This is a genomic window from Streptomyces umbrinus, assembly GCF_030817415.1.
GTDB lineage: Bacteria > Actinomycetota > Actinomycetes > Streptomycetales > Streptomycetaceae > Streptomyces > Streptomyces umbrinus_A.
This window is the reverse complement of record NZ_JAUSZI010000002.1, coordinates 7,154,016-7,211,686: the sequence shown is the minus strand read 5'-3', so window position 1 is coordinate 7,211,686 and position 57,671 is coordinate 7,154,016. Positions and strand designations below refer to the sequence as shown.

The 57,671-nt window shown below is 69.0% G+C and carries 38 protein-coding genes and 3 rRNA genes (2 of these 41 cut by a window edge); 20 read left to right on the top strand and 21 right to left on the bottom strand.

Annotated elements, in window-relative coordinates; translation table 11 throughout:
• The 6 genes from QF035_RS31930 to QF035_RS31905 form a co-directional block, all read left to right on the top strand.
• On the top strand, positions 1 to 182 hold the 3' portion of the coding sequence (locus QF035_RS31930) for an ABC transporter permease subunit (protein ID WP_373466763.1). It extends 1,171 nt beyond the left edge of the window; only the last 182 of its 1,353 coding nucleotides appear in the window; its start codon lies beyond the left edge, outside the window; the stop codon is at positions 180 to 182.
• Positions 183 to 289: 107 nt separating this feature from the next.
• The gene (locus tag QF035_RS31925; protein WP_266762959.1) at positions 290 to 1,093 is read left to right on the top strand and encodes a carbohydrate ABC transporter permease; all 804 of its coding nucleotides are present in this window, start codon (positions 290 to 292) and stop codon (positions 1,091 to 1,093) included.
• A gap of 171 nt (positions 1,094 to 1,264) precedes the next feature.
• A complete protein-coding gene (locus tag QF035_RS31920) occupies positions 1,265 to 3,520 on the top strand; it encodes a bifunctional glycosyltransferase/CDP-glycerol:glycerophosphate glycerophosphotransferase (RefSeq protein WP_307523890.1) in 2,256 nt (751 codons plus the stop codon).
• A 220-nt stretch (positions 3,521 to 3,740) separates the two neighbouring features.
• A complete protein-coding gene (locus QF035_RS31915) occupies positions 3,741 to 5,912 on the top strand; it encodes a bifunctional glycosyltransferase/CDP-glycerol:glycerophosphate glycerophosphotransferase (RefSeq protein WP_307523889.1) in 2,172 nt (723 codons plus the stop codon).
• 53 nt (positions 5,913 to 5,965) lie between these two features.
• Positions 5,966 to 8,194, top strand: a complete 2,229-nt coding sequence (locus QF035_RS31910; RefSeq protein WP_307523888.1) for a bifunctional glycosyltransferase/CDP-glycerol:glycerophosphate glycerophosphotransferase — start codon at positions 5,966 to 5,968, stop codon at positions 8,192 to 8,194.
• Positions 8,191 to 9,597, top strand: coding sequence for a hypothetical protein (locus tag QF035_RS31905; RefSeq protein WP_307523887.1), 1,407 nt, complete (start codon positions 8,191 to 8,193; stop codon positions 9,595 to 9,597). The genes QF035_RS31910 and QF035_RS31905 overlap by 4 nt, the downstream gene beginning before the upstream one ends.
• Before the next feature lie 24 nt (positions 9,598 to 9,621).
• On the opposite strand, the gene QF035_RS31900 is transcribed toward QF035_RS31905, so the two are convergent.
• Complete coding sequence (locus QF035_RS31900; protein WP_055614076.1) at positions 9,622 to 10,035, bottom strand: organic hydroperoxide resistance protein; 414 nt, start codon at positions 10,033 to 10,035, stop codon at positions 9,622 to 9,624.
• Between the two features lie 126 nt (positions 10,036 to 10,161).
• Between QF035_RS31900 and QF035_RS31895 the strand changes: the two genes are divergently transcribed.
• Complete coding sequence (locus tag QF035_RS31895; RefSeq protein WP_307523886.1) at positions 10,162 to 10,683, top strand: MarR family winged helix-turn-helix transcriptional regulator; 522 nt, start codon at positions 10,162 to 10,164, stop codon at positions 10,681 to 10,683.
• 37 nt (positions 10,684 to 10,720) lie between these two features.
• Here QF035_RS31895 and QF035_RS31890 read toward each other — a convergent pair whose 3' ends face one another.
• Entirely contained in the window at positions 10,721 to 12,406 is a 1,686-nt protein-coding gene (locus tag QF035_RS31890; protein ID WP_307523885.1) for a glycosyltransferase family 39 protein, read from the bottom strand.
• 102 nt (positions 12,407 to 12,508) lie between these two features.
• Here QF035_RS31890 and QF035_RS31885 point away from each other — a divergent pair, with 102 nt between their 5' ends.
• From QF035_RS31885 to galE, 3 genes are read left to right on the top strand one after another with little or no spacing between them, the layout of a single operon-like run.
• Entirely contained in the window at positions 12,509 to 13,777 is a 1,269-nt protein-coding gene (locus QF035_RS31885) for a glycosyltransferase 87 family protein (RefSeq protein WP_307531591.1), read from the top strand.
• A gap of 44 nt (positions 13,778 to 13,821) precedes the next feature.
• On the top strand, positions 13,822 to 15,468 hold the full coding sequence (locus QF035_RS31880) for a glycosyltransferase family 2 protein (protein ID WP_307523884.1): 1,647 nt from the start codon (positions 13,822 to 13,824) through the stop codon (positions 15,466 to 15,468).
• Between the two features lie 54 nt (positions 15,469 to 15,522).
• A complete protein-coding gene (gene galE, locus QF035_RS31875) occupies positions 15,523 to 16,515 on the top strand; it encodes a UDP-glucose 4-epimerase GalE (RefSeq protein ID WP_307523883.1) in 993 nt (330 codons plus the stop codon).
• An 86-nt stretch (positions 16,516 to 16,601) separates the two neighbouring features.
• On the opposite strand, the gene QF035_RS31870 is transcribed toward galE, so the two are convergent.
• Positions 16,602 to 16,823 (bottom strand): hypothetical protein, encoded by a 222-nt coding sequence (locus tag QF035_RS31870; protein ID WP_055517933.1) that lies wholly within the window; start codon positions 16,821 to 16,823, stop codon positions 16,602 to 16,604.
• A 241-nt stretch (positions 16,824 to 17,064) separates the two neighbouring features.
• Positions 17,065 to 17,721: a TetR/AcrR family transcriptional regulator gene (locus tag QF035_RS31865; RefSeq protein ID WP_269649501.1), complete on the bottom strand. Its 657-nt coding sequence runs from the start codon at positions 17,719 to 17,721 to the stop codon at positions 17,065 to 17,067.
• A 226-nt stretch (positions 17,722 to 17,947) separates the two neighbouring features.
• On the opposite strand from QF035_RS31865, the gene QF035_RS31860 reads away from it, so the two are divergent.
• Both QF035_RS31860 and QF035_RS31855 read left to right on the top strand, forming a co-directional pair.
• A complete protein-coding gene (locus QF035_RS31860) occupies positions 17,948 to 18,883 on the top strand; it encodes an ABC transporter permease (RefSeq protein ID WP_307523882.1) in 936 nt (311 codons plus the stop codon).
• A gap of 91 nt (positions 18,884 to 18,974) precedes the next feature.
• The gene (locus QF035_RS31855) at positions 18,975 to 19,751 is read left to right on the top strand and encodes an ABC transporter ATP-binding protein (RefSeq protein ID WP_307531589.1); all 777 of its coding nucleotides are present in this window, start codon (positions 18,975 to 18,977) and stop codon (positions 19,749 to 19,751) included.
• Between the two features lie 70 nt (positions 19,752 to 19,821).
• On the opposite strand, the gene QF035_RS31850 is transcribed toward QF035_RS31855, so the two are convergent.
• The 5 genes from QF035_RS31850 to QF035_RS31830 form a co-directional block, all read right to left on the bottom strand.
• Positions 19,822 to 20,931: a glycosyltransferase gene (locus QF035_RS31850; RefSeq protein ID WP_307523881.1), complete on the bottom strand. Its 1,110-nt coding sequence runs from the start codon at positions 20,929 to 20,931 to the stop codon at positions 19,822 to 19,824.
• The gene (locus QF035_RS31845; protein WP_307523880.1) at positions 20,928 to 23,810 is read right to left on the bottom strand and encodes a bifunctional glycosyltransferase/CDP-glycerol:glycerophosphate glycerophosphotransferase; all 2,883 of its coding nucleotides are present in this window, start codon (positions 23,808 to 23,810) and stop codon (positions 20,928 to 20,930) included. Before QF035_RS31845 ends, QF035_RS31850 begins: the two co-directional genes overlap by 4 nt.
• Before the next feature lie 245 nt (positions 23,811 to 24,055).
• Positions 24,056 to 28,993, bottom strand: coding sequence for an NAD-glutamate dehydrogenase (locus QF035_RS31840; RefSeq protein ID WP_307523879.1), 4,938 nt, complete (start codon positions 28,991 to 28,993; stop codon positions 24,056 to 24,058).
• Positions 28,994 to 29,539: 546 nt separating this feature from the next.
• On the bottom strand, positions 29,540 to 30,205 hold the full coding sequence (locus QF035_RS31835; RefSeq protein ID WP_307523878.1) for an HAD family hydrolase: 666 nt from the start codon (positions 30,203 to 30,205) through the stop codon (positions 29,540 to 29,542).
• A gap of 88 nt (positions 30,206 to 30,293) precedes the next feature.
• Positions 30,294 to 30,809, bottom strand: a complete 516-nt coding sequence (locus tag QF035_RS31830) for a DUF6912 family protein (protein WP_307523877.1) — start codon at positions 30,807 to 30,809, stop codon at positions 30,294 to 30,296.
• Positions 30,810 to 31,193: 384 nt separating this feature from the next.
• On the opposite strand from QF035_RS31830, the gene QF035_RS31825 reads away from it, so the two are divergent.
• On the top strand, positions 31,194 to 31,799 hold the full coding sequence (locus QF035_RS31825) for an Rv3235 family protein (protein ID WP_307523876.1): 606 nt from the start codon (positions 31,194 to 31,196) through the stop codon (positions 31,797 to 31,799).
• A 202-nt stretch (positions 31,800 to 32,001) separates the two neighbouring features.
• Here the strand turns inward: QF035_RS31825 and secA are convergent, their stop codons facing one another.
• Positions 32,002 to 34,812, bottom strand: coding sequence for a preprotein translocase subunit SecA (secA, locus tag QF035_RS31820; protein ID WP_307523875.1), 2,811 nt, complete (start codon positions 34,810 to 34,812; stop codon positions 32,002 to 32,004).
• Between the two features lie 246 nt (positions 34,813 to 35,058).
• Between secA and QF035_RS31815 the strand changes: the two genes are divergently transcribed.
• Together QF035_RS31815 and QF035_RS31810 are read left to right on the top strand one after the other, a co-directional pair.
• Positions 35,059 to 35,637, top strand: coding sequence for a GNAT family N-acetyltransferase (locus tag QF035_RS31815; protein ID WP_307523874.1), 579 nt, complete (start codon positions 35,059 to 35,061; stop codon positions 35,635 to 35,637).
• A 104-nt stretch (positions 35,638 to 35,741) separates the two neighbouring features.
• Positions 35,742 to 36,944, top strand: coding sequence for a winged helix-turn-helix domain-containing protein (locus QF035_RS31810; RefSeq protein WP_307523873.1), 1,203 nt, complete (start codon positions 35,742 to 35,744; stop codon positions 36,942 to 36,944).
• Positions 36,945 to 37,065: 121 nt separating this feature from the next.
• Here QF035_RS31810 and QF035_RS31805 read toward each other — a convergent pair whose 3' ends face one another.
• The 7 genes from QF035_RS31805 to mtnA form a co-directional block, all read right to left on the bottom strand.
• Positions 37,066 to 37,812, bottom strand: a complete 747-nt coding sequence (locus QF035_RS31805) for a response regulator (protein WP_055617175.1) — start codon at positions 37,810 to 37,812, stop codon at positions 37,066 to 37,068.
• A gap of 230 nt (positions 37,813 to 38,042) precedes the next feature.
• Positions 38,043 to 38,735, bottom strand: coding sequence for a ribosome hibernation-promoting factor, HPF/YfiA family (gene hpf, locus QF035_RS31800; protein ID WP_373466762.1), 693 nt, complete (start codon positions 38,733 to 38,735; stop codon positions 38,043 to 38,045).
• A 314-nt stretch (positions 38,736 to 39,049) separates the two neighbouring features.
• Positions 39,050 to 39,949: a ComF family protein gene (locus QF035_RS31795; protein WP_307523871.1), complete on the bottom strand. Its 900-nt coding sequence runs from the start codon at positions 39,947 to 39,949 to the stop codon at positions 39,050 to 39,052.
• A gap of 141 nt (positions 39,950 to 40,090) precedes the next feature.
• Entirely contained in the window at positions 40,091 to 41,938 is a 1,848-nt protein-coding gene (locus QF035_RS31790; RefSeq protein ID WP_307523870.1) for an LpqB family beta-propeller domain-containing protein, read from the bottom strand.
• Complete coding sequence (gene mtrB, locus QF035_RS31785) at positions 41,928 to 43,997, bottom strand: MtrAB system histidine kinase MtrB (protein WP_307523869.1); 2,070 nt, start codon at positions 43,995 to 43,997, stop codon at positions 41,928 to 41,930. The genes QF035_RS31790 and mtrB overlap by 11 nt, the downstream gene beginning before the upstream one ends.
• Position 43,998: 1 nt before the next feature.
• On the bottom strand, positions 43,999 to 44,688 hold the full coding sequence (gene mtrA, locus QF035_RS31780; RefSeq protein ID WP_188114266.1) for a two-component system response regulator MtrA: 690 nt from the start codon (positions 44,686 to 44,688) through the stop codon (positions 43,999 to 44,001).
• An 8-nt stretch (positions 44,689 to 44,696) separates the two neighbouring features.
• Entirely contained in the window at positions 44,697 to 45,842 is a 1,146-nt protein-coding gene (mtnA, locus tag QF035_RS31775; protein WP_307523868.1) for an S-methyl-5-thioribose-1-phosphate isomerase, read from the bottom strand.
• Positions 45,843 to 45,982: 140 nt separating this feature from the next.
• Here mtnA and QF035_RS31770 point away from each other — a divergent pair, with 140 nt between their 5' ends.
• The 5 genes from QF035_RS31770 to QF035_RS31750 are packed head-to-tail and all read left to right on the top strand — an operon-like array spanning position 45,983 to position 51,656.
• A complete protein-coding gene (locus QF035_RS31770) occupies positions 45,983 to 47,389 on the top strand; it encodes a glycerophosphoryl diester phosphodiesterase membrane domain-containing protein (RefSeq protein ID WP_307523867.1) in 1,407 nt (468 codons plus the stop codon).
• Between the two features lie 4 nt (positions 47,390 to 47,393).
• Complete coding sequence (locus tag QF035_RS31765) at positions 47,394 to 48,143, top strand: DUF4129 domain-containing protein (RefSeq protein ID WP_307523866.1); 750 nt, start codon at positions 47,394 to 47,396, stop codon at positions 48,141 to 48,143.
• Positions 48,140 to 49,357: a DUF4350 domain-containing protein gene (locus QF035_RS31760; RefSeq protein WP_307523865.1), complete on the top strand. Its 1,218-nt coding sequence runs from the start codon at positions 48,140 to 48,142 to the stop codon at positions 49,355 to 49,357. The genes QF035_RS31765 and QF035_RS31760 overlap by 4 nt, the downstream gene beginning before the upstream one ends.
• On the top strand, positions 49,354 to 50,346 hold the full coding sequence (locus QF035_RS31755; protein WP_373466761.1) for an AAA family ATPase: 993 nt from the start codon (positions 49,354 to 49,356) through the stop codon (positions 50,344 to 50,346). The genes QF035_RS31760 and QF035_RS31755 overlap by 4 nt, the downstream gene beginning before the upstream one ends.
• Positions 50,346 to 51,656, top strand: a complete 1,311-nt coding sequence (locus QF035_RS31750; protein WP_307523864.1) for a DUF58 domain-containing protein — start codon at positions 50,346 to 50,348, stop codon at positions 51,654 to 51,656. The genes QF035_RS31755 and QF035_RS31750 overlap by 1 nt, the downstream gene beginning before the upstream one ends.
• A 119-nt stretch (positions 51,657 to 51,775) precedes the next feature.
• Here the strand turns inward: QF035_RS31750 and rrf are convergent.
• The 4 genes from rrf to QF035_RS31730 form a co-directional block, all read right to left on the bottom strand.
• Positions 51,776 to 51,892 (bottom strand): 5S ribosomal RNA (gene rrf, locus QF035_RS31745).
• Positions 51,893 to 51,979: 87 nt separating this feature from the next.
• Positions 51,980 to 55,103, bottom strand: a 23S ribosomal RNA gene (locus QF035_RS31740).
• 319 nt (positions 55,104 to 55,422) lie between these two features.
• Positions 55,423 to 56,952 (bottom strand): 16S ribosomal RNA (locus tag QF035_RS31735).
• Together the 16S, 23S and 5S rRNA genes form the textbook arrangement of a ribosomal RNA operon.
• A gap of 607 nt (positions 56,953 to 57,559) precedes the next feature.
• A protein-coding gene (locus QF035_RS31730) for a stage II sporulation protein M (RefSeq protein ID WP_307523863.1) crosses the window boundary here: on the bottom strand, positions 57,560 to 57,671 show its final stretch. 896 nt of this gene lie beyond the right edge of the window; the window shows 112 of its 1,008 coding nt (coding positions 897-1,008); its start codon lies off the right edge, out of view; its stop codon occupies positions 57,560 to 57,562.

Sequence of the window (57,671 nt, the reverse complement as noted above, 5' to 3'; positions counted from 1 at the left end):
TCATCGCCCCGCAGCCCACCCAGGACGAGGCCAACGTCCTGGCCCTGCAGCTCTACAACTCGTACACCGGCGGTGGCGGAGACCTCGGCCTCGCCAGTGCGATCGGTGTGGTCCTGCTGCTGCTCGTCATGCCGGTGATGATCGTCAACATCCGCCGACTGCGAAGGGAGCGCCGACGGTGACCGCACCCTCCGTACCTCTGAAAGCCCCGCCGGAGACATCGGAAGCGGCCGGTCCGCCCGAGCGGTCGCTCGTCTCCAGGCTGGCGAGCGGCGCGACCGGCGGTGTGATGCGGGTCTTCCTCATCCTGGTCGCACTGCTCTGGGTGACGCCGACGGTGGGACTGCTCGCCTCGTCGTTCCGTGACCCGACCGACATCGCCGACTCCGGCTGGTGGACGGTCTTCAGCAAGCCGGCCCAGCTCACCACCGAGAGTTACTCGACCCTGCTCGGCAAGGAGGAGATCACCGACTCCCTGCTCAACACGATCTGGATCACCGTGCCGGCCACCGTCCTGGTCATCGTCATCGGGGCCATGGCCGGATACGCCTTCGCCTGGATGGACTTCAAGGGCCGCGACTGGTGGTTCCTGGCCGTGGTGGCGCTGCTCGTGGTGCCGGTGCAGATCGCCCTGATCCCGATGTCCGAACTCTTCGGCGACCTCGGGATCTTCGGCACCATCATCGGTGTCGTCGTGTTCCACGTGGGCTTCGGCCTGCCGTTCGCGATCTTCCTGCTGCGGAACTTCTTCGCGGAGATCCCCCGTGAACTCCTGGAGGCCGCACGGCTCGACGGCGCGAGCGAGACCCGCCTGTTCACCACCGTGGTCCTGCCGCTCGGCGGGCCCGCGATCGCGTCGCTCGGCATCTTCCAGTTCCTGTGGGTGTGGAACGACATGCTGGTGGCACTGGTCTTCTCGGACTCCGACTCACGGCCGCTGACGGTCGCCCTGACCCAGCAGACCCGTCAGTTCTCCGGCAACATCGAGACGCTGGCGCCCGGCGCGTTCATCTCGATGGTCATCCCGCTGGCCGTGTTCTTCGCGTTCCAGCGGCAGTTCGTGTCCGGTGTGATGGCGGGCGCGGTGAAGTAGCGTCCGGGACATCCGGGTCGGGCACCCGGAGTACACATCGCGAGGGGCGGGCCGCCATCGGTCCGCCCCTTCGCGTTCACCCGGGGTCCCCCACATGCCGCATCCGGCGTAACCCGGTAACCCCTTCGGCCGTTTCCGGGCAGTATGCCCGCGCCGACACAAGGATGTCCCTTGCCCCGGTTCAGTGTCATTGTCCCCGCGTACCAGGTGCAGGCATATCTGCACGAGTGCATGGCATCCGTCCTCGAACAGTCCTTCACCGACCTCGAGTTGATCGCGGTGGACGACTGCTCACCCGACGCCTGCGGCGCGATCATCGACGAGTTCGCGGCCGCCGACCCCCGTGTGCGGGCCGTCCACCTCAAGGAGAACGTGGGCCTCGGCCGGGCCCGCAACGCCGGTATGCGGTACACGACCGGCGACTACCTGATCTTCCTGGACGGCGACGACACCCTCACCCCGGACGCACTGCGGGCCATCGCCGACCGCATCAAGGAGACCGGCGACCCGGACGTCCTGGTCTACGACTACGCGCGCACCTTCTGGTCGGGCGAGACGGTCCGCAACGTACAGGCGGGCCAGCTCACCGAGGACGCGCCGGCGCCGTTCCGGCTCGACGACCGTCCCGGGCTGCTGAAGGTCCTCATGGTCGTGTGGAACAAGGCGTACCGCCGGGAGTTCGTCGCCGGGGAGGGCTTCGCCTTCCCGCCCGGCTACTACGAGGACACCCCCTGGACGTCCCCGGTCCTGATGGCCGCCGGGACGATCGCGACGCTCGACCGCGTCTGCGTCCACTACCGCCAGCGCCGCCGGGGGAACATCCTCGGCACGGTCAGCAACAAGCACTTCGACATCTTCGACCAGTACGACCGGGTCTTCGCGCACCTCGACGCCCACCCCGAACTGGCGCACTGGCGCCCGGTCCTGTTCCACCGCATGGTCGACCACCTGTCGGCCGTGTTCCTCAAACGCGACCGGGTGCCGCACGGCTCCCGCGCCCTGTTCCTGCGCAATGCCCGTGCCCACTACGTCCGTTACCGCGTACGGGCCGCCGACGTCCCGTCCGAGAACGGGCTGCGGCACGCGCTGGTCCGCCTGGGCAGTCACCGCACCTACCGTGCGCTGTGGGCGGCGGTGCGGCTCCAGCGAGGCGTCACGCGCCTCACCGGCGCACTGGCCCGGACCCTGCGCACGGCCGCACTCCGGCTGCACTACAAGGTCCAGCTCCGGCTTCCCGTCCGGGCCGACCAGGCCGTGTTCACCAGCCACGGCGGCCGCGGCCACGGCTGCAACCCGGGGGCACTGGAGTCCGCGTTCCGGACGTACGCGCCGGACGTGAGCACCGCGTGGATCGCGCGCCCCGAGTTCCACCACACGATCCCGACGGCGACGCGCAGGCTGACTCCGGGCACCGCCGCGTACTGGACGGCTCTCGCCCGCTCCAAGTACCTGGTGAACAACGCCGACTTCGACCGCCGGCTGGTCAAGCGCCCCGGCCAGATCCTCGTCCAGACGCAGCACGGCACACCGCTCAAGCACATGGGCCTGGACCTCCAGGAGCACCCGGCGGCGGCCCGCGGCACGGACTTCACCGACCTGCTGCGCGGCGCCGACCAGTGGGACTACTGCCTGTCCGCCAACCGCCACTCCACACTCGTCTGGGAGCGCGTCTTCCCGTCCGGCTACACGACACTGGAGTACGGCCAGCCGCGCAACGACCGGTTCCAGCAGGCGAGTTCGGCCGACGTGGCCCGGCTGCGCGAGAACCTCGGCATCCCCGAGGGCGCGGTCGCCGTGCTGTACGCGCCCACGCACCGCGACTACCAGCGCGCCCAGCGCACCGCGCTCGACCTGGAGCGGGTGCTGCGCCAACTCGGCCCGCGCTTCGTCCTGCTGGCCCGCGCGCACCACGCGTACGGGGCTCCGCTCGCGCGCAGCGGCGGCCGACTCATCGACGTGTCGGACCACCCGAGCATCGAGTCCCTGTGCCTCGCCTCGGACGCGCTGATCACCGACTACTCCTCGCTGATGTTCGACTACGCGGGCCTCGACCGGCCGATCGTGATCCACGCGGACGACTGGGAGGCGTACGAGGCGGCCCGCGGGACGTATTTCGACCTGCGCGCGTTCCCGCCCGGTGCGGTGGCGCGCAGCGAGGACGAGCTGATCGACATCTTCGCGACGGGCCACTGGCGCGGGTCGCGCTCCACGCAGCTCCGGTCGGCGTTCCGGGACCGCTTCTGCCCGTACGACGACGGGCATGCGGCCGAGCGGGTCGTTCGCCACGTTGTGCTGGGCGAGACGTCGGGGTTGCCGGCGGTGATCCCGCTCTCCGCGCGCAATCCCGCCCGGTCGGCGGCGGACCAGTCCATCACGTCACCGCTGGCCACCGTCCCTACGCCGGCGGGCCAGGCCCCTTGTCTCTAGGGCGCGGGCCCGGTTGTCGGGTGCGGGCCCGGTGGGGGCTTGTCGCGCAGTTCCCCGCGCCCCTGAAAGACGGGGCTGCGCCCCTGTCTTTCGTCTTTGGGGGCGGTAGCCCCTGCCTTCAAGGGGCGCGGGGAACTGCGCGACAAGCCCCCACTCACCCGCAGGCGACACACCACCCGAACCCCACCCACCCCCCGTCACAGAAAGAGCCCCGCACCACATGCCCCGCTTCAGCGTCATCGTCACCGCACAAGGCCTCGCGGGGCGCCTCCCCACCGCCCTCGACTCGGTCGTGACCCAGTCGTTCACCGACTTCGAACTGATCACGGCCTGCGACACACCCGACTCCCCGGCGGCGACCGTCACCGGGGAGTACGCCGACAAAGACCCCCGCGTCACCCACCCCACCGGCTCACGCGCCGCAGGCATGCACGCGGCCACCGGCACCTACCTGCTCTTCCTGAACGCGACCGACGTGCTGACGGCGGGAGCACTCGCCGCGATGGACGCCCGGCTCCGGGAAACCGGCGACGTGGACGTCCTGTACCTCGCCCACGAGCGCGTGCCGTGGTGGGTGGGCGAACCGATGGCGGAACGGGGCGACGACGGCGACCCCACGGACGTACGGCGACCGGTCTGGGCGACGGCCTACCGAAGGGCGTTCCTCGCCGATCACCGACTCGACTTCCCGGAAGGCCACTTCACGGACATCGGCTGGTCCGGACTGGTGACCCTCGCGGCCGGGAGGACAGCCGCGCTGGACACCGTCTGCGTACGACGTCATGAGCGGCGCCCCAGCGGCAGCGGCGGCCGCACGACACCCGACGCACAGCGCCAACTCCTCGACCAGGTGGAGCTGGTACTGAGGCGGGCAGCCGAACAGGACCTGGACCAGGACACATCGCGCGCCCTCTTCGACCATCTCTTCGCCGAGGTTCTCGACACGGCGGCCACGTCCTGCCGCAGGGCCTTCTTCCGCCGCGCCGGCAGGCTCTACCGCCGCCACCGCCCGCGCGGCCACCGCGCCAAGGGGCTGCGCAACCGGCTGCTGGCGCACGGCGCGTACGCCACGTTCCGCGCGCTCCTCGGTGCAGATCGACGGTCGGAGCAGGCCCGTGCGTTCGCGACCCGCGCCGCCCGCAGATGGCGCCGCGGCCGACCCCGCGGCCCGTACCGGCGATACCTCCGCAGGCCCCTCGACGAGAACCTCGCCGTCTACGCCGCCTACTGGGGCCGCGGCTACGCCTGCAACCCGGCCGCCATCCACCGCAAGGCACGCGAACTCGCCCCGCACATCAGGTCGGTGTTCCTGGTGCGGGAGCAGGACGCGGCGAACATGCCCGAGGACGTGGAGAGCGTGGTGATCGGGAGCAGGCGCTACTGGGAGGTGATGGCGCGGGCCAAGTACACGTTCAACAACGTCAACTTCGAAACGGCCATGGTCAAACGCCCCGGGTCCGTGCACGTCCAGACGCACCACGGAACGCCGCTGAAGCGGATGGGCGTCGACCAGATCGAGTACCGGGCCGTCGCAGCGGCCACCGGAAGCTTCGGCCGGCTGATGGAGCGCGTGGACCGCTGGGACTACTCCCTCTCCTCCAACTCCCATTCCACGGAGGTCTGGTCGGGCGCCTACCCCAGCGGCTTCACGCACCTGGAGTACGGCTATCCGCGCAACGACCGCTTCTACACGGCGGATCCGGCCGAGGTCACCGCGATCCGCGAGCGGCTCGGCATCCCGGAGGACCGGGTGGCGCTGCTGTACGCGCCGACGTACCGCGACTATCCGCGCGATGCGTCTGCCCAGTTCGACCTGGCCCGTTTCTGTGCGGAGCTGGGACCGGAGTTCGTGGTGCTGCTGCGGGCGCACTACTTCCTGGAGGGTGACGCGGATCTCCAACAGGCCGTCGCCTCCGGCCGGTTGATCGACGTCACGGCATCGCGCGAGACCGAGGACATCTGTCTGGCCTCGGACGCCCTGATCACGGACTACTCGTCGATCATGTTCGACTACGCCAACCTGGACCGGCCGATCGTCACCTACGCCGACGACTGGGACGTCTACCGGGACACCCGGGGTGTCTACTTCGACCTGCTGGCCGAGCCGCCCGGCCATGTCGCCCGTACACAGGACGAGTTGATCCGGGTCTTCACGACGGGCGCGTGGGCGGACGAGCGGTCCGCCGGGCTGCGGGACCGGTTCCGGGAGCGCTTCTGCCGGTTCGACGACGGGCGGGCCGCCGAGCGGGTCGTACGGCGGGTGCTGCTGGGGCAGGCCGAGGAGGAGCTGCCGCCGGTGGTGCCGTTGCACGAGCGCCTCCCCGTTCCCGCGGCGGCGAGACCGGCGGTCGTCAGCGGCGGCGGCTCACGGTCCCGCACGCCGGCCCTCTGATGCCGCCGTCACGTCCCCCGCAATCCCCGCCGGTTCCCGGACCTGGAGGTGCCATGCCCCGCTTCAGCATCGTCGTGCCCGTCCACAACGTGCAGGGCTATCTGCGCGTATGCCTGGAGTCGGTCCTCGACCAGTCGTACGGCGACTTCGAGCTGATCGTCGTCAACGACTGCTCCCCGGACGGGAGTTCGGCGATCATCGACGAGTTCGCGGCCCGCGACGAGCGGGTCGTGCCGGTTCATCTGCCCGTCAACGGCGGTATCGGCCCGGCCCGCAACCACGGCGCGAAGCTGGCGCGGGGCGAGTACCTGCTGTTCCTCGACAGCGACGACAGCTACACGCCGGGAACCCTGCGGGCGATCGCCGAGCGCATCGACGCGACCTCGCGGCCGGACATCGTCCTGTTCGACTACGCGCGCACGCAATGGCACGGCGCGGTGAAGCGCAACCGGGACGCGGCGGTCTTCGAGGCGGCGGGCCCCGAGGTGTTCACGGTCGCCGAACGCCCCGATCTGCTCGACCTGTTCACGGTCGTCTGGAACAAGGCGTACCGACTCGACTTCTTCCGTGAGGGCGGTTTCGCCTTCCCCACCGGCTTCTACGAGGACGCGGTGGTCGTCTACCAGACACTGTGGACGGCCCGCACGATCACGCTCGTCGACCGGATCTGCGTGTACTACCGGCAGCGCCGCCAGGGCAACGCGATGCGCACGCCGAGCCGGGAGCACTTCGAGGTGTTCGCGCAGTACGAGCGGCTGTTCCGGTTCATCGCCGAGCGGCCGGAGTTGGAGCGGTGGCGCGGGTTCCTCTACGACCACATGGCGGACCACTACCTCTTCATCCTCCGCCAGCAGGACCGCGTACCGCCGTCGGCCCGCTCCGAGTTCCACCGGCGGGCGGCGCGGGACCTGCGGGCGTACCGGCCGGACGGGCACCGGCTCGGCGCGGACATCCCGCGGGTGTCCTTCACGCTGCTCGCCCGGACCCCGTACGCCCTCTACGGCCTGCACCGCGCGGCCGCCGTGCGGCGGGCGGGCCTGCGCAGGCGCTACCGGGTCTGGCGCCGACGGCTGCGCAGGGTGCTGCTCGCGACGCACCGGCGGCTGGTGCTGCGGCGCGCGCTCGATCCCAACCTGGCCGTGTACTCGGCCTTCTCGCACCGGGGCGTCCTCGGTGACCCGGCCGCGATCCACCGCAAGGCGCGGGAGATCGCCCCGCACGTCCGGGGCGTGTGGGTGGTCGGGAAGGAGTACGTGGACACGCTGCCGCCGGACGTCGAGCACGTCCTGCCGGGCAGCCGGGCATACCGGAAGGTGACGGCGAGGGCCAAGTACCTGATCAACAACATGAATTGGGCGAACGACCTGGTGAAGCGCGAGGGCGCGGTGCACATCCACACCCACCAGGGCACGCCGCTCAAGTCGATGGGCGCGGACCTGCTCAAGTACCCGGGCGCGCGACGGGGTTTCAGTGTCCCGAAGATGCTGCGGCGCGCCGACCGCTGGGACTACAGCCTGGTCGCGAACGCGCACTCGGAGCTGGTCTGGGACCGCGCGTACCCCTGCGACTTCGTGTCCCTGCGCTCGGGCAGCCCGCGCAACGACTGCCTGGTCAGGCCGGAGCCGGGCCGGCGTGAGTCCGTACGGCAGCGGCTGGACGTCGGCGACGACCGGACCCTCATCCTGTACGCGCCGACCAACCGCGACCACCGTCAGGGCGGTTACGCGCCCGACTGCGACCTGGAACGTCTGGTGGCGGGGCTGCCCGGCGACCACGTGCTGGCGGTCCGCCTCCACCCGTCACTGGCCCAGCGCCATGAACGCGGCCTGGAGCTCAAGGATTTGGCGCGGCGGGGTGTGCTCCTGGACGTCACCGACGAGCCGAGCGTCGAGGACCTGATGCTCGCCTCCGACGCGCTGGTCACCGACTACTCGTCCCTGATGTTCGACTACGCCCACCTCGACCGGCCGATCGTCCTGCACGCCTACGACTGGGACACCTACCTCGCCGGACGCGGCACGTACTTCGACGTGACCGAGCGGCCCCCGGGTCATGTGACGTGCGACGAGGGCGAGTTGGCGCGGCTGTTCGCGTCGGGCGCGTGGCGGGACGAGGAGTCTGCGCGACTGCGGGAGGCCTTCCGGGAGCGGTTCGGCGGTTACGACGACGGGCGGGCGTCGGAGCGGGTCGTACGGTTGCTGATGCTCGGCGAGGACCTGGCCGCCGTGCCGCCCACGGTCCCCGCGCCCGGCGTCCCGAGCGAGCAGCTGGCCCGCTCGTGAACGCTCGGCCCGCCGCGTGGGCGCTGTTCCTCGCCGCCCTCTTCGGCTGCCTCCAGCTCGCCAACGTCACCGGACGGGACACGCCCGACAGCCGCAACTACCTGTCGTACGCGCTGAGTCTGGGCGGGGCGGACAAGGAGGAGGCGGCGGGGCGCACGATCGCGTACGTGTGCGCGAGCCGGGCCGAGACCGCGTCGCGGAACCACAGTGTGGACGTGCGGCGCTTCCGGGCTCCCGATCCGGGGCCGGAGATCCGGGACGAGTGCCGGGGCTACTACGACTGGAGCATCGGGCGGCGGTTGGAGGCCGGGCAGACGTCCGGGTGGACGGCGCCCTTCATGAGCGAGCGGTTCATGCGGATCTTCGAGGTGCGGCCCGGGTATCCGCTGCTGCTCGTGCCGTTCGTGACGGTGCTCGGGGTGACGTGGGGGCTGTGGGCGGCGGGGGTGTGCGTCGCGGCGGCCGGGGGCGCGCTCGTGTTCCTCGTCCTGCGGACCGTGGGCGTGCCGGTGGGTCTGGCGCTGACCGGGCAGACCCTGTACTACGTCCTGCCGACCGGTGCGACCGCGATGCGGCCCATGACCGAGGGCACGATGATGGCGCTCACGCTCGCTGTGCTGTGGGGGTGTGCGCTGGTGCTGCGGGGGCGGGCGGGTGCCGCCGGGCTGGTCGGTGTCTCGCTGGCGCTGCTGTTCGCCGTGAAGCACTCGCAGGCGCTGTTCCTGTCGGTGTGTCTGGCCGGGGGGCTCGGGGTGATTGGCCTCCACCGGAGGCGGGCGGGGCGGCCGGTGGGTGACGCCGTGAAGACGCTGCTGAAGGTGACGGTGGGGGCGGCCGTGGGCGTCATGCTCCTGACCCGGCTGCTCCCCTACCCCTCTGAGTCCGACAGTCTCCAGGACCTCCTCACCGACCACTTCAACCGGCCGGACCGGGAGCGGGCGTGGTGGGAGTTCCTCCACCTGGAGCTCAACTTCTGGATGGAGTGGCTGCGGCGGCAGTTGGCCGAGCCGTTGTTCCTGGCGTTGCTGGTCGCCGGCGGGTGGGGGGCGCTTCGGCGGTGGCCCGCCTTCGGCGTGCTCCTCGCCGCCGCGGCGGGCACCGGCGTCCTGAGCATCGCCGCCCATCCCGACATCGGCATCGACCGGTTGATGGTGATGGTGTGGCTGGTGCCGGTGGTGGGGGTGCCGTTGCTGCTGGCGGAGTTTTCTCGCCCCCGCCGCCCCTACCCATTCCCGTCACTACTCGGGGGCCAGCCCCCGAACCCCCGCTCCTCAAACGCCGGAGAGGCTGAGTACATTGCGGCCCGGGCCGACATTTCAGCCCGTCCGGCGTTTGAGGACGAGGCCGTTCAGGCCGATCAGCGGGGGTCCGGGGGCGGCAGCCCCCAGGGACGGGACGGGTAAGGGCGGCGGGGGCGAGGAAAGCTACTACTCGACGACGAGCTCGACCGGAATGTTGCCCCGGGTCGCGTTCGAGTAGGGGCACACCTGGTGGGCCTGCTCGATCAGCTTGCGGCCGGTCTCGGCGTCCACGGACTCGGGCAGCTCCACCCGCAGCGTGACAGCGAGGGCGAAGCCCTCCCCCTGCTTGCCGATACCGACCTCGGCGGTCACCGCCGCGTCACTGACATCGACCTTCGCCGCACGCCCGACCAGCCCGAGCGCACTGGCGAAACAGGCGGAGTAACCGGCAGCGAACAACTGCTCCGGGTTCGTGCCCTGACCGTTGCCGCCCATCTCCACCGGTATGCCGAGCTCCAGGTCGAGCTTGCCGTCGGAGCTGTAGGCCCGGCCGTCACGGCCGTGGGTGGCGGTGGCGACAGCGGTGTAGAGCGCGTCCATGAAAACCATCCCTCTCAGGGTCAACGTCGTATCGGCGGGCCTTGACCGGCCCCCCTCACGACCACAAGTAGAGCACACAATTCAGTTGTGCACAACTAAATGACGCACGGGAGGTATCCTGGAGTCATGACCACGACGCCCGCACCCGACCCCGCCGTACAGCACCCCGTGCAGCACTCCGTACGGGACGAGGACTTCCTCCGCCTCGACCAGCAGATCTGCTTCTCCCTGAACGCCGCCTCCCGCGCCTTCGGCGGCGTGTACCGGGTCGTGCTGAAGGACCTGGGGCTCACGTACCCCCAGTACCTGGTCATGCTCGTCCTGTGGGAGCACGGCGAGCTGCCCGTGAAGAAGGTCGGCGAGCACCTGCGGCTCGACTCCGGCACGCTGTCGCCGCTGCTGAAGCGACTGGAGGCGGCAGGCCTCGTACGGCGTGAGCGCAGTGCGCGCGACGAGCGGTCCGTGGTGGTCGGACTCACGGACGTGGGCACGGCCATGCGCGAGCAGGCGCTGCGCGTACCGCGCCGGATCGCCGCCGCGACGACCTTCGAACTGGACGAGATCCTCGAACTGCGCGCCCGGCTCGACAAGCTCACGAACGCGCTGGACGCGGCGGCCCTGGACGAGACCCCGGGCTGCGGCGCGTAACCACCGCCCACCCGCCCCCGGCCCCTGCCCTGCCCCCTCACATCGTCGGAGCCCTCCGCACATACAGCCGCAGAATCGACCCCTTCCGTACGAACTCCGCCCGCGGCACGAACTCCTCGCCCACGACGGTGAGTTTGACCCGCTCGGTCGGCTCGCTCGGAAACCAGGCCGACTTCAGCGCGTACGGCTCGGCGACCACCCACACGCGGTCCAGGCCGGCGAGTCTGCGGCGCAGCTCGTCCGGGCCGGTCTCGCGCCCGTAGAGCGTGCCGGAGACAGGTGCGGGCTCCTCCAGCGCGATGTCCCGCGTGCCCTGGAACCCCTTCGGGTACGCCAGCGCGGAGCGCCTGCCGAGCGACGGCAGGAAGAGCACGGGGTCGCCGGGGCTCATCCGCTGGGCGGCCGCGGCCGAGACGACGGCGAGGTTGTCGGGGCGGCGGGCTGGGTCCCGGTCCTCACGGAGGACGGGGAGCTGTGAGACGAAGGCGAGGGTGATGGCCAGTACGCCGACCAGCGTGGCGGCGTACGGCACACGGACGCCCCGTACGAGAGCTGGATCGGAATCGGGAGCGGAATCGGGAGCGCCGCCCGAGCCCCGCATCAGGCCCTCGGTCTCACACCGCGCAAGCCCCGCCCGGCGTGCCGCCAGGACCAGCCGTTCCGCCCCCGCCGCCGCCAGCAAGGGCGCCCCGGCGAGCGCGTACAGCACATAGCGGTCGTCGTAGAGCGGCCAGTGGCGCGAGACCACGATGAGGACCGCGGGCGGGAGGAGCAGCAGCGGCAGGGCGACCGTGGGGACGGAGAGTTCGCCGCGGCGGGCGGGCGGGGTGAACGGGTGGCGCAGGGCGAGGGCGATCAGCAGCAGATACGGGCCGAGGACCAGCATGGTCGGACCCGTGAAGGAGCGCAGCAGGCGTTCGACGGTGCCCCCGCCCGGGGGCCGGAGCCAGGCGACCTGCTCCGCCTGGCCGCTGGAGATCAGGGCCAGCGGAAGCAGGACGAGGAGTACGGCACCCGCGGCGCAGGCCCAGTCGCGCCACACGCGGCGGGGCATCCGGGCGAGGGCCAGGGTGGCGGCGTGCGCGATCAGGACCAGTACCGCGAACTCGTGCAGCAGGACGGTGACGGCGACGACCCCTCCGTACGCGCACCAGCCGACCACGCGCGCGTGCCGGGCGAGCCGGCCCACGGGCGCGTCCTCCTGATCCCCGCCCCTGCCACCGCCACCGCTTCCACCCTGCCCCCCGCCGCCGTCCCCGTCCGCGTCGGCCGTCACCGCCCGCGCCAGCAGCAGCGTCGATGCCGCGACCCCGGCGGCGACCAGCGCGTACGAACGTCCCTCCTGGGCGAAGTGCCCGGCCATCGGGGTCACGGCGTACAGCAGGCCCGCCCACAGGCCGACCCTCGGGCGGGCGAGCCGGGCCCCCAGGGCCGCGACCAGGCCCGCGGTCGCGGCGGCCGCGCAGAGCGAGGGGAGGCGCAGGGCGACCTCTCCGGGGTGGACGGCGAGGACGGGGTGCATGAGGAGGTAGTAGAGGCCGTGCACCGCGTCCACGGAGTGCAGCAACTGCCAGATCTGCGGGAGCGAGCGCCGCGCCACCTGGAAGGTGACCGCCTCGTCCCGCCACATCCCGCCACGATCGATTCCCCACAGACCGATCCCGAACATGACGAGTACGGGTACGAGCACGGCGACGGCAACCTGCGGACGCTTGACGACCATGCCCCAGATTTTGTGCTATTAGTCAGCTTTCGCACGTGATTGACCCGTCATCAGACTTTATGTGCCTACTTGCGGCTTACGATCCGTCGGGTGAAGCCCTGGATGAAGCCCCGTCTCCTCCTCGTCGCCGCCGGCTGGCTCACCACCCGCGCCCTGATGCTCTGGCTGCTCGCCCGGGACGGGCACGCCCCGCTGGGCATCGGCGGTGTCGCGCGTGAGGTGCACGAGCTGTACGCCCGCTGGTACGGCGTACTCGCCCACGGCACGTTCCCCTCGGGCGACCGGCTGTGGCAGTACCCGCCGGGCGCGGGCCCGGTCCTGTTGTCCCCCGGGCTGCTGCCGGGGCTGACGTACTTCCAGGCGTTCGTGCTCCTCGCGCTCGCCGCCGACGCCCTGGTCGCCGTCGCCCTCACGCGCGCGGGCAACCGGACGGGCCGCAGCCTGCGCGGCGCGGCCCTGTGGATCGCGGGCCTCCCCCTCCTCCTGCACCTCCCTCTCGCCCGCTACGACGTGCAGGTCACCGCCCTTGCCGTCATCGCCCTGTTGACGTTTTCGCGCTCCACGCGCGCGTGCGGCGCCTTCGCCGCGCTGGGCGCTCTCGTGAAGGTGTGGCCCGCGCTGATCCTGATCGGCACCCCCAGGGGGCGTACGACGAGGGAGGTGTGGACCTCGGCGGCCGTCACCGCGGGCGCCCTGCTCCTCGCGCTCGCCGCGCTCTTCCGCCACCCCTTCGACTTCCTGCGCCAGCAGGGCGGCCGGGGCGTACAGATCGAGTCGCTGGGCGGGACGGCCCTCTCCTTCGCGCGGCACGCCGGCTGGCCGGGGCAGGTGCGCTACCGCTACGGGGCGATGGAGTTCACGGGACCGTACGTCAGCACGATCGCCGCGGCGTCGCTGGCGCTCACCGTCGCCGCCTTCGGGGCCATGCTGCTGTGGCGCCTGCGGGCCCGGCACTGGACGCCTGCGACCCCGTACGACGCCGCGCTCTGTGCCGTGCTTCTGTTCACCGTGACGAGCCGGGTGATCAGCCCCCAGTACCTGGTGTGGCTGCTCGGCCTGGCGGCCGTGTGTCTGACCTCGCGGCACACCTCGCAGCGTCCGGTGGCCGTGCTGATCACGGCGGCCGCGGCGGCCAGCGCCCTCGCCTACCCCGTCCTGTACAGGGACGTCATGGACTGTACCTGGACGGGCTCCCTGCTGATGCTCGTCCGCAACGGACTGCTCGTCGCGGCCGCGGCGCTCTCCTTCCGCCGCCTGTGGACCGCCGGAATCCGGCCCGCCGGCACACCCTCCGCGGGAATTCGATCAGCGGAGACGGAACCTTCACACAATTCCCGTCATCTTCCCCACGAGACAGTAAGTACCTCTTAACGGAAAATTACCTACACCAGCCACTATTTCGCCCTGTGGAAGCCATGCGACCCATCCAAGCCATACCTCCCCACCAGTCACAGGTGTGCATCGTGGTCATCGGGTACGACGACGCCACCCATGTGACGGACGCGGTGCGCTCGGCCCTCGCGCAGGGGCCCGCCGTCCGCGAGGTGATCGCCGTGGACGACTGCTCGGCGGACGGCAGCGCGGATCTCCTGGACCGCCTCGCCCTCGACGAGCCGCGCCTGAGGGTGCTCCGCCGCAAGGTCAACAGCGGCGGTTGCGGCAGCCCCCGCAACGACGGGATCGACGCCGCCACCGCCCCGTACGTGATGTTCCTGGACAGCGACGACGTCCTGCCGCCCGGCGCGGTGGACGCGCTCCTCGACGCGGCCGCCGGGCGCGGGGCCGAGGTCGCCGCAGGTCTCTGTGTGCGCCGCGAGCTGCCGTCCGGCCGCGAGGTCCCCTGGCAGCCCGAGCTGTACGCCAAGGCCGCCCTGGTGAAGCACCCGTCCCGCCGCACCCACCTGGTCCACGACACCCTGTGCGTCAACAAGCTCTACCGCACCGACTTCCTGCGCGAGCACGCCATCCGCTTCCCCGAAGGACGCTTCCCCTACGAGGACTTCGTCTTCACCGCGCGCGTGCTCGCCGCCGGTCCGCGCGTCGCGCTGATCCCGGACACGGTGTACGTCTGGCACGTGCGCCGGAGCGCCGAGCGGCTGTCGATCTCGCTGGACCGGGCGGGCGTCGGCAACTGGCGGTCCAGGATCACCGCCCACGCCCTCTCGTACGACATCCTCCTGGCCGCCGGTGAGAAGCGGCTGGCGCGGGCCACGCGCGCGCGGTTCCTCGACCACTCACTGCGGATGTACGCGCGCGAGCTCGATCAGCGCGGTCCCGTGTACCGGCGCGAATGGTGGGCCCTCACGCGCGCGTACCTCGCGACGTTCGACGCGGCCGACCTCGCGCTCGCACCGGCGCCGGGACGGGTCGTCGCACAGGTCGTGACCGCCTCCGAGGAGCCCCGCGACCTGACCCGCGTCAAGGAGGTCGCGGCGCGCCCGGCCCGGCTGCGGCCGCCGTACGCGCGGCTCGCGGACGGCACGCCGGTCTGGTCCGCCGACCTGACCCAGGTGACTCTGGAACACCTGCTGTTCCGGCCCGTACGCCTGCTCCCTGTGGCCGTCGACGCGGAACTGCGGCCACGCGCGCGTGCCACCCGGCTGCGGCTGCGCCTGCACGAGCTGTACGGGCGGATGGCGGACGCGTCGCCGGCGTCCGTGGACGCCGAGTTCGTGAACCGGCACGACGGGGCGGTCGGGCTCACGGTGACGGCCCGGTTCCTGCCCGACGACCCCGATCCCGTCGACGACGGCTCGGGTGATCATGGGGGCACCGACTCCTGGACGGCCGAGGCGGCCGTCGACCTCGCGGCGCTCGGCTCCGGCACCTGGGACCTGCGCCTTCGCCTGCGCTTCCACGACGGCACGAGCCGTGAGACCACCGCGCACGCCGTCGCGGGCCCGGGCCTGCTGCGCCGGTCCGTCGTGCCGAACGGCCGGCACGGGCTGCTGCTCGTCCAGCCGTACGCGACCCACGCGGGCTCGCTCGCGCTGCGGCTGGCGCCCGGTTGGCGTGGAATGACCACCGTGGTGCGCCGCAGAATGAGGCGTTTGCTTCACTGACAGTCGGCTCGACCGACCGACAGACGAACCGACACACGAGGGGACGGCCGACACATGACCTGGCTGATCACCGGCGGGGCCGGCTACATCGGGGCGCACGTCGTCCGTGCGTTGACCGAGGCGGGCGAACGGGCCGTGGTGTACGACGACCTGTCCACCGGGATCGCCGAGCGCGTGCCCGACGGGGTGCCACTGGTCGTCGGCTCGACCCTGGACGGGGAGCGGGTGGCCCGCGCGCTCAAGGACCACTCGGTCACGGGCGTCGTCCACCTGGCGGCGAAGAAACAGGTCGGCGAGTCCGTGGACCTGCCGCTGCACTACTACCGCGAGAACGTCGAGGGACTGCGGGTCCTGCTGCAGGCGGTCACGGCCGCCGCGGTGCCGTCCTTCGTGTTCTCGTCCTCCGCGGCGGTGTACGGCATGCCGTCCGCCGCGCGAGAAGGGGCCCTCGTGACCGAGGAGACGCCCTGTGTGCCGATGAGCCCGTACGGCGAGACCAAGCTGGCGGGCGAGTGGCTGGTCCGCGCCACAGGCCGCGCCCACGGGCTGTCGACGGCTTCCCTGCGCTACTTCAACGTGGCGGGTGCCGCGGCGCCCGAGCTGGCCGACACGGGCGTCTTCAACCTGATCCCCATGGTCTTCGAGAAGCTCACGGAAGGCGTGCCCCCGCGCGTCTTCGGCGACGACTACCCGACCCCTGACGGCACCTGCGTCCGCGACTACATCCACGTCGCCGACCTGGCGGAGGCCCATGTGGCGGCCGCCCGCCGGCTGGCCGCCGCTCCCGGCACGGACCTGACGCTCAACATCGGCCGCGGTGAGGGCGTCTCGGTCCGCGAGATGATCGACCGGATCAACGAGGTCACCGGCCACACGCTCGCCCCGGCCGTCACCCCGCGCCGCCCCGGCGACCCGCCCCGCGTCGTCGCCTCCGCCGACCGCATCGCCGCGGAACTGGCCTGGAAGGCCAAGTACGACGTCCACGACATGATCACGTCGGCCTGGGAAGGGTGGGTACGGCTCCACCCCGAGGCCCGGCGAGGCTGAAGGCCGGGTTCAGAAACGCGCTCGCCGCGGGCCGGACATCGTCCGGGGCCGCGGCGAGTGCCTGACGGGTGTACTGACGGGATCCGTCAGAGCTTGTCCATGCGGGTGTAGGGGCTGACGATACGGGCCTGGCGGGAGCCGAAGTCGACGAGCATCGCGATGCCCTCCTCGACGCCGACGATCCTGCCCAGGCCGAACTGGTCGTGCGTAACACGGTCACCCAGGGCGAAGTGCTTGGCGACCGGGACAACCGGAGCTTTGAAGGGACTGGTGGACAGGTGGCGCCGGGGCGCGGATGGCTTCGTCATCGTCAGTCCAGTATGCGCCTCCGAGGGCCTCGAAAGTGAGGCCCGGATGACAACGATCCGGACGCTACGGGGTTGACGCCCCTTGCCGGGGCACCCCGCAAGGGTGGCCGAGCTGCGACGATACGCGGCTCCCTGGCATGAACGGGACCAGTCTCGGCCGAGTTCCACTACCCGCACGTGAACCCGGACTTCGTGACTCGGAGGCGCCTTTTCGACGCTCTTCGACGCCCTTACGCCGTCCCTACAACGCCTTGAGCGCCACCGCCGTGGCCCGGGCCAGGCTCTCCAGGTACCCCTTGGGCAGCTTGGGACTGCGGATCACCACCGAGCGCCAGTACAGCGGTCCGGAGATCAGGTCGAGGGCCAGCTCGTCGTCGATGCCCATCCGGACCTCACCGCGCCTCTCCGCCGCGGCGACGATGCCGCTGGCGACGCCCTCCTGCCCCTCCCGCAGGGCCTTCTGCATGGCCTCGGCGATGTCCGGGTTGCGGGCGGCCTCGGCCTGAAGGTCGGGGATGATCTGCGAGGCGACAGGGTGACGCAGGGCCCGTGACGTGACCTCGTACAGGAGGCGCAGGTCGCCCTCCAGGGTGCCCGTGTCGGGTGCCGGCAGCCCCTGAACCGCGACCGCCGACACCAGGTCGAGCACCAGGTGCAGCTTGGAGCGCCACCGGCGGTACACCGCGGTCTTGCCCACGCCCGCGCGGCGCGCGATCCCCTCGATGGACATCCGCGCGTATCCGACGGCCGCGAGCTCCTCGAAGACGGCCGCCCTGATGGCCTCCGTCACATCCTCCCGGAGCACCGCCGCCCCGGCGGGAGTCCGGCGGCGCGGCTGCTGCGGGCTCTCCGGGGCCCCTTCGGCGTTCGTCGGGGTCCCGTCGGCATTCGTCGTCATGTTCATCAGCATAGGGGCGTCACGACGAAACGGTTGCGTTCCGACGTGAGATCGGCCTACGCTCACGTGACGACGATACGGTTCCGTCCCGACGTAAAGAGGGTCCCCGGTACGGGTAAAGACGGGCCCGTAGCGACGTAAAAGAAGCGTTCGCACACCCCATTCGTGCACCCCCGTTCGCACACCCACTCCCACGAGCCCCGCGCTCCGAGCGAAAGCAGCGGATGTGAGTCAGGTCCTCCACACACCGCCCCCGGCACCCGACCCGGTGCCGGCATCGGCCGCCCTGCCCGACGACGCCGCGGCACTCGCCGCCCGTTACGGCCTCACGGTCAGCGGCGCCCGCCCCTCACTGCCCGCGTACGTCCGCCAGTTGTGGGCTCGCAGGCACTTCATCACGGCGTTCGCCACCGCCAAGCTCACCGCCCAGTACAGCCAGGCGAAGCTCGGCCAGGTCTGGCAGGTGGCCACGCCCCTGCTGAACGCGGCGGTCTACTACTTCATCTTCGGCGAGCTCATGGGCACGAGCCGCGGCGTCCCGGACTACATCCCGTTCCTGGTCACCGGCGTCTTCGTGTGGACGTTCACCCAGAGCTCGATCATGGCGGGCACCCGGGCGATCTCCGGCAGCCTCGGCCTGGTGCGCGCCCTGCACTTCCCGCGGGCCGCGCTCCCGGTCTCGTACGCGCTGCAGCAGCTCCAGCAGTTGCTGTTCTCGATGGCCGCGCTGTTCGTGATCCTGCTCTGCGTCGGCGTGCCCGTCAGCGTGTCCTGGCTCCTGGTCGTTCCCGCCCTGGCACTGCAGTTCGTGTTCAACGCGGGCGTGGCGATGATCATGGCCCGGATGGGCGCCAGGACGCCGGACATCGCGCAGCTGATGCCGTTCGTGCTGCGCACCTGGATGTACGTGTCCGGTGTCATGTGGAGCATCGACAAGGTGCTCACCGCCCACCAGGACATGCCGCACATCGTGCTGGTCGCCCTGGAGTGCAACCCGGCCGCGGTCTACATCGACCTCATGCGGTTCGCGCTCATCGACACCTTCCACGCGAGCCAGCTGCCCCACCACGTGTGGGCGCTCGCGGTCGGCTGGGCGCTGCTCGCCGGCGTCGGCGGCTTCATCTACTTCTGGAAGGCTGAGGAGACGTACGGCCGTGGCTGATCCCACCAACAACGCACCCGCCTCCGCCCTCGTCGCGGACCGTGTCCCCACCGTCGCGACCGAACCCGTCCCCACCGTCGCGACGGAACCCATCCCCACGGTCGTCGCCGACCGCGTCGACATCGTCTACCGCGTCAACGGCACGGGGGCCGGCCGCGGCAGCGCCACCGCGGCCCTCAACCGCATCCTGCGCCGGAAGAAGACCGAACAGGCCTCGGGTGTGCGGAAGGTGCACGCCGTGAAGGCGGTCTCCTTCACCGCGTACCGGGGTGAGGCGATCGGGCTCATCGGTACGAACGGGTCCGGAAAGTCCACACTGCTCAAGGCCGTCGCCGGGCTGCTGCCGGTGGAGCACGGGCGGATCTACACGGACGGTCAGCCCTCCCTGCTCGGGGTGAACGCCGCCCTGATGAACGACCTGACCGGCGAGCGCAACGTCTATCTCGGCGGCCTCGCCATGGGAATGTCCCGGGAACAGGTCCGCGAGCGGTATCAGGAGATCGTCGACTTCTCCGGCATCAACGAGAAGGGCGACTTCATCACACTGCCCATGCGGACGTACTCGTCCGGAATGGCCGCACGGCTCCGCTTCTCCATCGCCGCGGCCAAGGACCATGACGTACTGATGATCGACGAGGCCCTGGCCACGGGGGATCGCTCCTTTCAGAAGCGCTCTGAGGCTCGGATCCGTGAGTTGCGGAAGAGTGCGGGGACGGTCTTTCTCGTGAGCCACAACAACAAGTCGATCCGGGACACGTGCGATCGGGTGCTGTGGCTGGAGCGGGGGGAGTTGCGGATGGACGGGGGTACGGAGGAAGTGCTGAAGGAGTACGAGAAGTTCACCGGAGGTGGGGGGAAAGCCCCCTGAGGGGCGCGGGGAACTGCGCGAGCAACCACAGCGCACCCGCAGCCGACGAACAACCGGGATCCGCCGGGGATCAGCGTTCGAGGAAGCTGAACAGGTCCTCCCACCTGTTCACGATCTCGGTCGTCGTGTAGCGCTGGATGTTGATGCGGGCCCGGTCGCCCATAGCGTCCCGCAGCTCCTTGTCGGACATCAACGTGTCGAGGCGGCGGGCCAGTTCACCGGTGTTGCCGAGCGTGGCGAGCAGGCCGTCCTCGCCGTCGTGGACGATCTCGTGGACGCCGGGGGCGCAGTCGAAGGCGGCGCAGGGCACGGCGGCCGCCATGGCCTCCATGAGGGCGAGTGGGAAGCCCTCGCCGCGGGAGGACTGGACGAAGACGGAACCGCCTCGCAGGGCGCCCGGCACATCGCTCGTACGCCCCATCCAGTCCACGGAGTTGTCGAGTCCCAGAGCCGTGCACTGCTTCTTGAGGATCTCCTCGTCCTCGCCCGAGCCGTAGATGCGCAGCCGCCAGTCGGGATGGCGCGGCGCGACCTCCGCCCAGGTGTCGAGGAGCATGTCGATGCCCTTCTGGTCGTGCAGTCGGCCGATGCTGACGACCGCCTTCTCGGTGCGCGGCGACGGCACCTCGGGCATGAACGGCAGCGGATTCGGCATGAACGAGGCGTTGTTCATGCCCTGTCCGATCCACAGGTCGGCGTCCTCGCGGGTCAGCGCCAGCATGCGGTCGACCTCCTGGTAGTACTTCCGCACCCGCTGGAAACGCGAGGACGCCTTCGAGTACACGAAGGACTCGTGGCTCATGCCGATCACGGTCAGCCCGCGGGTGTCGGCCTGCGCCACCCACTCCATGGCCCACACCTGCGTGACGATGACGACCGCGCCGGGCCGCGCCGCCCGGAACAGCTCGGTGAGCCTGACGGCCTGCTCGCGCATGCTCGCCTCACGCGCCCGGCCGGGACGCGGCGGCTGTCCGGCGTACAGCGTCGTCATCGGGTAGGGCACTTCGCCGAGTTCCTGCACGACGCCGGGCGGGGTGATGCCGACGACATGGACGCGATGCCCGCGCCCGGTGAGGAGCCGGGCCATCTGGTGCGACCAACTGGTCACCCCGCCCAGCTCGTTGACGCTGTTGGAGACGAAGAAGACGTCCCGCTGCGGATGGGTGCTCACGAGGGTCATCCACGCCTCCACTGCGCGAAGAACTGGTCGACGATGCTCTGGGCGGCGTTCCCCTTGTCGTACTCGCCGAATTCCGCCACGAAGCCCTCCCGCGCCTCCGCGTACTTCACGGACTGCTCGTCCAGGGAGGCGAGGGCGGTGTGCAGCTCCTCCTCGGTGCGCACGACCGGCCCCGGCGCCCGCTCCAGCAGGTCGAAGTAGGTTCCGCGCCCCTCGTGCACGTACTCCTCGTAGTCGTACGCGAAGAAGAACATCGGCCGGCCGAGGAGCGCGTAGTCGAACATCACGGACGAGTAGTCGGTGATCAGCCCGTCGGCGAGCGCGAGCAGCGGGGTCACGTCGTGGTGCGCCGACACGTCGATGACGCGCCCGCGCACGGACGGCGGGAGCACGACGTGGTTGAGGTAGTGCGAGCGCACGAGCAGGACGTACCGGTCGCCGAACGTGTCGGCGAACCGCTCCACGTCGAAGGGCAGCTCGAACCGCCGCTGCCTGCCCCCGTGCTGACGGAAGGTGGGCGCGTACAGCAGTACGGCCTTGTCACCGGGAATCCCCAACTCGGCGGCGAGGACACCGCGTTCACGGAGGCCGACTTCCTCTTCCCTCCTCCTGGCCTGCACCAGGGCGTCGTTGCGGGGATAGCCCACTCGCAACAGCGTCTTCTCCTTCAGGCGGAACGCCCGGGCGAGGGTGCGTACATCGTGCTCGGAGCGGATCAGGAACCGGTCGAAGCGGTCGAGGGTGCGCTGCTGTTCGGCCTGCTCGGGCCGGGGCCTGAGCTTCCACTCGGGCTCGTCGAAGCCCATCCGTTTGAGCGCCGAGCCGTGCCAGGTCTGGAGGTAGGTCGTCTCCGGCCGCTTGGTGAGCTTCAGCGGATAGCTCTGGTTGTCGACCCAGAACTCGGCCTGCGCCAGCGCCTTCAGATAGGGCAGCGACCAGCGGCGTACGAGGGTCGCGTCGGCCGGAAACCCGGAAGGACTGCTGCCCGTGTACGACCACACGGCCTCGAACTCCAGTCCCTGGCGCCGCATCTCCTCGTAGATCGCCTTCGGGCTGTCGCTGTACTGCCGGCCCAGATGGCTCTCGAAGACGACGAGCCCCTTCTTCACGGGCAGCCGGCTGAACACCTCGTGGTAGAGGCGGATCTTGGTGTCACCGGAGGTGAGCTTCCTGCGCACCTCCTTCGCCTTCCGGTACCCGGACTTGGCGAACCGGCCGGGCGCGCCCCGTACGCCCTTCTCGACGAGCGCGTCCACCTTCTCGCGGGTCACGATCCGGAAGGAGAGATGGCCGCGCGAGGAGATCTCGGGCGTGACATGGTCGGCGACCAGCCGCGTGAGCCGGGGCCGGACGGGCAACTGCCCGTCGGCCAGCCCGGGTTCGGAGGCGGTGAGGCGCGTGGTGGTACGTACGCCGTCGACGTCGAGATGCAGCCGTACGTCCCACACCGCGTCCACGATGCCCAGCGGCCGCAGCCCGCGCGCGAGGTCGGCCGACGCCTCCCAGGCGATGGCCTCGCCCTCGTGCCGCAGGGTGGCGACCGGGAAGCGGAAGATCTGGAACCGCACACCCTTGCGGCGGGCGGCGAACTCCAGCTCGCCGCTGAGCCGGGCACCGGGCGGAACGACACCGAGGGGATTGGTGATGTGCCCAGCCAGCCGAACGGTACCGGCGACCTCTTCATACCTGGTCAGAACGTTGCGCAGGAACATCTTCTCGACGGGCTTGGCGTGATAGCCAAGGTCGGTGACGTCGAGGACGTGCCGGGCGAAGTCGCCGTCGAGGTGATCGTCGAGGTGTTCGGCACACCAGTAGATCCGGCCGTCGCGCTCCACCATCGGCGCGGAGATCTTGTCGCGGTTGGTGAGCGTGTCCACGGCCGGCAGGAGGTTGTCCCAGTCGCTCTTCTGCAGCAGATAGGCGCAGATGGCGTGGATGGGTTCCACCTCGTCGAAGGCGGTGCGGTCGATGGACTCCAGGTAGTCGCGGGCGATCGCGGCGAACTCCTCCCGGTAGGAGGCGTCCCGGAACGGCAGGTCACGCAGATGCAGCACCAGGTCGTGCTTGAGGAACTTGACGTCCTTGTGGAACTTCAGCTCCAGCAGACCCTTGTCGGCGAGGAGTTGATCGACCCGCCGATGGATCTCCATCCGGTGCGCGAAGTTGGCGATCTCGGCGCGCCGGTTGCTGATCGACTTCGTCGCGGCCTTGTCGACGACGTTCCAGTCGTAGACGCGGTTCGGGATGAGGGTGATCCGGCGGGCGGCGGCGTAGGCCTGCGCGGAGAAGAGCAGGTCTTCGTAGTGAATGCCAACGGGGAACTCGAGCCCCTGCTCAACGAGGAACTCTCTCCTGTAACACTTGTTCGTCGAGAGGGTGTCGAAGACCAGCAGGTCGGGCAGCTCGGAGATCGACTCCAGGGTGCGGGTGCGCGCGTACAGCCAGGGGTACCACTTGACCTCCTTGCCGTTGCGCGAGTCCACGTGCACCCGCACGCACATACCGGAGACGAGGTCCGCGCCGGTCGTCTCGGCCGCCTCCAGCATGTTCCGGCAGGCGTTGCGCTCCAGTACGTCGTCACTGTCGAGGAAGAGGACGTACGTGCCGCGCGCCTGGGCGATGCCGTGGTTGCGGGGAGCCCCGCACCCTCCGCTGTTCCTGTCGAGCCGGAGGGCGCGGACCCGGCCGGGGTGCTCGGCGGCCAGCCGCCCTGCCACGTCGTACGACCCGTCCGTGCTCCGGTCGTCCACGATCACGACCTCGACGTTCCGCAAGGTCTGCTCCAGCACGGACCGCACGGCTGTGGGCAGCCGTGTCTCGTCGTTGTAGACGATCACGACGACGGATACGTCCGGTGCGGGAAGCGATTCCTCGTTCATCCTATTTATCCTAAGTGTCCCTCGCTGGACCCTGTACGGGGTGTAGGCCGCTTGGGGGCCACTTAGGTAGATGTTGATCGAGAGGCCCGGGTTGCTCCGGGGGAAATTCAGCCTCTCCGGCGTTTGAGGAGCGGGGGTTCGGGGGCCGGCCCCCGAGTAGGGACGGGAATGGGTAGGGGCGGCGGGGGCGAAAAAAGAAGGGGCGCCCCCAACCCGCAGGGCGCCCCTTCTCCGGTCGCGAGGTACTACGACCGCGTACGCAGCATCGTGCGCATCGTCCTCATCGCGACCGACAGATTCGCGAGATCGAACGCCTCGGACCCCTGGATCTCCTCCAGAGTCGTCCGCGCCCGAGTGAGAATCGCCGTGTTCTTCTCCTCCCACGCCTTGTACCGCTGCTCAGGCGTGGACCCCCCGTTCCCGACGGCAAGGACATCCGCGGTCAGCGCGGCATGCGCCGCGTACAGGTCCTCACGGATGGACGCCCGAGCCATGGACTGCCACCGATCCGCCCGAGGCAGCTCGATGATGCGATCCATGAGCTGAGTGATCCGCAGACGGTCGGCGAGGTCGTAGTAGACCTCCGCGACGTCCATCGGGTCCTTGCCCATCCGGTCCCCCACCGCCACGATGTCGAGCGACGGGAAGGCGGACGAGAACCCGGCCACCCGCTGGGCGAGCTCGTCGGGCACCCCGGCCCCGGACAGCTCGTCGTAGATCTGCTGATACCACTCCAGATCCGCGCCCCGCAGCAGCTTGGGCAGCTCGGCCCAGACCCGCGTGACCCCTTCCCGGAAGGAGTCGATCGTCTCGGCGAGCTGCAACGGCTGCGGCCGGTTGTTGAGCAACCACCGCGTCCCCCGCTCAACGAGCCGCCGCGAGTGCAGCCGGATCCGGGTCTGGACACCCGCGTCGACCGTGTTGTCGAGCGCCTCGACGGCGTCCCACACCTCGCTGGAGTTGAAGATCGCACGGGCCGCGGTCTGCGCCCTGACGATCTCCTCCAGCGAGGCCCCGGTCTCCTCGCGGAGCCGGTGCAGGAAGCTCGTACCACCGGTGTTGACCGTGTCGTTGACCAGCACGGTCGTGACGATCTCGCGCGACAGCGGATGGTTGTCGATCTGCTCGATGAACTGCTCGCGCAGCGCGGTCGGGAAGTACGCGTGCAGCAGGCTCCGCAGATACACATCGTCGGGCAGCGACGTGTGCAGCAGCTCGTCGGAGACCGTGATCTTCGTGTACGCGAGGAGGACGGCCGTCTCCGGCGAGGTCAGGCCCTGCCCGGTGCCGAGCCGCTCCCGGATCTGCCGGTCGGTCGGCAGGAACTCCAGCGCCCGGTTCAGATGGCCCTCGCGGACCAGGTGGCGCATGAAGCGCTGCTGGGCGTGGAGCATGTCCTTGGACTGGGCGAGCGCGTTCGCCAGGGCCGTGTTCTGCGCGTAGTTGTTGCGCAGGACGAGCGCGCCGACCTCGTCGGTCATCTGGGCGAGCAGCTTGTTGCGCTGCTTGACGGTCATGTCGCCGTCCGCGACGACCGTGTTGAGCAGGATCTTGATGTTCACCTCGTGGTCGGAGGTGTCCACGCCCGCGCTGTTGTCGATGGCATCCGTGTTGACCTTGCCGCCGGCCTGCGCGAACTCGATGCGGCCGAGCTGGGTGAGGCCGAGGTTGCCGCCCTCGCCGACGACCTTGACCCTCAGGTCGGCGCCGTCCACGCGGATCGCGTCGTTGGCCTTGTCGCCGACGTCCGCGTGCGACTCGGTCGACGCCTTCACGTACGTACCGATGCCGCCGTTCCACAACAGGTCGACCGGCGCCTTGAGGATCGCCCGCATCAGGTCGGCGGGGGTCATCTTGGCGATGTTGCCCTCGATGCCGAGGGCTTCACGGATGTGGCTGTTGAGCTGGATGGCCTTGGCCGTACGGGGGAAGATGCCGCCGCCCTGCGACAGCAGTGTCCTGTCGTACTCCTCCCAGGAGGAGCGTGGCAGCTCGAAGAGGCGACGGCGCTCGGCGTACGAGGTGGCCGCGTCCGGGTTCGGGTCGATGAAGATGTGCCGGTGGTCGAAGGCGGCGACCACCCGGATGTGCTCGCTGAGCAGCATGCCGTTGCCGAACACGTCACCGGACATGTCGCCCACGCCGACGACCGTGAAGTCCTCGGTCTGCGTGTTGACGGCCAGCTCCCGGAAGTGCCGCTTGACGGACTCCCAGGCGCCTCGGGCGGTGATGCCCATCTTCTTGTGGTCGTAGCCGGCCGAACCGCCGGAGGCGAAGGCGTCCCCGAGCCAGAAGTTGTAGCTCTCCGCGACGCCGTTGGCGATGTCGGAGAACGTCGCTGTGCCCTTGTCCGCGGCGACGACGAGGTAGGTGTCGTCCTCGTCGTGCCGTACGACGTCGGCGGGCGGTACGACCTCGCCGGCCACCATGTTGTCGGTGATGTCGAGCAGCGCCGAGATGAAGGTCTTGTAGCTGCGGATGCCCTCGGCCAGCCAGGCGTCGCGGTCCACGGCCGGGTCGGGCAGCTGCTTGGCGACGAAGCCGCCCTTGGCGCCGACGGGCACGATGACGGTGTTCTTGACCATCTGTGCCTTGACCAGGCCGAGGATCTCGGTCCGGAAGTCCTCACGCCGGTCGGACCAGCGCAGACCGCCTCGCGCGACCTTGCCGAACCTGAGGTGGACGCCCTCGACGCGCGGCGAGTACACCCAGATCTCGTACGCCGGACGTGGCGCCGGCAGGTCCGGGATGGCCTGCGGGTCGAACTTCATGGAGACGTAGGTGTGCGGCTCGCCGCCGCCCGCCTCCTGGAAGAAGTTCGTGCGCAGGGTCGCCTTGATGACGGTGAGGAAGGAGCGGAGGATCCGGTCCTCGTCGAGGCTCGCCACCTGGTCGAGGGCTGCGTCCAGCTCCTCCAGGAGGGCGTCGGTCAGTTCGAGGCCGGCGCGCTGGCGGTCCGGGGACATCCGCGCCTCGAACAGCGAGATGAGCAGCCGGGTGGTGTGGACGTTGTTGCGGAGGGTGTCCTCCATGTAGTCCTGGCTGAACGTCGAACCGGCCTGCCGCAGGTACTTGGCGTACGCGCGCAGCACCATCGCCTGCCGCCAGTTCAGCCCGGCGCTCAGGACGAGGGAGTTGAAGCCGTCGTTCTCGGCCTGCCCGGTCCAGGTCGCCGAGAAGGCCTCCTGGAACCGCTCACGGCCGTCGTCACCGAGGTGGTCGCCGTTGCCGCTGCCCGTCTTGGGCAGGCGCAGGCCGAAGTCGTAGATCCACGCGGACGCGCGGTCCGAGCAGCGCAGCTCGTACGGGCGCTCGTCGGTGACCTCGACGCCGAGCCGGGTGAGGACCGGCAGGACGGCGGAGAGGGAGACCGACTCCCCGGTGCGGTAGATCTTGAAACGGCGCTCGCCGGGGGCGGCCCCCACCGGCTCGTACAGGCTGAGCGCGAAGTTCTTGCCGTTGCCGAGCTGCTCCAGGTGGACCAGGTCGGCGACCGCGGTGCGCGGGTTGTGGTCGGCCTTGTAGCCCTCGGGGATGGCGTTGCCGTACCGGCGCAGCAGTTCGGCGGCGCGCTCCTCGCCGCACTCCGCGTTCAGTGCCTCGGCGAAACCGTCGGCCCAGGAGCGGGCGGCCTCGACGAGCCGCGCCTCGATGCGGTCCTTGTCGGCGTCGCTGAGCTGCGGCAGTTCGGTGCCCTGCGGGACCCGGACCACGAAGTGCAGCCGGGAGAGGATCGACTCGGTGTTCCAGGCGGTGAAGTCGACGCTGATGCCGCCGAGCTCCTCCTTCAGGATGTCGATGATCCGCAGGCGTACGCCGGTGGTGTAGCGGTCGCGCGGGAGGTAGACGAGCGCCGAGTAGTAGCGCCCGTACTCGTCCTGCCGCAGGTAGAGCCGCAGGCGCCGCCGCTCCTGGAGGTACAGGACGGAGGTGACGATCGACCGCAGCTCGTCGGGCGGGGTCTGGAAGAGCTCGTCGCGCGGGTACGTCTCCAGGATCTGGAGGAGGTCGCGCCCGTCGTGGCTGTTGGGCGAGAAGCCCGCGCCCTTGAGGACCTCCTCGACCTTGCGCCGGACGACGGGGACGCGGCGTACGGACTCGGTGTACGCGGCGGAGGAGAAGAGGCCTAGAAAACGGCGCTCGCCGATGACGTTGCCGTCCTGGTCGAACTTCTTCACGCCGACGTAGTCGAGGTAGGAGGGGCGGTGCACGGTGGCACGGCTGTTGGCCTTGGTGAGGACCAGGAGCTTGTGCTCACGGGCCTTGGCGCGGGCGTCGGCGGGCAGCCGCTCGAAGGACGGGCTGACCGGGTGGCTCTCGTCGGTCGCGTGGTGCGGATCGGAGCGAAGGATGCCGAGTCCGGTGCCGGGAACGGCGGCGAGCGAGTCGTCCTCGCGCAGCTCGTACTCCCGGTAGCCGAGGAAGGTGAAGTGGTCGTCCGCGAGCCAGCGCAGCAGCTCACGGGCCTCCTCCACCTCCTGGTCGCGCAGGTCGTCGGCGGTCGGCTCGGTGGGCAGCTCGTCGGCGATGCGCAGCGCGGAGTCGCGCATCTTCTCCCAGTCCTCGACGGCCTCACGGGCGTCGGACAGGACGCGCACCAGGTCGGCGGTGATCTGCTTCAGATCGGCGCGGTCGGTCTCGCGGTCGATCTCGACGTGGATCCAGGACTCGACGAAGGCGTCGTGGGGCAGGTCGCCGGTGGGCCGGGTCTTCAGGACCTCGATGAGCTTGCCGGTGAGGTCACGCCGCACGATGACCTGCGGGTGGATGACGACATGGATCCCGCGCCCCTGCCGGGACAGCTCGTTGGTCACGGAGTCGACGAGGAAGGGCATGTCGTCCGTGACGACCTCGACGACGGAGTGGCTGCAGGTCCAGCCGTTCTCCTCGACCGTCGGGGTGTGGACTCTTACGTTGGCCGTGCCCTGAGGTCGGTTCTCGGCCAGCCGGTAGTGCGAGAAGGCGGCTCCGAAGACGTCGTCCGGGTCTCGGTCGGTGAGGTCTTCGGGGGCGGTGTGCAGGTAGTAGCGCTGGAGGAACGCGAGCAGGGTGTCCTGGTCGGGAGCGCTCGCGCCCGTCTTCCCGGTCGGCAGGTGAAGAATCCCCCCGACCGGGCTGTTCTCAGCTACCCGGGCGGCCCGTTCGAGCAGCTCGGCCTTGGCTTCGTCCAGCTTGGTCTGCATTGTCCTCTGGCTCCTGTCGCGCGCCGTTGCGTGACGTCGTAGAACGTGAAGTGACGTAGCGCCGCGACGCGGGGTGTCCGGTCTCGTTCGACGCTATGCCGCGATGAGAGATGAGCGGGGCGTTATCGGCCATTCTTGGCGGCTCCGGAGGCTGTGACGCTGCTCTCGGTGCACCTGCGCCTGCCGCGTATGCGGTGGTTTCTGCGCTTCCCCGCCCGGGGAGACCAGCGACCGCCCGGTCACGGATGTAGTCCGTGCGTTCCGGGCGCAGGGCAAGGGCAACAAGGCCCCCGCGACGTATCGCGCTGATCACGGCACAAGGCTATCGCTCTCCCCGGGCCCCCCGTCATGAGCCGTATGTGTACAAAAGAGGGACCCCCTTTTTGACACTCTGCACAGTTCGCTCCGCGAAGGGCGCCCCTTGGGGCCGCCCTTAAGGGGCGCGGGGAACTGCGCGACAAGCCACGACGGCCCCGCAGCCGACAACCCACCCGGGGGCCTGGGGGCGAAGCCCCAGTTCCGCCAAGGGGGACCCACCTCAGGGCCTCAGGCCGCCAACCGCTCGGCCTCCGCGACAGCCTCTTCCAGGCTGTCCACCACCGGCACCCCAACCCCCTCAAGGCTGGCCCGGCTGTGCGACCCGCCGGTGTAGAGCACGGCCCGCGCCCCCACGTGCAGCGCCGCAACCGCGTCGTCCGCCGCGTCCCCGATCACCACCGTACGAGCGGGCTCCACCCCCGCCAGCGCCCCCACATGCCGGACCATGTGCTCGGCCTTGCTGCCCCCGGACGGCCCGGTCCGCCCGTCCACCCGTATGAAATGGGCCTCGATCCCGAACCCCCGTACCAACGGGACGAGCTCGTCGTGCCCGTACATGCTCAGGATCGACTGGCTGCGACCGGCCGACGCCCACTCGGCGAGCAGCCCGGGCACCCCGTCGGTGAGCCCGCAGCCCACCCGGTGCTCGGTGTAGTACCGGTGGAAGGTCACGTCCATGACCTCCCACTCCTCGTCCGTGGGCAGCCGCCCTATCAGCCGCTCGTAGAACTTCGGCACCGGTACGCAGTACAGCTCCCGGTACCGCTCCAGCGTGATCGGTTCCATACCCAGCTCGGCGAACGCCGCGTTCGTCGCGCCGATGATCGCCGTGTTGTCGTGGAACAGGGTCCCGTTCCAGTCCCAGACAATGTGTGCCGCTCCGTGCATCCCCATACCAAAAAAATACCCGGCCACACTGACAACACATCCGGCGTGCTCCAGTGCGCGCCCCCAGGAGCCGCGACCCGGGCGGCCGGGCCCGTCAGTCGCCCAGCCCCACCAGGTTCGGAATCTCCTGCGTGGCGAACCACAGCAGCTCGTGGTCCTCGGCCCCGTCCACGACGAACTGCGCGTCGTCATCACCCCGGTCGGCCGCGCCCAGCACGTCCACGGCCGCCGTCACGTCCGCCTCGGCCTCGTCCGAGTCCAGGTGCACGGCCGCCGCCTTGGCCAGCGCCACGGCCCCGCCGACCCGCACCTCGCCGAGCGCCGAGGGGTCGAGCCCCCGGTCGGGATCGGCGACCGCGGCCCCGTCCGGCACGTCCACGGCGACGACGACCCGCCGCCGCGGGGCTCCGGGGTCGAGCGCGACCAGCCTGAGGGAGGCGAGCGCGGCCCGGTTCAGCGCCGCGTACTCCAGTTCCTCGATGTCGTCGGACAGATACCACTCCCGCAGCGCGGGCGTGACGGCGTACGCGACGAAGGGCCCCGACCCCAGCTCACCCGTCTTGTACGCCTCGGCGAGACCGGAGAGGGTCAGGGGGACGTAGACGCGCATGGCTGGCCGCTTTCGTAGTCGGATCGCGTGGTCGATCTCTCCGCCGGGAATCTCCGTCGGGTCTCGCCGTCGGGTCTCGCCGTCGGAGGCCTCCAAGAGGGCGGCTTCGCGCTCCCGGGAGAGCCTTCAGGATACGTGCGGGCGTCCCCTTTCGAGCCCCGGCCACCCCTCCGGAGGCGTCCACCACCGGCCTCGCACATCACCCGGTACTCCCCAGCCCCGCCAAGCCTCCCGCCCTCCCCCGTCACCCTGATAGGTGAAGATTCCGGCACCCCCGACGCGCGCCCACCGTCCTTGCAGCCACCCGCTCCGGCCTCGTACAAGATCCCCAACGGAAAGTTACCGACCGGTATCCAGTCGGTCCGACGGAATGGGGATCCCGCCGTGAACAAGGTGATGACCAGGACGAAGCGCACCACGGGCGCCCCGGGCACCCGCCCGCCCGTACGCCACGACACGCGCCGCCCGGGCGGCGGCTCACCGCGTACGACCCCCGGCGGCGGCTCACCGCGTACGAGGCGGGCGGGCACCGCCCCGAGCACTGCCACCACCCCGAGCACCGTCCCGACCGCCTCGCCGGTCCCCTCCGGAGCCCCGCCCCGGAGGACCTCCACAGCCCCCGCTGAGAGCCTTCCGGGTGCACCCCGGCAGCCTCGCCCCACCGACCTGTTCGCCGACCGTCTCGTGGCCGTTCTGAGTGGTCAGCGCCCCGTCCACTGCATGCTCCGGCACACCGCGGGACGCGCGTACGACGAACTGGCCTGGCTCGCCGAACGCGGCCCCCTCCGGGCCCGCGGCACCCGCCCCGTAGTCCGCGACATCGGCTACTACGTCCCCCGCCCGGGCGCCGTCGAGGCCTTCGCCCGCATCGGAGCGGGCGACCAGCTCCGTGCCATGGCATTCCGCCTGGAACAGGGCCCCGACCTCCGCTGGCGCTGCACAGCAGTAGAATTGGGCGGCACCCGCATGCCACGCACACCCGAGGACTGACCAGCAGCCCCTGGGCGCCCCATAAGGGGCGCGGGGAACTGCGCGACAAGCCCCCACCGGCCCGCGGCCGGCAACACCCGGGCGGGGGCCAACCCAACGCAAAGGACCGGGCACCCATAGGTGCCCGGTCCTTCAACTGCCCACCCCGCAGAGCAAACCGCTCACCCCGCGGAGCATACCGCCGGCCCCGCGGAGCGAACCGTCACTTCTTGCGGCGCCGGCCACCCTTCTGCTGCTTACGCCGCTCCGCGCGCGTAAGCCCGTCCGACTCCGACCGCACCGGCTCGTCGTCGTTGGCGAAGTCGCCCTCGACGATGCCACCCTCGCCGTCCACGGTGGGCGCGGAGAAGTGCAGCCGGTCCGGCCGCTGCGGAGTGTCGAGCCCCTTGGCGCGGATCTCCGGACGGGAGGAACCCGCCGGAACCGCGTCACCCTTGGAGAGCGACGGCTTCGCGTCCTCGACCGGAACCTCCTCGACCTGCTGCTCGACCTGGACCTCCAGGTTGAACAGGTAGCCGACGGACTCCTCCTTGATGCCGTCCATCATGGCGGTGAACATGTCGAAGCCCTCGCGCTGGTACTCGACCAGCGGGTCCTTCTGGGCCATCGCGCGCAGGCCGATGCCCTCCTGGAGATAGTCCATCTCGTAGAGGTGCTCGCGCCACTTGCGGTCCAGGACCGACAGCACGACCCGGCGCTCCAGCTCACGCATGATCTCGGAGCCGAGCTGCTCCTCGCGGGACGCGTACTGCTCGTAGATGTCGTCCTTGATGGACTCGGAGATGAACTCGGCGGTCAGACCGGCACGGTCGCCGGCCGCCTCCTCCAGCTCCTCGACGGTGACCTTCACCGGGTAGAGCTGCTTGAAGGCGCCCCACAGCCGGTCGACGTCCCACTCCTCGGCGAAGCCCTCGGCGGTCTCCGCGTCGATGTACGCGTCGATCGTGTCGTTCATGAAGTGCTGGATCTGCTCCTGCAGGTCCTCGCCCTCCAGGACGCGACGACGCTCGCCGTAGATGACCTCGCGCTGCCGGTTGAGGACCTCGTCGTACTTGAGGACGTTCTTCCGGGTCTCGAAGTTCTGCGTCTCGACCTGCGACTGGGCGGAGGCGATGGCTCGGGTGACCATCTTGTTCTCGATCGGCACGTCGTCCGGGACGTTCGCCATCGACATGACGCGCTCGACCATCTGGGCCTTGAAGAGGCGCATCAGGTCGTCGCCCAGGGAGAGGTAGAAGCGGGACTCGCCCGGGTCGCCCTGACGGCCGGAGCGGCCGCGCAGCTGGTTGTCGATACGGCGGGACTCGTGCCGCTCGGTACCCAGCACATAGAGCCCACCGAGGTCCTTGACCTCTTCGAACTCGGCCTGCACGGCCTTCTCGGCCCGCTCCAGGGCGGCGGGCAGCGCGGCGGCCCACTCCTCGATGTGCTCCTCGGGGTCGAGGCCGCGCTGGCGCAGCTCGGCCTCGGCGAGGTCGTCCGGGTTGCCGCCGAGCTTGATGTCCGTGCCACGGCCGGCCATGTTCGTGGCGACGGTGACGGCTCCCTTGCGGCCCGCCTGGGCGATGATCGGGGCCTCGCGGTCGTGCTGCTTCGCGTTCAGCACCTCGTGCTGGATGCCTCGCTTGGAGAGCTGCTGCGAGAGGTACTCGGACTTCTCGACCGACGTCGTACCGACGAGGATCGGCTGGCCCTTCTCGTGCTTCTCGGCGATGTCGTCGACCACCGCGTCGAACTTCGCGACCTCGGTGCGGTAGATCAGGTCCGACTGGTCCTTGCGGACCATGGGCCGGTTGGTCGGGATCGGGACGACGCCGAGCTTGTAGATCTGGTGGAACTCGGCGGCCTCGGTCATCGCCGTACCGGTCATGCCGGAGAGCTTGTCGTAGAGGCGGAAGAAGTTCTGCAGGGTGATCGTGGCGAGCGTCTGGTTCTCGTCCTTGATGTCCACCCCTTCCTTCGCCTCGATCGCCTGGTGCATGCCCTCGTTGTAGCGGCGGCCGGCGAGGATACGGCCGGTGTGCTCGTCGACGATCATGACTTCGCCGTCGATGACGACGTAGTCCTTGTCCTTCTTGAAGAGCTCCTTGGCCTTGATGGCGTTGTTCAGGTAGCCCACCAGAGGCGTGTTCACCGACTCGTAGAGGTTGTCGATGCCCAGCCAGTCCTCGACCTTGGCGACGCCGGGCTCGTGGATGGCGACGGTGCGCTTCTTCTCGTCGACCTCGTAGTCGCCGGTCTCCTCGATGCCCTTGAGGGTGTTGCCCGCCTCGCCCTTCTTCAGGCGCGTGACGAGCTTCGCGAAGTCGCCGTACCACTTGGTGGCCTGGTCGGCGGGGCCGGAGATGATCAGCGGCGTACGGGCCTCGTCGACGAGGATCGAGTCGACCTCGTCGACCACCGCGAAGTTGTGGCCGCGCTGCACCAGTTCGTCCTGCGACCACGCCATGTTGTCGCGCAGGTAGTCGAAGCCGAACTCGTTGTTCGTGCCGTACGTGATGTCGCACGCGTACTGCTCGCGGCGCTGGGCCGGCGTCATGTTGGCCAGGATGCAGCCGACGCTCAGGCCCAGGAACTTGTGAACACGGCCCATCATCTCGGAGTCCCGCTCGGCCAGGTAGTCGTTGACCGTGATGAGGTGAACGCCGTCTCCGGAGAGGGCGTTCAGATACGTGGGCAGCGTGCCGACCAGGGTCTTGCCCTCACCGGTCTTCATCTCGGCGACATGGCCGAGGTGGAGCGCGGCGCCGCCCATGATCTGTACGTCGTAGTGACGCTGGCCGAGGACGCGCTTGGCGGCCTCGCGGACGGTCGCGAACGCCTCGGGCAGCAGGTCGTCGAGGCTCTCACCGTCGGCGTACCGCTGCTTGTACTCATCGGTCAGGGCTCGCAGCTCGGCGTCGGAGAGGTCAACGAAGTCCTCTTCGATGGAGTTGACCTGGTCCGCGATGCGGTGCAGCTTGCGCAGGATCTTTCCTTCGCCTGCACGCATGATCTTCGAGAGGACGGACACGGGGGTTTGTCTCCTTGCCGGTCGGGCCTGGGACGGTCGGTTTCAATTGACAGTTTCAAATCACAGCTTGAGCAACGGCCATCGTAAGCGAGGACTCCACCGCGCCGGGAGGTCTGCATGTGACAGCCACTAGGACAACGGGCGGAGGATGCGGAAGGTGCCGCGCAAGCGCTACGAAAGGTAACCGCCGCCTCACACAGGGCTAAAGTGATGGCTTCCTCACCGAAGCCCGAGCAGAATCGGCCGATGGAACCCGTCACACTGACCTCCGAACGGCTCCTGCTGCGCATCGTGGGACCGCACGACACTGACGCCGTGTACGACGCCGTCCAGGATCCCGACATCCAGCGCTGGACCACGATCCCGTCGCCCTATCTGCCCGAGCACGCCACGGCCTTCACCGAGCAGCTGGTGCCCGACGGGTGGGTGGACTGCTCGATGTTCACCTTCGGTGTCTTCCTGCCGATCAGCGGTGAACTCGCCGGCATGCTCGCCATCACGATGCGCTCCCTGGGGGTCGGCGAGATCGGTTTCTGGGCGACGAAGGAACACCGGGGCAACGGCTACATCACCGAGGCCGCCCTCACCGCCTCCCGTTGGGCCTTCACTCAGCTGGCGATCGACCGCGTCGAGTGGCGGGCCGAGGTCGGCAACACGGGCTCCCGCGCGGTCGCCGAACGCGCCGGCTTCACCATCGAGGGCACCCTTCGTTCCGGCATCAACAACAAGGGCGTACGCCGCGACTGCTGGATCGGATCCCTGCTCCCGTCGGACCTGGGCCTGCCGTCGACAGCGCCCTACCTGCCCACTCCACGACAGAGCTGAACTCCCGGCGCCCGCCCGTCCCCCTCTGCCTTCCCCGGCAGATTTCCCCGGCGGTTTTCGCAGCTCAGAGCCCATTGTCAGTGGCACCGCATATCGTGCGGACCATGACGAGTCTGCCGCGCCCCACCGCCGAACTCTCCGCCGACGAGGCCCGCCGAATCGCCCTGCGCGCCCAGGGTTTCCTGGGCGCCCCCGACCGCAGGGGCGGCGTCCGAGGCGTACTGCGACACCTGGGCGCGGTCCAGCTCGACACGATCTCCGTCCTGGCCCGCTCCCACGAACTCATCCCGTACGCCCGCCTCGGCGCGGTCGGCCGCAAGACGGTGGACGGCGCCTACTGGACGCCCGCGTCCGACGGCACGGCTCCGCCGAACCCGCACGCCTTCGAGTACTGGTCGCACGCCGCCTGCATCCTCCCCGTCGAGGAGTGGCCGCACTTCGCGTTCCGCCGCCGCGCCTACCGCGCCCGCCCGCACTGGAACCACGACCTGCCGGACGGCACGTACGACCAGGTCATCAAGCAGCTGAGGACCGAAGGCCCGCTCACGGCCACCGACTTGGGCGGCGCGAAGAAGACCAGCGAGTGGTGGGACTGGTCGGGCACGAAGGTCGCCGTCGAGCGCGCCCTGATGTACGGCGAGGTGGTGTGCACGGAGCGCAGAGGATGGAAGCGGGTGTACGACCTGGCCGAGCGCGCCATCCCGGGTGACCTGCTCCACGACGAGCTGGACGACGCGGAGTGCCTGCGCCGTCTGGTCCGGCTCGCGGGCCAGTCCCTGGGCGTCGGCACGCGCGCGGACATCGCCGACTACCACCGCCTCAAGGGCGAGCAGGTCGACGCGGTGCTCGCGGACTCCGGTCTGGTCCCGGTCACGGTGGAGGGCTGGTCCAAGCCCGCCTGGGCGGATCCCGCGGCCCTGGAGACGCCTCCGCGGGGCCGCCACCGCACGACGCTCCTGTCGCCGTTCGACTCCCTGGTCTGGGAGCGGGCCCGCACGGAGCGCATCTTCGGCTTCACCCACCGCCTGGAGGCCTACGTCCCCAAGCCGAAGCGGATCTACGGCTACTTCGCCATGCCGGTCCTCGCCGGCGGCCACCTGGTCGGCCGCGTCGACCCGGCCCGCGAGGGCGCCACGCTGGTCGCCAAGCAGGTCACCCTCGACAGCCCCAAGGCCGTACCGGCAGTGGCCCAGGCCCTCCTGGAGGCAGCCACCTGGGTCGACTGCACGAACGTACGGGTGGAGCGAGCGAACACTCCGGCCCTGCGAGAAGCCCTGACAACGGAGCTGAGCCGAACGCTGGGTTAGGCAGACCGAGGTCCCCGTCGGCGGCGCCGGGGGCTTTCAGGGGCGCGGGGAACTGCGCAACCAGCCACATCCGGCGCGCGCCTACGAACCGCCCCCCGCCCCCACGACGCTGCTGCTGCCGCTAACGAATCTCGAGAATCTTCTCCCGCATCGCATACACCACGGCCTCCATCCTGGAGTGCAACTGCAGCTTCTCCAGAATGTTCCGCACATGGTTCTTCACGGTGTTCTCGGAGATGAACAACTCCTTGGCGATATCCCGGTTGTTCATCCCGGTCGCCACGAGCTTGAGAACCTCCAGCTCACGCTCGGTGAGCCGAGGCGCCGGCACCAGCCGCCGCTCGTCCGTGCGCTGGATCATCGACTTGAACTCGGTGAGCAGCTTCGACGCCATCGACGGACTGATCTGCGACTGCCCGTCCGCGACGGCGCGAATGGCCGTGGCCACTTCATCGGTGGAGATCTCCTTGAGGAGATATCCGGTGGCCCCCGCCTTGATCGCGTCGTAGAGGTCTGCCTCCTCGTCGCTGATCGTCAGCATGATGATCTTCGCGCTGGGTGCGACCTCCTTGATGGAGGTGCACGCCTCGATACCGCCGCGCTTTGGCATCCGTACGTCCATCAGCACGATGTCCGGCAGCAGATCGGCGGCCTTGTCGACCGCCTCCGCGCCGTCACCCGCCTCGCCGACGACCTGGATGTCCTCCTCGGCGGCGAGCACGATCTCCAGGCCGCGACGGAAGAGGGCATGGTCATCCACGACAAGGACCCTGATGGGTTCCTTGCGTGGGGACCCCGCGTCCGGGCCCATGCCGACGACGCCGTCGTCGGCATCTTCGTCACGCATCGGTCCGAAGCTGTCCGCCATGGTTCCTCCCCCTGAAGGCCGTGGCCTGTATTTCTTGTGCCATCGCCAACCCGAGGCAACGGCCCACCGGTTGGGCCGGTGCGGCCATGATTTCATGCCCGGGCGACAACGGGACGACAGAGCGGGGCACAAAGGGGTCGCACACCGGTGCCCCTGGGGGCGCACGGGCACTCCAGGGGCACCACTGGGGCTCGCCCCGGCCGAAGGCCGAGGGAGCTCACCGGGCGAGGTCAGCCGCCCAGCGCCCCGCCTGCCGGGGCCTGCTGCGCCTTGGCGACCATCGGGTCCGTGCTGAGGTGGATGACGCCGTAGTCGTACGCGTGCCGCCGGTAGACGACACTCGGTTCCTTGGTCTCGGAGTCGACGAACAGATAGAAGTCGTGCCCGACCAGCTCCATCTCGTAGAGCGCCTGGTCGAGCGTCATCGGGGACGCGACGTGGGTCTTCTCGCGGACGACGAGGGGGCCGTCACCCTTCACCTCGAGCGAACCGATCTTCTTGGTCGGCACCGCCTCGGGCTCTTCCTCGTGAACCACACTGCCGTTCCCGTTGAGCGTCGCCGCGCCCGGGACGTGGTCGGCGACCTCGGCTGCCGAGATCCTGCGGGCTCCACGGCGCGTGTACCGCTTGTCGTGCTGCTTGCGCAGCCGCGCTTCCAGCTTGTCTGCCGCCAGGTCCAGCGCCGCGTACGGATCGCTTGCCGCTGCCTCCGCCCGGATCACCGGACCGCGGGAGTGAAGCGTGATCTCCACTCGGTCGGAGCGGTCGGCCTGTCGGGGGTTGGGCTCCTTGGACACCTCGACGTCGAGGCTGATCACCTTGCCGTCGAGCTTCTGGATCTTCTCCAGCTTCAGCTTCTCGGCCACGTGCTTGCGGAACCGCTCGGGCACCTCGGTCTTGCGGCCCTTGACGACGATGTCCACGCAGAACTCCGTTCCCGGATCACTCCGCATCGACGGCGGAGCATCTCCCTTTTGCACCAGGCTCCAGCGACTCCCGGAGCCTCGGACTCGGTGACTTCCACCTCCTCCTCCCCCGCGGGCAAGATCTCCACCCACTGTCGCGGGTGATTGCAGAAAACCCACGGCACGGCATTCCGATATGCGAGGGACGGCGTCCGCCATTCCCTCACAACCGAACATATCTCGCCTGGACGGATGGCGTCACCCTCTACTGCGACGTACCTCCATTCAGGTGAATGGAACCTCTCACTACCTGCAACGACGCAACTTCTCTGTCAGTTCCGGTTTATTTCGAAAGATGCCGGAGTCGCCGCGACCACAGCCGCTGCGAGCATGCCTTCGGCGCCGTTCGTACCTCTCATTTCCCTGACCGCTTCTGGTCGTCCTACACCTGCCGCCGTCGTTTGAGACATCCCTTCCCCTGTCACTTTGGGTGTTACTCGGCCGTAAGGACCGGTTCCCGCCACGAGAACGGCACTCAAAGCCCGTGCCGCCTCCGTCAGGGACGCGCCCGTGGTCATCAGGTCGTCGACGATCACGACTCGTCCGCCGCCGTTCAGCAGCCGCGCGCCTCCCGCGGGCACCTCCAGGGCGCCGGCCAGATTGTCCAGCCGCTGCCGGGAGTTGAGCCCCGACTGGTCGGCCACGGCACGCCGCTGCCGCAGTACGGCGACTACCCGGGCAGGCGTCCCCGTACGCCGCAGTTCACCCGCAGCGGCGAGCGCGATCCGCCGTGCCGGGTCGTGCCCCCGCGCCCGGACCGCCCAGGGCGCGGACGGCACGGGAACGAGCGACACTGGAGTCCTGGAGCCACCCGCTCCGACGGGTACACCGGGTCCACCAGGCACGAGCCCGGCAGCCCCAGCCCCGCTCCCGCCGCCGGTCGCGAGCCCCGCCCGTACGGCCCCCGCCAGAGCCGCACCCAGAGGTCCCGCGAGCATCAGCGCACCCCGTTCCTTGTGGGCGAGGAGCACCGCGCGCACCTCGTCCTCGTACGGAGCCGCCGCGTGCACCACCGGCAGCCCCGGTGGTTCCGGCTCCGGTCGCACCCGGCTCGGTACGGCCCCCGTCAGGGCGGCACGGCACTCCGGGCAGAGCACCGTGCGAGGTCTCCCACAGCCTCCGCACTCGGCCGGCAGCACCAGGTCGGTGAGATCCTGCCACCACCCCCGCATGCCCACCACTGTGCCAACGCCCGGGCGCCCCGGCCACCCCTGTGGACAACTCCCTGTGGACAACTCCGGGCAACCACAGGGACGTTGTCACCCACACGAGGGAAACCGACCGACGCACCGCCACCACGGCCGGGCCAGGGCTCACCCCGGATAGACCGGCGCCATCCCCTTCTTGACCACCGTCTGCCACTGGGCCCCGGACGAGAGCCGCACGATCCCGTCCTCCGAGTGGGCCACCAGGGGCAGCCGCTCGTCCTCGGAGGCGGCGATCTCCTTCACGCCGGTGAGCGCGGCGGGTGCCGGGCCGACCGGTGTGGAGCCGTCGACCTGGACGTACTGGATCTGCTGCACGACCCGGGCCTCGCGTCCGACCACGACCAGCCGGCTGTCGCCGGCCCAGGACATGGCGGTGACCTCTTCCAACTGCGGTGCGACGGACCGCAGTTCGTGGATGGAGACGGACGGCTTCCCGTCCGATCCGTTCTGCCGCTCGATCCGCCCCATGAGCAGGGTCGTCCTGTCGTCCTTCCGCACGATCAGCGCGATCCGCACCCCGTCCGCGGCCACCCGCACCGCCTCGATCCGCCCTTCGAGGCTGGGCGTCGTGACCACCAGAGGCTCACCCGCGCCCTTCGCGAGCAGCAGCAGTTCGGAGCTCTTCGGGTCACGGTCGGCCACCCACAGGTCCCCGCTCGCGTCCCAACTGGGCGTCGTCAGCCCGTCGTCCTCCGACTTGGCCTTGCTGCGCAGCACGGGCTCCCCGAGCGAACCGCCCGACGCGAGCGACCCGACGTACAGCGAGCGCCCGTCGAGCGACACCCCGGCGGCAGTGTCCTCGTCCCGCGAGACCGCGGCCGCCCGCAGTGCCTTGTCGCCGTCGCCGAGCGCACCCGGCACCGGCTCGGGCGCCTGCTCGCTGCCCGTGCTCGCTATCCGGACAAGCCGCTTCTCACCGTCGATGAAGTACTCGTACTCCGCGCGCTTCGCCGGGCCGTGGGCGACGTAGATCTCGGCCTTGTTCGCTCCGAGCGCACACGACTGCGTGCCGTCCGAACGCTGCAGCTCCACCTCGTCGATACCCGTGGGCGTCAGGTCCTGGAGGGTGAACAGGAGCTGGGCCGCCATCTCCATGCACACGGACTGGCCGATCCGGTCGGCCTTGTCGTTCAGCGGCACCGTCAGTCGGTTCTGGTCGTCGGGCGCGAGCGTCTTGACGCCCTTCTTCAGCGCCGTACCGGTGGGGAAGCTGGACCTGACGACCGGCTTGAGCCAGCTCGTCGGCCCCTTCAGGAGCGAGCGGACCATCTGCGTCACCGGGTCCACCTGCTCGCGCACGTAGACGGGGTCGGCGACCGCCCCGAGCTGATCGTCCGACCTGCCCGACGTGTTCGACGCGAAGTAGTACTTGTTGACGGACAGGTAATTGCGCTGGAAGTCGGACTTGCCCATCACCAGGCCCTGCGGCAGCTCGTCGATGCGCCACTGCCTGGTGCCGTCCTTCTCCTTGTACTTCGCGAGGTGCACGAGCTCGCTGTACGTTCCCGCGGCGGGTTCGTACGCGAACTGCGAGTCCACCTTGGCGACCCTGGTGCCGGTCAGCGAGTACACGTAGTCGCCGGTCGCCTCCCGGCTGCCGCTGTGCTCCGCCGCGGTGTTCGGCCCGTCCGCGAGCACCGTCGTCGACTGGTTCGGACGCCACTCCTTGGACGCCTCGCCCGTCAGGTACTTGCGTGCCGTCTCGAACCCCGGATCGTCGCTGGTCAGCGCCTCCAGGAAGCCCTGCACGATCTCCTCGGGCTGCGCGTTCTCCCGCGGCGGCATGGCGAAGACCCGGACCTGCGGGTCGGGCCGCTGCGAGGCCTCGACCCCGCGCAGGTCCCCGCCGTCCGGCATCGAGGCGCATCCGGTCAGCAGTACGGCCCCGCAGACGCCGTACGTCATCAGACGCACCGGACGCCGACGGCCGCCCCGATCGCGGTCAGCGCCCACGTGATTCCTCCCCCTGCTTCAACTGTTCCGGCTTCTCACCGGTTCCCCGGCCGTCCTCGGACGGGGCTTCCTCCGCCGCCTCGGTGCTCTGGCCGCGCGTTTCCGCGGTGGGCCGCGGCACCACGCGCGCGCCGTTGCCGGGCAGAGCGGCCGGGTCCACGGCGCCCGTCACCTGGGGGGCGAGCTGCGAGCGCGCCTGCATGGGCGGCGGCCCGGTGCGCTCGCTGACGGGCTGCGCGGGCACTGTGGCCAGCTTCTGCGTGCCGCCGAGCGGCAGCCCCGCGTCGTTCAGTCCGCGGTTGCGCCGCGAGTCCTTGGGCTCCAGGGGTATCGGCGAGCCCCGCAGCGGCTCGTCCGCGGTCCGCGGCAGCGTCAGCCGGAACTGCGAGCCGCCCCCCGGCTCGCCCCAGGCCTGCAGCCAGCCGCCGTGCAGCCGCGCGTCCTCCAGGGCGATGGACAGGCCGAGGCCCGTACCGCCGGTCGTGCGCGCGCGTGCCGGGTCGGCCCGCCAGAAGCGGCTGAACACCCGGGTCGCCTCGCCGGGCTTGAGCCCCACTCCGTAGTCGCGCACCGCGACCGCGACGGCCCCGCCCGCCGCGGCGAGTTTGACCACGACGTCCTTGCCCTCGCCGTGCTCCACGGCGTTGACGACGAGGTTGCGCAGCACCCGCTCCACGCGCCGGGCGTCCGCCTCGGCGACCACCGGCTGCTGGTCCCCGACCACCTGTATGTGCGTGCCCTTGCGGTCCGCGAGCGGCTCGGCCCCGCTGACGACCCTGCGTACGACCTCCCGCAGGTCTATCGGCTCGGCCTCCAGGGCCGCCGCGCCCGCGTCGAAGCGGCTGATCTCCAGCAGGTCCGCGAGCAGCGTCTCGAACCGGTCCAGCTGGTCGGCGAGCAGCTCGGCCGACCGTGCGGTCATCGGATCGAAGTCCACGCGCGCGTCGTGGATGACGTCGGCCGCCATCCGGACCGTCGTCAGCGGCGTCCGCAGCTCGTGCGACACGTCGGAGACGAACCGCCGCTGCATCCGCGACAGGTCCTCCAACTGCTGGATCTTGAGCTGCAGGTTCTGCGCCATCTTGTTGAAGGCCTCGCCGAGCCGCGCGATGTCGTCCTCGCCGGTGACCTTCATACGTTCCTGGAGGCGCCCGGCGGACAGCCGCTCGGCGATCCCGGCGGCCATCCGGACCGGCGTGACGACCTGGCGCACCACGAGCCAGGCGATCGCCCCGAGCAGCACCACCACGAACAGCCCGGCCGTCGCGAGCGTCCCCTTGACGAGGCTGAGCGACTTCTCCTCCTGCGTGAGCGGGAAGAGGTAGTACAGCTGGTACGGGACGTTCTTGGGGTCGTTGAGCTGGGTGCCGATGATCAGCGCCGGCTGGGAATCCTGGCCGTTGGTGTAGAAGATGCGCGTGTAGCTCTGGGCCGCGCCCGTGCCCTCGTCGACCCGGTCACGCAGGTCCTCGGGCACGCTGAGGCTCCAGTCGACGAAGCCCGACGCACGCGGTCCCAGACCCCTGCTGTCGTTGTCGGCGGAGGCGGTGCTGAGGGTCACGACACTGAAGGCGCCCTGGCCGCCGCTGGACAGCGACTCCACGAGAGCGCTCATCCAGCCGCTCACGTTCTGCACGGGGTTCTCGTCCGAGCCCGGGCCGTCGTCCGCGCCGGCCGCGCTGTCGGCCTCCTGCTTGGCGACCGTGAACCCGCCCGTGGCCTGGCTCTGCGAGGCCTTCACCTTGGCGTCCAGCAGGCCGTTGCGCACCTGCCCGATCACGACGAAGCCCAGCAGCAGGACCACACCCAGCGACATCAGCAGGGTCGTGACGACGACCTTGAGCTGGATGTTGCGCCGCCACAGCCGCATGACGGGCAGCAGCGGACGGCGCACCCAGCGCATGAACAGCCGAAGGACCGGGCTGCCCTGGACTCCGCCCTGCAGCAGCCCGCCCTCGGTGAACTGTCCCCAGCGGGAGCCCGTCGTCTTCCGGCCGACAGGCCGCCCCGCGCGGGTCCCCGGCTGGCCGGGCGCCGAAGCGGCACTGTCCCGGGACATGTCAGCTCGGTCCGGCCTTGTAACCGACGCCACGGACGGTCACCACGATCTCCGGCCGCTCCGGGTCCTTCTCGACCTTGGAGCGCAGCCGCTGCACATGGACGTTCACCAGGCGGGTGTCCGCCGCGTGGCGGTAGCCCCACACCTGCTCAAGGAGCACCTCACGCGTGAACACCTGCCACGGCTTGCGGGCCAGCGCGACCAGCAGGTCGAACTCCAGCGGAGTCAGCGCGATGGACGCCCCGTCCCGCTTCACAGAGTGACCGGCCACGTCGATGACCAGATCGCCGATGGCGAGCTGCTCGGGCGCCGGCTCCTCCGACCTGCGCAGCCTGGCCCGGATCCGGGCCACCAGCTCCTTTGGCTTGAACGGCTTCACGATGTAGTCGTCCGCGCCCGACTCCAGGCCGACCACGACATCGACGGTGTCGCTCTTCGCGGTGAGCATCACGATCGGTACCCCGGACTCCGCCCTGATCAGGCGGCACACCTCGATACCGTCCCGGCCGGGAAGCATCAGGTCCAGGAGCACCAGGTCGGGCTTGCTCTCACGGAAAGCGGCCAGCGCCTTGTCGCCGTCGGCTACGAAAGACGGCTCAAAACCTTCACCACGCAACACAATGCCGAGCATCTCGGCCAGTGCGGTGTCGTCATCGACGACAAGGACTCGTCCCTTCATAAACGACATCATCCCATTAACTAAATCGTTACCTGGCGTGACCTGTCACACAGCTCTTCTAGCGCCTCAGCCGTCACAGGAGACACGGCGCCCTCCTCGGTGACGATCGCAGTCACCAGCTCGGGCGGCGTCACGTCGAACGCCGGGTTGTACGCCTGGGTCCCCAGGGGTGCCACCGGTATCCCGCCTCCCGCTTCCGCTCCCGCCACCGGCACCTGGGGTGCTGTGATCTCCGTCACTTCATGTCCGGCACGCTGCTCGACCTCGATCGCTGCTCCGTTCGGAGTGTCCGGATCCACCGTCGTCACCGGCGCCACCACGATGAATGGCACATGGTGGTACCTGGCCAGCACCGCGAGCGGATAGCTCCCCACCTTGTTCGCCACCGAACCGTCGGCCGCGATCCGGTCGGCACCGATCAGCACCGCGTCCACCTCTCCCGCCGAGAACAGCGATCCCGCCGCGTTGTCCGTGAGCAAGGTGTACGCCATTCCGCTCCGCGCCGCCTCATAGGCCGTCAGGCGAGCACCTTGCAGCAACGGCCGCGTCTCGTCCACCCAGAGCCTGCGCAGCCGCCCCGCCCGGTGCGCCGCGAGGGCCACCGCGAACGCCGTGCCCTCGCCCCCGGACACCAGCGCACCGGTGTTGCAGTGCGTCAGGATCCGGTGGTTTCCGCCGGGCAAAAGCTCATCGAGAAGCGCCAGCCCGTGCGTGGCCATCCGGGCGCTGGCCTCGGCGTCCTCCGCGTGCAGCGCCCTCGCTGCGGCCAGCGCGGCATCGGCGGCCTGCTTCTGGTCACCACCGCCTCGCAGGGCCGCGAGGTGGGCCGCCTGGGCCCTGCGCGCCCCGTACGAGAGGTTCACCGCGGTCGGCCGGGCACTGGCGAGCGAGGCCGCGGCCTCGTCCACGTCGAACCCTCGGGCGGCGGCGAGCGCGACCCCGTAGGCCCCGGCGATGCCGAGCAGCGGCGCCCCGCGAACGGCGAGCGTACGGATCGCCTCCACGAGGGCGGGCGCGTCCGTGCACACCAGCTCGACCTCCTCGGCGGGCAGCCGTGTCTGGTCGAGGAGGACCAGCACAGGGCCTTCCGGCGGCTCGTCCCAACGGATCGCCGGAATCTCGGTGGGCCGCTGGTTCTCGCGGGATTGCGCGTACTGATCAGCCATCCGCCCAGTCTGCCCCGTACCGGCCGGACAATTGAAGGTGTGCAGCCCATACGGCAGCCGGTCACTTCCCGGCCACACCGTGGCACGATGGCTGCCAACCTGCCGCCGCGACCGCGGACGGGCACCGTGAAGGAGCGACGATGAAAGACACTCCGGGCTGGGCATCGCCCGGATCTGCCCCCTCCGACGGGCAGAACGGACAGGAGCCGACGGCTTCCGGCCCTGCCGAGCCCGCGGACCGGCCCGGTCCCACGGAGCCTGCGGGCCAACCGGGCGCCGACCCGTCCGGCCCCGGCCCGAAATGGTCCAAGGAGCAGCCCCCGCCGGCCCAGTGGCCGTCCCCCGGCAGCCCCCAGGACACCCCGCCGCCACCCCCGCCCAACCCCGGCTGGGGCGGCGGCCAGCCCCCCGCGGGCCCGGGCTGGGGCGGCCAACCGCCCGCCGGCCCCGGCGGGTACGGCGGCTACGGAGGTCCTGGTGGCTACGGCGGCCCCGGCGGTTACGGCCCCGGCGGACACCCGGGCTGGGGAGGCGGCTGGGGCGGTCCCCCGCCCGCGGCCAAGCCCGGCGTCATCCCGCTCCGCCCGCTCGGCGTCGGCGAGATCCTCGACGGCGCGGTGTCGACGATGCGTACGCACTGGCGCACCGTGCTCGGTATCTCGCTGACTGTGGCGGTCTTCACGCAGATCGCCGTGATCCTGCTCCAGGGCTTCGTCCTGGACGACAGCGCCAGCACGGAGACCCTCAACGACCCCAGCGCCACCGCCGGCGAACTGTCGCGCGCCCTGGGCGACAGCCTCCTGAACTCCGGCGCCGTCCTGCTGATCACCCTGCTCGGCACGATCGTGGCGACCGCCCTGCTCACGACCGTGACCAGCCGCGCCGTGCTCGGCAAGTCGGTGACCACCGCGGAGGCCTGGAGCGACGCCCGGCCGCAGCTGCCCAAGCTCTTCGGCCTGACCTTCCTGCTGCCGCTCATCGCCATCACGGTCGGCGCCCTGGGCACACTGCCCGGCATCCTCGTCGGCCTCGCCGGCGGAGGTGACGGCGCCATCGCGCTCGCCGTCTTCGGCGGCCTGGCCGCGGCCGTCGTCGCGCTCTGGCTGATGATCCGCTTCTCGCTGGCCTCGCCCGCCCTGATGCTGGAGAAGCAGAGCGTTCTGAAGTCGATGAGCCGCTCCGCGAAGCTCGTCCGCGGCTCCTGGTGGCGGGTCTTCGGCATCCAGCTGCTCGCCACGATCATCGCGAACATCGTGGCGTCGATCATCGTGATCCCCTTCGCCTTCCTCGCCTCCGCGCTCAGCGGCGAGGGGGTCACCGGCTTCCTCAACACCGGCACCGGCGACCTCGGCTGGACGTTCCTCGTCATCAGCGGGATCGGCTCGGTGATCGGCTCCATGCTCACCTTCCCGATCACCGCCGGCGTCTCCGTGCTCCTCTACATCGACCAGCGCATCCGCCGCGAGGCACTCGACCTCGACCTGGCCCGCGCGGCCGGCGTCCAGGACTACGGCTCCGGCGCACCCGGCTCCACCCCGGGGAGCTGACGGAGTGAGCCTGGCGGGGGGAGTTCTCACAGCGGTGCTGGCGCTGCCACGCGCCAACGACACAGCCGTACTCGCGCTGTCGCGTGGCGAAGGCGAACCGCCGGTCACGATCCCGCGCGACCCCGCGCAGGAAGCGGCCCGGCGCGAGCTGTCCAAGCGGATGTACCACGAGAACGACCCCAGCCTTGTCGAACGCGCCCTGGACGCCTTCTGGGAGTGGGTCGACAAGCTGTTCAACGCCGCCTCCGCCGCGACACCGGGCGGCGCACTCGGCCTCCTCGTCGTCGTCCTGGCGGCCCTGGCCCTCATCGGCGCCCTCTGGTGGCGCCTCGGCACCCCACGCCGCGGCCCGACATCGGCGGCCCCGCTCTTCGACGACCGGCCGCGCAGCGCCGCCGAGCACCGCGCGGCCGCCGAGGCACACGCGGCCCAGGCCCACTGGAACCAGGCTGTCCAGGAGCGCATGCGCGCCGTCGTGCGCTCCTTGGAGGAACGCGCCCTGCTCGACCCCCGCCCCGGCCGCACCGCCGACGAGGCCGCCGCCGAAGCGGGCCGCACACTCCCCGCCCACACGGACCGACTGCGTGCCGCCGCCCGGGACTTCGACGACGTGACGTACGGCGGACGAACGGCCGGCCCGGACACGTACCAACGCCTCTCGCAACTCGACCGCGAACTGGAACGCACCAGGCCGGTCCTCGCGAGCAGCACCCACAACACGGCCCACAGTGCCCACCAGGGGGCCGCCGAGTGACCACCGAGGCCCCCGCACCCGAGGCGCCCGAGGCCACCCCGCCGTCCACCTCGGCCTCTCCCACCGCCCGTCAGCTGTGGACCCGCTCGCGCGGTGTGCTGCTCGCGCTCGTGGTCCTCCTGGCGGCGGCCGTCGCCATCGCCGCGGTCCGCTCGGACGCCGAGAGCGGCAGCCTCGACCCGCGCTCCGCAGACCCCTCCGGCAGCCGCGCCGTAGCCGAACTCCTCGCCGACCGAGGTGTGTCCACCCGCGTGGTCACCACCCTGGAAGAGGCCGCAGCCGCTGCCGGCCCCGACACGACCCTGCTGGTCGCCCGCCCCGACCTGCTGACCGACCGTCAGCAGGACAGCTTCCACTCGGCGGTCACGAACGCCGGCGGCCGGACCGTCCTCGTCGCCCCCACCACCCCGTCCGTCGGGACCCTCGCCCCGGGAGTCGACGCCGACCCCGCGCCCAGCTTCGACACCACGCTGTCGCCCAACTGCTCCCTGCCCGCCGCCCGACGAGCCGGCAAGGCCGAAACGGGCGGCATCCGCTACACCACGACCGCGCCCGGCGCCGACTCCTGCTACCCCGGTGACGGCCTGCCCACCCTGCTGCGCATCCCGGCGGCCGAGGGGAACGGCGACACCGTCGTACTCGGTGCTCCCGACATCCTCCAGAACGAACGCCTCGACAAGCAGGGCAACGCCTCGCTCGCCCTCCAACTGCTCGGTTCCCGCCCCCACTTGGTCTGGTACCTCCCCTCGCTCTCCGACGACTCGGCCACCGACGCGGGTGACCGCAGCTTCCTCGACCTGATGCCCTCCGGCTGGCTCTGGGGCACGCTGCAGCTCTTCTTCGCCGCGATCCTGGCCGCCCTCTGGCGCGCCCGCCGCCTCGGCCCGCTCGTGCCCGAGAAACTCCCCGTCGCGATCCGCGCCTCCGAGACCGTCGAAGGCCGCGCCCGCCTCTACCGCAAGTCCAACGCCCGCGACCGCGCCGCCGCGGCTCTGCGCTCCACCACCCGCACCCGCCTCGCCCCCCTCGTCGGCGTTTCCCCCGCCCAGGCGCACGCGCCCGAGGCTCTGCTCCCCGCCCTGTCCGCCCAGCTCCGCCGGGAAGGGCAGGCCCTGCACTCACTCCTCTTCGGGCCGCCGCCCCGCGACGACGCGGCCCTCATCGCTCTCGCCGACCAACTCGACGCCCTCGAAAGAGAGGTACGCCGTCCATGATGGCCCCGACCACTGACAACGCCGGGTACACCGGGGATCCGGGCACCGCCCGCTCCTCCCTGGAAGCCCTGCGCGCCGAGATCGCCAAAGCCGTGGTCGGCCAGGACCCCGCCGTGACCGGCCTCGTCGTCGCCCTCCTCTGCCGCGGACACGTCCTGCTCGAAGGGGTCCCCGGAGTCGCCAAGACGCTGCTCGTCCGGGCCCTGGCATCCGCACTCGAACTCGACACCAAGCGCGTCCAGTTCACCCCCGACCTGATGCCGAGCGACATCACGGGCTCCCTCGTCTACGACTCCCGCACCGCCAAGTTCTCCTTCCAGCCGGGCCCGGTCTTCACGAACCTCCTCCTCGCCGACGAGATCAACCGCACCCCGCCCAAGACCCAGTCCTCGCTCCTCGAAGCGATGGAGGAACGCCAGGTCACGGTCGACGGCACCCCCCGCCCGCTCCCCGAGCCGTTCCTGGTCGCCGCAACCCAGAACCCGGTCGAGTACGAAGGCACGTACCCCCTCCCCGAAGCCCAGCTGGACCGTTTCCTCCTGAAGCTGACGATCCCTCTCCCGTCCCGCCAGGACGAGATAAACGTCCTCAGCCGCCACGCGGAGGGCTTCAACCCGCGCGACCTGCGCGCCGCCGGCGTACGCCCCGTCGCCGGCCCCGGGGACCTCGAAGCCGCCCGCGCGGCGGTCGCCAAGACCACGGTCTCCCCGGAAATCACCGGCTACGTAGTGGACATCTGCCGCGCCACCCGCGAATCCCCGTCCCTCACCCTCGGCGTCTCCCCGCGTGGCGCGACGGCGCTCCAGGCCACGGCCCGCGCCTGGGCCTGGCTGACCGGCCGCGACTACGTCATCCCCGACGACGTGAAAGCCCTCGCGCTCCCGACCCTCCGCCACCGCATCCAACTCCGCCCGGAAGCAGAGATGGAGGGCGTGACGGCCGACTCGGTCATCAACGCGATCCTCGCCCACGTCCCCGTACCCCGCTGATGGCCCTCACCGGCCGCGCCGCCCTCCTGGCGGCCCTCGGCACCCTCCCCGTCGGCATCTGGGAACCCAGCTGGACAGGCATCCTCGCCGTGAACGTCCCGCTGGCCCTCGCCTGCGCCTGCGACTTCGCCCTGGCAGCCCCCGTACGCAGCCTCGGCCTGACCCGCTCCGGCGACACCTCGGCACGCCTCGGAGAAACAGCCGACGTCACCCTCACGGTCACCAACACGTCCAACCGCCCTCTGCGCGCCCGCATCCGCGACGCCTGGCCCCCGAGCAGCTGGCAGCCCGGCACGGAGATCGCCGCGTCCCGCCACGAACTCACGGTCCCCGCAGGCGAACGCCGACGCGTCACAACCCGTCTGCGCCCCACCCGCCGCGGCGACCGCCACGCGAACCGCGTCACCATCCGCTCGTACGGCCCACTCGGCCTCCTCGCCCGCCAGGGCAGCCACAGAGTCCCCTGGACGGTACGCGTCCTGCCCCCCTTCACCAGCCGCAAGCACCTGCCCTCGAAGCTGGCTCGCCTGCGCGAACTCGACGGTCGCACCAGCGTCCTGACCCGCGGCGAGGGCACGGAATTCGACAGCCTCCGCGAGTACGTCCCCGGCGACGACACCCGCTCGATCGACTGGCGCGCCACCGCCCGCCAGACCACGGTCGCCGTACGCACCTGGCGCCCCGAACGCGACCGACACATCCTCCTGATCCTCGACACGGGCCGCACGTCGGCGGGCCGCGTCGGAGACATCCCCCGCCTCGACGCCTCCATGGACGCGGCCCTCCTCCTCGCAGCCCTGGCCTCCCGAGCCGGCGACCGCGTGGACCTCCTCGCATACGACCGTCGCGTACGGGCCCTCGTACAGGGCCGGTCCGCAGGCGATGTCCTTCCCTCCCTGGTCAACGCCATGGCCCGTCTCGAACCGGAACTCCTCGAAACGGACGCCCGCGGCCTGACCTCCACCGCTCTCCGCACGGCCCCCCGCCGCTCCCTGATCGTGCTCCTCACGACCCTCGACGCGGCCCCCATCGAGGAAGGCCTGCTTCCCGTACTCTCCCGCCTCACCCAGCGCCACACAGTCCTCGTCGCTTCGGTGTCCGACCCCCACATAGAGCGCATGGCAGCCGCAAGGGGAAACACCGAAGCCGTGTACGAGGCCGCCGCGGCAGCACAGGCTCAGGCAGAGCGTCACCGCACCGCGGAACAACTCACCCGCCACGGCGTGACTGTCGTCGACGCCACCCCGAACGACCTGCCGCCGGCCTTGGCGGACGCGTATCTGGCACTCAAGGCAGCGGGCCGCCTTTAATCACTGCAGAAATGCAGGGGACAGAGAGCAGGGGCGGGGGCAGGGAAAGAGCCGCCATAAACAGCCCTGAAACGCAAGAAAGCCCCCGCACCGAAGTGCGGGGGCTTTCTCCAATATTTGTTCGGCGGTGTCCTACTCTCCCACAGGGTCCCCCCTGCAGTACCATCGGCGCTGTAAGGCTTAGCTTCCGGGTTCGGAATGTAACCGGGCGTTTCCCTCACGCTATGACCACCGAAACACTATGAAACTGTCAACCGGAGCCGTGGCCTTGGCTACGACGGTTGTTCGTGGTTTCAGAACCAACACAGTGGACGCGAGCAACTGAGGACAAGCCCTCGGCCTATTAGTACCAGTCAGCTTCACCCCTTACGGGGCTTCCACATCCGGCCTATCAACCCAGTCGTCTACTGGGAGCCTTAACCAATCTAGTTGGTGGGAATACTCATCTCGAAGCAGGCTTCCCGCTTAGATGCTTTCAGCGGTTATCCCTCCCGAACGTAGCCAACCAGCCATGCCCTTGGCAGGACAACTGGCACACCAGAGGTTCGTCCGTCCCGGTCCTCTCGTACTAGGGACAGCCCTTCTCAATATTCCTACGCGCACAGCGGATAGGGACCGAACTGTCTCACGACGTTCTAAACCCAGCTCGCGTACCGCTTTAATGGGCGAACAGCCCAACCCTTGGGACCGACTCCAGCCCCAGGATGCGACGAGCCGACATCGAGGTGCCAAACCATCCCGTCGATATGGACTCTTGGGGAAGATCAGCCTGTTATCCCCGGGGTACCTTTTATCCGTTGAGCGACGGCGCTTCCACAAGCCACCGCCGGATCACTAGTCCCGACTTTCGTCCCTGCTCGACCCGTCGGTCTCACAGTCAAGCTCCCTTGTGCACTTACACTCAACACCTGATTGCCAACCAGGCTGAGGGAACCTTTGGGCGCCTCCGTTACTCTTTAGGAGGCAACCGCCCCAGTTAAACTACCCATCAGACACTGTCCCTGATCCGGATCACGGACCCAGGTTAGACATCCAGCACGACCAGACTGGTATTTCAACGACGACTCCACAGACACTGGCGTGCCCGCTTCACAGTCTCCCAGCTATCCTACACAAGCCGAACCGAACACCAATATCAAACTGTAGTAAAGGTCCCGGGGTCTTTCCGTCCTGCTGCGCGAAACGAGCATCTTTACTCGTAGTGCAATTTCACCGGGCCTATGGTTGAGACAGTCGAGAAGTCGTTACGCCATTCGTGCAGGTCGGAACTTACCCGACAAGGAATTTCGCTACCTTAGGATGGTTATAGTTACCACCGCCGTTTACTGGCGCTTAAGTTCTCAGCTTCGCACACCCGAAAGTGCACTAACCGGTCCCCTTAACGTTCCAGCACCGGGCAGGCGTCAGTCCGTATACATCGCCTTACGGCTTCGCACGGACCTGTGTTTTTAGTAAACAGTCGCTTCTCGCTGGTCTCTGCGGCCACCCCCAGCTCACGGAGTAAATCCGATCACCAGTGATGGCCCCCCTTCTCCCGAAGTTACGGGGGCATTTTGCCGAGTTCCTTAACCATAGTTCACCCGAACGCCTCGGTATTCTCTACCTGACCACCTGAGTCGGTTTAGGGTACGGGCCGCCATGAAACTCGCTAGAGGCTTTTCTCGACAGCATAGGATCATCCACTTCACCACAATCGGCTCGGCATCAGGTCTCACCCTTAATGTGCGACGGATTTACCTATCACACGGGCTACACCCTTACCCCGGGACAACCACCGCCCGGGCTGGACTACCTTCCTGCGTCACCCCATCACTCACCTACTACAGGTCTGGTCCGTCGGCTCCACCACTCCCCTTTGCCCGAAGGCTCCAGGGCGGCTTCACGGACTTAGCATCGCCTGGTTCAATGTTTGACGCTTCACAGCGGGTACCGGAATATCAACCGGTTATCCATCGACTACGCCTGTCGGCCTCGCCTTAGGTCCCGACTTACCCTGGGCAGATCAGCTTGACCCAGGAACCCTTAGTCAATCGGCGCACACGTTTCTCACGTGTGTATCGCTACTCATGCCTGCATTCTCACTCGTGAACCGTCCACCACTAGCTTCCGCTGCGGCTTCACCCGGCACACGACGCTCCCCTACCCATCCCAGCGGGCGTTGGCCCTATATGCTGAAATGACACGACTTCGGCGGTACGCTTGAGCCCCGCTACATTGTCGGCGCGGAATCACTAGACCAGTGAGCTATTACGCACTCTTTCAAGGGTGGCTGCTTCTAAGCCAACCTCCTGGTTGTCTCTGCGACTCCACATCCTTTCCCACTTAGCGTACGCTTAGGGGCCTTAGTCGATGCTCTGGGCTGTTTCCCTCTCGACCATGGAGCTTATCCCCCACAGTCTCACTGCCGTGCTCTCACTTACCGGCATTCGGAGTTTGGCTAAGGTCAGTAACCCGGTAGGGCCCATCGCCTATCCAGTGCTCTACCTCCGGCAAGAAACACACGACGCTGCACCTAAATGCATTTCGGGGAGAACCAGCTATCACGGAGTTTGATTGGCCTTTCACCCCTAACCACAGGTCATCCCCCAGGTTTTCAACCCTGGTGGGTTCGGTCCTCCACGACCTCTTACAGCCGCTTCAACCTGCCCATGGCTAGATCACTCCGCTTCGGGTCTTGAGCGCGCTACTAAACCGCCCTGTTCGGACTCGCTTTCGCTACGGCTTCCCCACACGGGTTAACCTCGCAACACACCGCAAACTCGCAGGCTCATTCTTCAAAAGGCACGCAGTCACGACTGTATGTGCAAGCACATACAGCGACGCTCCCACGGCTTGTAGGCACACGGTTTCAGGTACTATTTCACTCCGCTCCCGCGGTACTTTTCACCATTCCCTCACGGTACTATCCGCTATCGGTCACCAGGGAATATTTAGGCTTAGCGGGTGGTCCCGCCAGATTCACACGGGATTTCTCGGGCCCCGTGCTACTTGGGTGTCTCTCAAACGAGCCGTTGATGTTTCGACTACGGGGGTCTTACCCTCTACGCCGGACCTTTCGCATGTCCTTCGCCTACACCAACGGTTTCTGACTCGTCTCACAGCCGGCAGACTGTGAAAGAGAGATCCCACAACCCCGTACACGCAACCCCTGCCGGGTCTCACACGTATACGGTTTGGCCTCATCCGGTTTCGCTCGCCACTACTCCCGGAATCACGGTTGTTTTCTCTTCCTGCGGGTACTGAGATGTTTCACTTCCCCGCGTTCCCTCCACACACCCTATGTGTTCAGATGTGGGTGACAGCCCATGACGACTGCCGGGTTTCCCCATTCGGAAACCCCCGGATCAAAGCCTGGTTGACGGCTCCCCGGGGACTATCGTGGCCTCCCACGTCCTTCATCGGTTCCTGGTACCAAGGCATCCACCGTGCGCCCTTAAAAACTTGGCCACAGATGCTCGCGTCCACTGTGCAGTTCTCAAACAACGACCAACCACCCACCACCCCACCCCTTTACGGGCGAGTTCACTGGGGCCGGCACTGAAGACAGACCTTGCGGCCATACCTTCAGACACCCAACAGCGTGCCCAACACCCTCGCCACCCGTGATCAGCTTTCCACGCCCCGAAGGACAGTACTTGCAGCCCGAGATGACTGAGAGTGCCGAATAATCAACGTTCCACCCATGAGCAACCAGCATCAGACATTCGCCGATGTACTGGCCTCTGGACCGGCAGGCAGAGCCTGTCAGCCAAGAAGTGCTCCTTAGAAAGGAGGTGATCCAGCCGCACCTTCCGGTACGGCTACCTTGTTACGACTTCGTCCCAATCGCCAGTCCCACCTTCGACAGCTCCCTCCCCACAAGGGGGTTGGGCCACCGGCTTCGGGTGTTACCGACTTTCGTGACGTGACGGGCGGTGTGTACAAGGCCCGGGAACGTATTCACCGCAGCAATGCTGATCTGCGATTACTAGCAACTCCGACTTCATGGGGTCGAGTTGCAGACCCCAATCCGAACTGAGACAGGCTTTTTGAGATTCGCTCCGCCTTGCGACATCGCAGCTCATTGTACCTGCCATTGTAGCACGTGTGCAGCCCAAGACATAAGGGGCATGATGACTTGACGTCGTCCCCACCTTCCTCCGAGTTGACCCCGGCAGTCTCCTGTGAGTCCCCACCATCCCCGAAGGGACGTGCTGGCAACACAGAACAAGGGTTGCGCTCGTTGCGGGACTTAACCCAACATCTCACGACACGAGCTGACGACAGCCATGCACCACCTGTCACCCGACCACAAGGGGGGCACCATCTCTGATGCTTTCCGGGCGATGTCAAGCCTTGGTAAGGTTCTTCGCGTTGCGTCGAATTAAGCCACATGCTCCGCTGCTTGTGCGGGCCCCCGTCAATTCCTTTGAGTTTTAGCCTTGCGGCCGTACTCCCCAGGCGGGGAACTTAATGCGTTAGCTGCGGCACCGACGACGTGGAATGTCGCCAACACCTAGTTCCCACCGTTTACGGCGTGGACTACCAGGGTATCTAATCCTGTTCGCTCCCCACGCTTTCGCTCCTCAGCGTCAGTAATGGCCCAGAGATCCGCCTTCGCCACCGGTGTTCCTCCTGATATCTGCGCATTTCACCGCTACACCAGGAATTCCGATCTCCCCTACCACACTCTAGTCTGCCCGTATCGAATGCAGACCCGGGGTTAAGCCCCGGGCTTTCACATCCGACGTGACAGACCGCCTACGAGCTCTTTACGCCCAATAATTCCGGACAACGCTTGCGCCCTACGTATTACCGCGGCTGCTGGCACGTAGTTAGCCGGCGCTTCTTCTGCAGGTACCGTCACTTTCGCTTCTTCCCTGCTGAAAGAGGTTTACAACCCGAAGGCCGTCATCCCTCACGCGGCGTCGCTGCATCAGGCTTTCGCCCATTGTGCAATATTCCCCACTGCTGCCTCCCGTAGGAGTCTGGGCCGTGTCTCAGTCCCAGTGTGGCCGGTCGCCCTCTCAGGCCGGCTACCCGTCGTCGCCTTGGTGAGCTTCTACCTCACCAACAAGCTGATAGGCCGCGGGCTCATCCTTCACCGCCGGAGCTTTCAACCCCCACAGATGCCTGTAGGAGTGTTATCCGGTATTAGACCCCGTTTCCAGGGCTTGTCCCAGAGTGAAGGGCAGATTGCCCACGTGTTACTCACCCGTTCGCCACTAATCCACCCCGAAGGGCTTCATCGTTCGACTTGCATGTGTTAAGCACGCCGCCAGCGTTCGTCCTGAGCCAGGATCAAACTCTCCGTGAATGTCTGCCGGTAATCCGGCGTAACACCACGAGAGCGGAACAACCGGGCGGAATAAGCCCGACTGTTCACAACGTCCTCGCTGTGCGCCTGCCGAAACAAAATGCCCGGCAGGACTTTTTCAAAGGAACCTCCACCCACCACATGACATGGTGGACGGGGTATCAACATATCTGGCGTTGATTTTTGGCACGCTGTTGAGTTCTCAAGGAACGGACGCTTCCTTCGTACTCACCCTCTCGGGCTTTCCTCCGGGCTTCCCTTCGTGTTTCCAACCTTACCAGATCCGTTTTCCGTTCCGTTTCCGGTCGGAATTCATTTCCGGTGGCCAGTTGGAAGGCCTTTGCCTATTCGATTGCCTTGCGGCTTTCTTTCGGCGAGTCCGACTTTATCAGAAGTTTTTGACCGGCCTGACCGGCCACTCGTTCCTGATTTATTCGGGAAGGTGCTTCACCGGAACCGAATTCCAGGAAGCTGACAGATGCTAAACCGTCGCCGCCGGACTTGTCCAGTTCTAGGCAACTGTTCAAATCTACCTCCCCACACGTCCCGTGTCAACGGTTTTGTGGGGCGAAGAGGAGAGTAGCAGCTCAGCAGACGTGCCTGCACATCAGGCGGCGGTCGGTACGGAGGCGCTGCGTTCGGCTTCCTCGACGTCGCCCGTCTCGCCGGCCCGCGCCGCGCGACCGCCCAGGATGTAGACGTACGCGAGGAAGAACAGT

Excerpts from the sequence above, each read along its gene's own strand:
- QF035_RS31925 (WP_266762959.1), top strand. The coding sequence starts at position 290 with ATGCGGGTCTTCCTCATCCTGGTCGCACTGCTCTGGGTGACGCCGACG.
- QF035_RS31915 (WP_307523889.1), top strand. The coding sequence starts at position 3,741 with ATGCCCCGCTTCAGCGTCATCGTCACCGCACAAGGCCTCGCGGGGCGC.
- QF035_RS31910 (WP_307523888.1), top strand. The coding sequence starts at position 5,966 with ATGCCCCGCTTCAGCATCGTCGTGCCCGTCCACAACGTGCAGGGCTAT.
- QF035_RS31900 (WP_055614076.1), bottom strand. The coding sequence starts at position 10,035 with ATGGACGCGCTCTACACCGCTGTCGCCACCGCCACCCACGGCCGTGAC.
- QF035_RS31895 (WP_307523886.1), top strand. The coding sequence starts at position 10,162 with ATGACCACGACGCCCGCACCCGACCCCGCCGTACAGCACCCCGTGCAG.
- QF035_RS31890 (WP_307523885.1), bottom strand. The coding sequence starts at position 12,406 with ATGGTCGTCAAGCGTCCGCAGGTTGCCGTCGCCGTGCTCGTACCCGTA.
- QF035_RS31885 (WP_307531591.1), top strand. The coding sequence starts at position 12,509 with ATGAAGCCCCGTCTCCTCCTCGTCGCCGCCGGCTGGCTCACCACCCGC.
- QF035_RS31880 (WP_307523884.1), top strand. The coding sequence starts at position 13,822 with ATGCGACCCATCCAAGCCATACCTCCCCACCAGTCACAGGTGTGCATC.
- galE (WP_307523883.1), top strand. The coding sequence starts at position 15,523 with ATGACCTGGCTGATCACCGGCGGGGCCGGCTACATCGGGGCGCACGTC.
- QF035_RS31870 (WP_055517933.1), bottom strand. The coding sequence starts at position 16,823 with ATGACGAAGCCATCCGCGCCCCGGCGCCACCTGTCCACCAGTCCCTTC.
- QF035_RS31865 (WP_269649501.1), bottom strand. The coding sequence starts at position 17,721 with ATGACGACGAATGCCGACGGGACCCCGACGAACGCCGAAGGGGCCCCG.
- QF035_RS31850 (WP_307523881.1), bottom strand. The coding sequence starts at position 20,931 with ATGACCCTCGTGAGCACCCATCCGCAGCGGGACGTCTTCTTCGTCTCC.
- QF035_RS31845 (WP_307523880.1), bottom strand. The coding sequence starts at position 23,810 with ATGAACGAGGAATCGCTTCCCGCACCGGACGTATCCGTCGTCGTGATC.
- QF035_RS31840 (WP_307523879.1), bottom strand. The coding sequence starts at position 28,993 with ATGCAGACCAAGCTGGACGAAGCCAAGGCCGAGCTGCTCGAACGGGCC.
- QF035_RS31835 (WP_307523878.1), bottom strand. The coding sequence starts at position 30,205 with ATGGGGATGCACGGAGCGGCACACATTGTCTGGGACTGGAACGGGACC.
- QF035_RS31830 (WP_307523877.1), bottom strand. The coding sequence starts at position 30,809 with ATGCGCGTCTACGTCCCCCTGACCCTCTCCGGTCTCGCCGAGGCGTAC.
- QF035_RS31815 (WP_307523874.1), top strand. The coding sequence starts at position 35,059 with ATGGAACCCGTCACACTGACCTCCGAACGGCTCCTGCTGCGCATCGTG.
- QF035_RS31810 (WP_307523873.1), top strand. The coding sequence starts at position 35,742 with ATGACGAGTCTGCCGCGCCCCACCGCCGAACTCTCCGCCGACGAGGCC.
- QF035_RS31805 (WP_055617175.1), bottom strand. The coding sequence starts at position 37,812 with ATGGCGGACAGCTTCGGACCGATGCGTGACGAAGATGCCGACGACGGC.
- QF035_RS31795 (WP_307523871.1), bottom strand. The coding sequence starts at position 39,949 with ATGCGGGGGTGGTGGCAGGATCTCACCGACCTGGTGCTGCCGGCCGAG.
- mtrB (WP_307523869.1), bottom strand. The coding sequence starts at position 43,997 with ATGTCCCGGGACAGTGCCGCTTCGGCGCCCGGCCAGCCGGGGACCCGC.
- mtrA (WP_188114266.1), bottom strand. The coding sequence starts at position 44,688 with ATGATGTCGTTTATGAAGGGACGAGTCCTTGTCGTCGATGACGACACC.
- mtnA (WP_307523868.1), bottom strand. The coding sequence starts at position 45,842 with ATGGCTGATCAGTACGCGCAATCCCGCGAGAACCAGCGGCCCACCGAG.
- QF035_RS31770 (WP_307523867.1), top strand. The coding sequence starts at position 45,983 with ATGAAAGACACTCCGGGCTGGGCATCGCCCGGATCTGCCCCCTCCGAC.
- QF035_RS31755 (WP_373466761.1), top strand. The coding sequence starts at position 49,354 with ATGATGGCCCCGACCACTGACAACGCCGGGTACACCGGGGATCCGGGC.
- QF035_RS31750 (WP_307523864.1), top strand. The coding sequence starts at position 50,346 with ATGGCCCTCACCGGCCGCGCCGCCCTCCTGGCGGCCCTCGGCACCCTC.